This is a genomic window from Salegentibacter sp. BLCTC, assembly GCF_015143665.1.
Lineage (GTDB): Bacteria > Bacteroidota > Bacteroidia > Flavobacteriales > Flavobacteriaceae > Salegentibacter > Salegentibacter maritimus.
The window spans coordinates 1-57,671 of sequence record NZ_WYEW01000003.1 but is presented as its reverse complement, the minus strand read 5'-3'; the positions used below and the strand labels follow the sequence as shown (position 1 = coordinate 57,671).

General features: G+C 36.0%; 45 protein-coding genes (1 of these 45 running past the window's edge). 14 read left to right on the top strand and 31 right to left on the bottom strand.

Translation table 11 applies throughout. From position 1 onward, the window contains the following. Together hflX and GUB10_RS03525 are read left to right on the top strand one after the other, a co-directional pair. Positions 1 to 337, top strand: the 3' end of a protein-coding gene (gene hflX / locus GUB10_RS03530; RefSeq protein WP_193710065.1) for a GTPase HflX. It extends 884 nt beyond the left edge of the window; 337 of the gene's 1,221 nt are visible here — the last part of the coding sequence; its start codon lies beyond the left edge, outside the window; the stop codon is at positions 335 to 337. Positions 338 to 413: 76 nt separating this feature from the next. Then, positions 414 to 1,142, top strand: a complete 729-nt coding sequence (locus tag GUB10_RS03525; RefSeq protein WP_193710064.1) for a hypothetical protein — start codon at positions 414 to 416, stop codon at positions 1,140 to 1,142. 2 nt (positions 1,143 to 1,144) lie between these two features. Here GUB10_RS03525 and GUB10_RS03520 read toward each other — a convergent pair whose 3' ends face one another. From GUB10_RS03520 to GUB10_RS03510, 3 genes are all read right to left on the bottom strand, one after another. Beyond that, on the bottom strand, positions 1,145 to 1,552 hold the full coding sequence (locus GUB10_RS03520) for a hypothetical protein (RefSeq protein WP_193710063.1): 408 nt from the start codon (positions 1,550 to 1,552) through the stop codon (positions 1,145 to 1,147). 112 nt (positions 1,553 to 1,664) lie between these two features. Continuing rightward, complete coding sequence (locus GUB10_RS03515; protein ID WP_193710062.1) at positions 1,665 to 3,044, bottom strand: DUF5689 domain-containing protein; 1,380 nt, start codon at positions 3,042 to 3,044, stop codon at positions 1,665 to 1,667. Positions 3,045 to 3,054: 10 nt separating this feature from the next. Further along, positions 3,055 to 5,868 carry a TonB-dependent receptor gene (locus GUB10_RS03510; RefSeq protein WP_193710061.1) on the bottom strand — a complete coding sequence of 938 codons (2,814 nt, stop codon included), beginning with the start codon at positions 5,866 to 5,868 and terminating at the stop codon, positions 3,055 to 3,057. Between the two features lie 99 nt (positions 5,869 to 5,967). On the opposite strand from GUB10_RS03510, the gene GUB10_RS03505 reads away from it, so the two are divergent. After that, complete coding sequence (locus GUB10_RS03505) at positions 5,968 to 7,047, top strand: endonuclease/exonuclease/phosphatase family protein (RefSeq protein ID WP_227740298.1); 1,080 nt, start codon at positions 5,968 to 5,970, stop codon at positions 7,045 to 7,047. A gap of 109 nt (positions 7,048 to 7,156) precedes the next feature. On the opposite strand, the gene GUB10_RS03500 is transcribed toward GUB10_RS03505, so the two are convergent. Beyond that, a complete protein-coding gene (locus tag GUB10_RS03500; protein ID WP_193710060.1) occupies positions 7,157 to 7,594 on the bottom strand; it encodes a hypothetical protein in 438 nt (145 codons plus the stop codon). Between the two features lie 227 nt (positions 7,595 to 7,821). Between GUB10_RS03500 and GUB10_RS03495 the strand changes: the two genes are divergently transcribed. Continuing rightward, on the top strand, positions 7,822 to 8,538 hold the full coding sequence (locus tag GUB10_RS03495; RefSeq protein ID WP_193710059.1) for an energy transducer TonB: 717 nt from the start codon (positions 7,822 to 7,824) through the stop codon (positions 8,536 to 8,538). Between the two features lie 289 nt (positions 8,539 to 8,827). Beyond that, positions 8,828 to 9,586, top strand: a complete 759-nt coding sequence (locus GUB10_RS03490; RefSeq protein WP_193710058.1) for a TrkA C-terminal domain-containing protein — start codon at positions 8,828 to 8,830, stop codon at positions 9,584 to 9,586. A 170-nt stretch (positions 9,587 to 9,756) separates the two neighbouring features. On the opposite strand, the gene GUB10_RS03485 is transcribed toward GUB10_RS03490, so the two are convergent. The 9 genes from GUB10_RS03485 to uvrC all read right to left on the bottom strand — a co-directional run bounded on the left by GUB10_RS03485 (position 9,757) and on the right by uvrC (position 24,243). Continuing rightward, on the bottom strand, positions 9,757 to 12,396 hold the full coding sequence (locus GUB10_RS03485) for a TonB-dependent receptor (protein ID WP_193710057.1): 2,640 nt from the start codon (positions 12,394 to 12,396) through the stop codon (positions 9,757 to 9,759). A 190-nt stretch (positions 12,397 to 12,586) separates the two neighbouring features. After that, positions 12,587 to 14,218, bottom strand: coding sequence for a glucose-6-phosphate isomerase (gene pgi / locus GUB10_RS03480; protein ID WP_193710056.1), 1,632 nt, complete (start codon positions 14,216 to 14,218; stop codon positions 12,587 to 12,589). Between the two features lie 129 nt (positions 14,219 to 14,347). Beyond that, on the bottom strand, positions 14,348 to 15,586 hold the full coding sequence (locus GUB10_RS03475) for a peptidoglycan DD-metalloendopeptidase family protein (protein ID WP_193710055.1): 1,239 nt from the start codon (positions 15,584 to 15,586) through the stop codon (positions 14,348 to 14,350). Between the two features lie 4 nt (positions 15,587 to 15,590). Continuing rightward, the gene (locus tag GUB10_RS03470; protein WP_193710054.1) at positions 15,591 to 16,559 is read right to left on the bottom strand and encodes a tryptophan 2,3-dioxygenase family protein; all 969 of its coding nucleotides are present in this window, start codon (positions 16,557 to 16,559) and stop codon (positions 15,591 to 15,593) included. Between the two features lie 3 nt (positions 16,560 to 16,562). Continuing rightward, a complete protein-coding gene (locus GUB10_RS03465) occupies positions 16,563 to 17,342 on the bottom strand; it encodes a DUF3108 domain-containing protein (RefSeq protein WP_193710053.1) in 780 nt (259 codons plus the stop codon). Between the two features lie 300 nt (positions 17,343 to 17,642). Then, complete coding sequence (gene hppD, locus GUB10_RS03460) at positions 17,643 to 18,785, bottom strand: 4-hydroxyphenylpyruvate dioxygenase (RefSeq protein ID WP_193710052.1); 1,143 nt, start codon at positions 18,783 to 18,785, stop codon at positions 17,643 to 17,645. Positions 18,786 to 18,838: 53 nt separating this feature from the next. Beyond that, positions 18,839 to 19,996, bottom strand: coding sequence for a homogentisate 1,2-dioxygenase (locus tag GUB10_RS03455; protein WP_193710051.1), 1,158 nt, complete (start codon positions 19,994 to 19,996; stop codon positions 18,839 to 18,841). A gap of 192 nt (positions 19,997 to 20,188) precedes the next feature. Then, positions 20,189 to 22,417, bottom strand: a complete 2,229-nt coding sequence (locus GUB10_RS03450) for a patatin-like phospholipase family protein (RefSeq protein ID WP_193710050.1) — start codon at positions 22,415 to 22,417, stop codon at positions 20,189 to 20,191. Positions 22,418 to 22,440: 23 nt separating this feature from the next. Beyond that, a complete protein-coding gene (gene uvrC, locus GUB10_RS03445) occupies positions 22,441 to 24,243 on the bottom strand; it encodes an excinuclease ABC subunit UvrC (protein WP_193710049.1) in 1,803 nt (600 codons plus the stop codon). A 178-nt stretch (positions 24,244 to 24,421) separates the two neighbouring features. On the opposite strand from uvrC, the gene GUB10_RS03440 reads away from it, so the two are divergent. Genes GUB10_RS03440 through GUB10_RS03415 form a run of 6 tightly spaced genes read left to right on the top strand, consistent with a single transcriptional unit; the run spans position 24,422 to position 29,200 of the window. Then, positions 24,422 to 24,847 carry a RimK/LysX family protein gene (locus tag GUB10_RS03440; protein WP_193710609.1) on the top strand — a complete coding sequence of 142 codons (426 nt, stop codon included), beginning with the start codon at positions 24,422 to 24,424 and terminating at the stop codon, positions 24,845 to 24,847. Then, on the top strand, positions 24,844 to 25,716 hold the full coding sequence (gene rimK / locus GUB10_RS03435) for a 30S ribosomal protein S6--L-glutamate ligase (RefSeq protein ID WP_193710048.1): 873 nt from the start codon (positions 24,844 to 24,846) through the stop codon (positions 25,714 to 25,716). The genes GUB10_RS03440 and rimK overlap by 4 nt, the downstream gene beginning before the upstream one ends. A gap of 3 nt (positions 25,717 to 25,719) precedes the next feature. After that, a complete protein-coding gene (locus tag GUB10_RS03430) occupies positions 25,720 to 26,700 on the top strand; it encodes a succinylglutamate desuccinylase/aspartoacylase family protein (protein WP_193710047.1) in 981 nt (326 codons plus the stop codon). Beyond that, complete coding sequence (locus GUB10_RS03425) at positions 26,693 to 27,262, top strand: 5-formyltetrahydrofolate cyclo-ligase (protein ID WP_193710046.1); 570 nt, start codon at positions 26,693 to 26,695, stop codon at positions 27,260 to 27,262. The genes GUB10_RS03430 and GUB10_RS03425 overlap by 8 nt, the downstream gene beginning before the upstream one ends. Before the next feature lie 48 nt (positions 27,263 to 27,310). After that, a complete protein-coding gene (locus tag GUB10_RS03420; protein ID WP_193710045.1) occupies positions 27,311 to 28,759 on the top strand; it encodes a PAS domain-containing protein in 1,449 nt (482 codons plus the stop codon). A gap of 18 nt (positions 28,760 to 28,777) precedes the next feature. After that, positions 28,778 to 29,200, top strand: coding sequence for a response regulator (locus GUB10_RS03415; protein WP_193710044.1), 423 nt, complete (start codon positions 28,778 to 28,780; stop codon positions 29,198 to 29,200). Positions 29,201 to 29,202: 2 nt separating this feature from the next. On the opposite strand, the gene GUB10_RS03410 is transcribed toward GUB10_RS03415, so the two are convergent. The 8 genes from GUB10_RS03410 to gdhA form a co-directional block, all read right to left on the bottom strand. Beyond that, the gene (locus GUB10_RS03410; protein WP_193710043.1) at positions 29,203 to 29,817 is read right to left on the bottom strand and encodes a lipoprotein signal peptidase; all 615 of its coding nucleotides are present in this window, start codon (positions 29,815 to 29,817) and stop codon (positions 29,203 to 29,205) included. Positions 29,818 to 29,971: 154 nt separating this feature from the next. Continuing rightward, positions 29,972 to 30,355 (bottom strand): TraR/DksA C4-type zinc finger protein, encoded by a 384-nt coding sequence (locus tag GUB10_RS03405; RefSeq protein WP_193710042.1) that lies wholly within the window; start codon positions 30,353 to 30,355, stop codon positions 29,972 to 29,974. 4 nt (positions 30,356 to 30,359) lie between these two features. Continuing rightward, positions 30,360 to 33,761, bottom strand: a complete 3,402-nt coding sequence (ileS, locus tag GUB10_RS03400) for an isoleucine--tRNA ligase (protein WP_193710041.1) — start codon at positions 33,759 to 33,761, stop codon at positions 30,360 to 30,362. A gap of 139 nt (positions 33,762 to 33,900) precedes the next feature. Next, entirely contained in the window at positions 33,901 to 36,579 is a 2,679-nt protein-coding gene (locus GUB10_RS03395) for a carboxypeptidase-like regulatory domain-containing protein (RefSeq protein WP_227740297.1), read from the bottom strand. 79 nt (positions 36,580 to 36,658) lie between these two features. After that, positions 36,659 to 37,408 (bottom strand): GLPGLI family protein, encoded by a 750-nt coding sequence (locus GUB10_RS03390; RefSeq protein ID WP_193710040.1) that lies wholly within the window; start codon positions 37,406 to 37,408, stop codon positions 36,659 to 36,661. A gap of 352 nt (positions 37,409 to 37,760) precedes the next feature. Then, positions 37,761 to 40,169: a TonB-dependent receptor gene (locus tag GUB10_RS03385; RefSeq protein WP_193710039.1), complete on the bottom strand. Its 2,409-nt coding sequence runs from the start codon at positions 40,167 to 40,169 to the stop codon at positions 37,761 to 37,763. After that, positions 40,170 to 40,889, bottom strand: coding sequence for a DNA repair protein RecO (recO, locus tag GUB10_RS03380; protein ID WP_193710038.1), 720 nt, complete (start codon positions 40,887 to 40,889; stop codon positions 40,170 to 40,172). A 216-nt stretch (positions 40,890 to 41,105) separates the two neighbouring features. After that, positions 41,106 to 42,449: an NADP-specific glutamate dehydrogenase gene (gdhA, locus tag GUB10_RS03375; protein ID WP_193710037.1), complete on the bottom strand. Its 1,344-nt coding sequence runs from the start codon at positions 42,447 to 42,449 to the stop codon at positions 41,106 to 41,108. 197 nt (positions 42,450 to 42,646) lie between these two features. Between gdhA and GUB10_RS03370 the strand changes: the two genes are divergently transcribed. Then, positions 42,647 to 43,426, top strand: a complete 780-nt coding sequence (locus tag GUB10_RS03370; RefSeq protein WP_193710036.1) for a glutamate dehydrogenase — start codon at positions 42,647 to 42,649, stop codon at positions 43,424 to 43,426. Here GUB10_RS03370 and pncA read toward each other — a convergent pair. Both pncA and GUB10_RS03360 read right to left on the bottom strand, forming a co-directional pair. Then, complete coding sequence (gene pncA, locus GUB10_RS03365) at positions 43,413 to 44,024, bottom strand: bifunctional nicotinamidase/pyrazinamidase (RefSeq protein ID WP_193710035.1); 612 nt, start codon at positions 44,022 to 44,024, stop codon at positions 43,413 to 43,415. The genes GUB10_RS03370 and pncA overlap by 14 nt on opposite strands. A gap of 5 nt (positions 44,025 to 44,029) precedes the next feature. Then, positions 44,030 to 45,433: a nicotinate phosphoribosyltransferase gene (locus GUB10_RS03360; protein ID WP_193710034.1), complete on the bottom strand. Its 1,404-nt coding sequence runs from the start codon at positions 45,431 to 45,433 to the stop codon at positions 44,030 to 44,032. 253 nt (positions 45,434 to 45,686) lie between these two features. Here GUB10_RS03360 and GUB10_RS03355 point away from each other — a divergent pair, with 253 nt between their 5' ends. Both GUB10_RS03355 and GUB10_RS03350 read left to right on the top strand, forming a co-directional pair. Next, positions 45,687 to 46,574, top strand: a complete 888-nt coding sequence (locus GUB10_RS03355) for a LysR family transcriptional regulator (RefSeq protein ID WP_193710033.1) — start codon at positions 45,687 to 45,689, stop codon at positions 46,572 to 46,574. 69 nt (positions 46,575 to 46,643) lie between these two features. Beyond that, entirely contained in the window at positions 46,644 to 47,567 is a 924-nt protein-coding gene (locus GUB10_RS03350; protein WP_193710032.1) for a YeiH family protein, read from the top strand. Positions 47,568 to 47,771: 204 nt separating this feature from the next. Here GUB10_RS03350 and GUB10_RS03345 read toward each other — a convergent pair whose 3' ends face one another. The 8 genes from GUB10_RS03345 to GUB10_RS03310 form a co-directional block, all read right to left on the bottom strand. After that, positions 47,772 to 49,058 carry a hypothetical protein gene (locus GUB10_RS03345; protein WP_193710031.1) on the bottom strand — a complete coding sequence of 429 codons (1,287 nt, stop codon included), beginning with the start codon at positions 49,056 to 49,058 and terminating at the stop codon, positions 47,772 to 47,774. 2 nt (positions 49,059 to 49,060) lie between these two features. Beyond that, positions 49,061 to 49,633 (bottom strand): hypothetical protein, encoded by a 573-nt coding sequence (locus GUB10_RS03340; protein WP_193710030.1) that lies wholly within the window; start codon positions 49,631 to 49,633, stop codon positions 49,061 to 49,063. 120 nt (positions 49,634 to 49,753) lie between these two features. After that, on the bottom strand, positions 49,754 to 50,392 hold the full coding sequence (locus tag GUB10_RS03335; RefSeq protein ID WP_193710029.1) for a vancomycin high temperature exclusion protein: 639 nt from the start codon (positions 50,390 to 50,392) through the stop codon (positions 49,754 to 49,756). A 125-nt stretch (positions 50,393 to 50,517) separates the two neighbouring features. After that, complete coding sequence (locus tag GUB10_RS03330) at positions 50,518 to 51,672, bottom strand: erythromycin esterase family protein (protein WP_193710028.1); 1,155 nt, start codon at positions 51,670 to 51,672, stop codon at positions 50,518 to 50,520. 143 nt (positions 51,673 to 51,815) lie between these two features. Further along, positions 51,816 to 53,759 carry a DUF4365 domain-containing protein gene (locus tag GUB10_RS03325; protein WP_193710027.1) on the bottom strand — a complete coding sequence of 648 codons (1,944 nt, stop codon included), beginning with the start codon at positions 53,757 to 53,759 and terminating at the stop codon, positions 51,816 to 51,818. A gap of 163 nt (positions 53,760 to 53,922) precedes the next feature. Further along, a complete protein-coding gene (locus GUB10_RS03320; protein ID WP_193710026.1) occupies positions 53,923 to 54,924 on the bottom strand; it encodes a TlpA disulfide reductase family protein in 1,002 nt (333 codons plus the stop codon). Between the two features lie 196 nt (positions 54,925 to 55,120). Further along, positions 55,121 to 55,903, bottom strand: a complete 783-nt coding sequence (locus GUB10_RS03315; RefSeq protein ID WP_193710025.1) for an abortive infection family protein — start codon at positions 55,901 to 55,903, stop codon at positions 55,121 to 55,123. Between the two features lie 301 nt (positions 55,904 to 56,204). Then, the gene (locus tag GUB10_RS03310) at positions 56,205 to 56,954 is read right to left on the bottom strand and encodes a PepSY-like domain-containing protein (protein WP_193710024.1); all 750 of its coding nucleotides are present in this window, start codon (positions 56,952 to 56,954) and stop codon (positions 56,205 to 56,207) included. Positions 56,955 to 57,671 lie beyond the last annotated feature (717 nt).

Below are 57,671 nucleotides of genomic sequence, written 5' to 3'. Positions count from 1 at the left end.
TATAGCCTCTGTTAACCAGATTATGAGTGAGATTAAAAGCAATGATAAACCAACCATCATGGTTTTTAATAAAATAGACCAATATGAAGCCGAAGAAATTGAAGAAGATGATTTGGTGACCGAAAAAACCAAAGCCCATTATACCCTAAAGGAGTGGAAACAAACCTGGATGAACAAAATGGGAGACAATGTGTTGTTTATTTCGGCTTTGAATAAGGAGAATATGGAAGATTTTAGAAGAAAAGTTTACGAAGCGGTTCGCAAAATACATATTACCCGCTTTCCATACAACAACTTTCTCTATCCGGAATATGATAAATATGGAGAAGAAAAATAACAATAGTAAGCCCCGAAAATTTCGGGGTTTTTTATTGAATTTTTCCGTAAATTGGACTATACCAATAGATTAACTTATGAAAAAACTAATATTACTACCGCTTTTATTTTGCTTTGGTTTTATAACAGCTCAGGAGCTGGATGGTGCCTGGAAATTAATTCAAAAGAACGGAGAAAAGGTCACCGATCGTGAGGTGATTAAAATAGTTCAGGACGGTTATTTTGCACTGGGCTCTAAAAGTCTGGCTAATGATGAGTTTTTAGGAGCAGCAGGTGGGGAACTTAACTTAGATGATGAAACCCTTACCGAGATAAGGGATTTTGACACTTACAATTCCGAAAATATTGGCACTGAACAAGAATTTAATATTTCATGGGAAGGAGAGCATATCTTAGAAATTTCTGATGGAATAGCTACCAAAGTATGGGAAAGAATATCTGAAGAAAGTGATGCTCTAACCGGAAACTGGGTAATTACGGGTCGCCAAAGAAACGGAACGATGAATACCATGACTCCCGGTGACAGGCGCACTATTAAGATTTTAAGTGGAGGCAGGTTTCAATGGGTTGCCTTTAATTCGGCTACCAAAGAATTTAACGGATCGGGTGGAGGCACCTATACTGCAGAAAACGGAAAATATACAGAAAACATCGAATTTTTCTCAAGAGATGTAAGTCGCGTAGGGGCCAGTCTGGAATTTCAATATGAAGTAAAAGATGGCAAATGGCATCATCGAGGCAAAAGTTCTAAAGGAGATCCTATTTACGAGATTTGGTCGCCATATAGCCAGGCTTATCAAAAATAAAGTTATTGAATAAGGAAAGCCTCCTTTGGTATGTAAAATTCTCCGGGAGGCACTTCTTTTAAATAAAACCGTATTGTCTTTTCACTTTCTATATATTGTAAACGTATTTTTCCGGAGCTTAGACTTACAGCACTTTCTATAGTGCCATCGTAAATACCTTTAGCAATTTTCACCAGATTAATACTAAAAGTACCGACCTCATTATTCCTACAGTCGGTTTTCCCTTCCTTATTAAAAACCACACAATGGGTTCCATTAATTCTGTTTTTATTTTCATATGTAAGCTGTAGCTCCATCGTGTTTTGACCATTTGGTGATTTCCAAAACCACTTACCGGACAAATCCTGGGATTGCTGCGAAAATCCCGAAACGAAAAATAGTAAAAACAGGTAGGGTAAAGTTTGCTTCATATATTAAAATTAAACGAATGTGCTAATTTACTCAAGATTTAATTCTCAGGGGTTTAGTCGAAATCATTTTTTGCCCTTTAAGGCCTTGTTGTTTTAACAAATGGCAATGTACTCAATTCCCGGTTACCCGAATGTTATCAATATCATAAGTAGTGCTTTTATCTGGTGCGGCGCCCAAATACCTGAAAGCAAAATGAACCTGCCCCTTTAAACAAGAAATATCAATCTTACTTTTTACAAAACCCCTACCGTATTGATTGGTGGGGCCTATAGGAATTATCGCATCTAAAGTTTTCCATGTAGTGCTAACTACATTACCGGTAAATTCTTCGGCAATTAAAACACTTAAAATAGTTGCGTTATCGTAAGAAGCCATAATTTCAAAAGATAATTGGGCGTCTAACACAGTACTTAAATCTATTGCCGGGCTCACCAACCAGGCTTCCAGTGGAGTTTCTTCAGAATTAAAAGCCGAGATTCGCACATACCTGTTACCATCAAAAGTTCCGGGTTCAAACTTTTTACCTCCGTTTACATTGATATTTGTCCACCCTGAATTTTCCAAAGAGGCAAGACTGGTAATATTGGTAAAATTTTCTTCAAAAATAACATCTATTCCTTCAGAAGTATTGTTTGAGCAATGTAAAAACTCAGGATCACAGCGTTCAGCATTAAAACTTAAATCATCGGGGGAATTTACAGCGATCACAAAATAATCATCAAAAAAATTACGCGTTAACACGCCTTTTACACTCCCTGATTCTTTGGGCAAATACAAAGATTTAAATCCGGAAAAAGTACTTGTACCAAGCATGGTACTGCCACCTGTGCTACAACTCTCCAATTGCCTTTCCCCATCATATTCATCGGTCACTTCCCCGGCAAAAGTATAGTGATGATTCTCTCTTAATAGATTTCGGTTGAATTGAACATCCTGAATTTCAATAAATAAGTTTTCGTGCATTTCCTTAAATTCTGAAATTTCTAATGGAAGCGGAACAATTTCAGCTGTTTCAGTAGTTCTAAGAATGTGATCGTCTATTCTGGAGGGCGGGATCGCTACCACATCCCCCCTATTTTGAACCCCTAACTGGTGTACTCCGTTATTAGACCATAAAGCAAGCCCATCTAATTTCACATAGATTTTACGGCCAAAATTATAAGTCTCAAACAGCGAATTGTCATCTACCAATAAAAGGATTCCCGCATTAGGATTTTCAGGTTTATCCTGTAACACCAACTCTTTATAAAAATTACCTCCTTCATCGCTAGAAACAACATAAGCCTCCATCCAGGTATTGGTTTCAGAAAACACATAAATCTCTTCGCTTTCGGGCTTAAAATTGCTTTTTACGGCTGAAATTCCGGTAATATCACCTTCTATATTCACCTCCTTAATTTCAGTTCCTGGCAATTGAAAATCATCGGTTTTTACACATGAAATTTGCAGAAACACCCAAAAAAAGACCAGCCATATTATTAATTTTTTCATCTCAGCAGTATTAAAATCGTATATAGATCATAGCAAAATAAGAAGCACCGGTTCCATACCAGTATTTTGGGCCAAAAATGGGGATTTCCCTCTCCCGGTCTTGTTTTAAGGTTCGGTAGTTCGCATTTCGGGATTGCTCAAAGCCACCCGTTTTATAGAGTTTATCAAAAATATTATTCAGACTTACAAAAAAACCTATAAATTTTCCTTTTACCAGCCAGGATTTACCACCTATGGCATTCACCAACATATAATCCTTAAACTGTTCTTGTTTTAGCATATCCCGGGCAATATTTTCGTCGAAATTTAAAATTGGGAGGCCATCGCTGTCATTCCTAAAATTTGCCGTTCTTGTTAAAGGACTTATATCTAAAAATGCGTGAGAAAAGAAATTGGCTGTAGTGGCAAAGAACCAATAATCGGCATCCCTATATTCAAAACCAATTTGGGCGGCTCTTTGAGGCCCGCCGGCAATTCGGTAATCTTTTAAATAAGAAGTTCCATAATCTACAATCTCATTAAAATCGTCTGAAGTTAAGTACAGGTTTGGGTTATTGTTATAAGTAAACTGCCCCAATGCCCAGGCTGCCTTTAATTTTATAGCCGGGGTTATTTTTGCTTCAAGCCCCATTTCTAAACCTATATATTGTTTATCTATTCCGCTTAAAACCTCCTGAACAAAAGCCGTGGTGCTATTTCTTCCCAGGCCTGACAGCCCATCGGCATAATAAAAAGAGATTTCGGTGGCGTTTTTTATTTGGGTATAATAAGCAGAGATTCTGGCTTTAATATTTGGAGATCTATAACGGTAACTAAAATCTATATTCTGAATTTGTTCGCTTTTAAGACCCTTTACAACCTCATTATTTTGTCGGGAATTTGAAAAGGAATTTCTAAGATTGGGCGGTTTAGAAAACCAGGCTGCATTAAAACCCAACAAGTGTTTTGCGGTAATTTTATAGTTTGCACCAATTTTTCCTCCAAAATCGGTGAAATTTAATTGTTCACTTTTGCCCAGGGAATTATCGGGATAATTGCCATTTTGAAATAGCCCATCTCGCTGATAAGATGTTTGGGAAGCCTTAGTGGCAGCATAAAAATCAAAGCGATCGTAATCGAAATTTAACTGGCCAAAGGCTTTGGCCGAATTCGCATAAAGTCGAAAATTATATTTGTAGGCCTCATTTTCGGTTACACTTCTATTTGAATTTTGAAGATCGCTTTGCGCCCTGTTTTCCAGGGAGGTTTCCCGGTCTCCTTCAGCAAAGAAATCTACATCAAGAAAAGTGTCCCCACCCAGCATATCTTTAATTGAGGCAAAATTATGTGAATTCAAATAGGCAAAGGCCAGTTTCCCATTTAGGTCTATATGCTCATTTATTTTAGCTGAAAGAATAGAGTTCAAATCAAATTTAAGATCGTCGTTTCTATCTTCAGCCAATGCGTATAAGGTATACCCGGCAGCTTTATTCGCATTATACAGCTGTTGCCAGTCTACTTGTCCATGCTCTTTAAACTCTTGTTGCGCCAGGTAAGCTGCTTCATAATTGGGATTGTCTTTAAAGCGCAAATAATAGCTGGGTAATTTTTGATAATAAGTAGGGTCTGGATTGGTGCCGCCACCTACATAACCCGACTGGCCATTAATTTCTACCTTTTTGGTCCCTCCAAAATCTATCCTTGAATTGCCGGTTTTTCCAAACTGAAAAGCGAAGTTATTATTGATGCTTATTTTCTCAGAAACATCCCAATAATGATTCAACATCAACACGGGTTCTTTTATTTCCCTAACCCGGGAATTTCTAATTCCTCCATCCTGGTAACCCCAGTAAGCATTATACTTTCGGCCTTTTAATTCGAAAACCTCTTCAGTATTGGGAGAAGACTTACCGCGGATATTCGGCGTATAAAAACCAGTAAAATTAAGACTATGTTTTTCATTAAAAGTTTTTTCAACCGAAAGGAAAAAACCATTGGCATCGTACAGGCTTCCGTCTACGTAAGCTTCTTTTGCAAACCTTCGAGAGGCCGAAACTGCATAAGCCCAGCCATTTTTCAACTCTCCTGAACCATAACTTGCCATGAACCTGCCATTATAACTCCTATTAGCCGCTGCGATAGAAGCTTTACCACCTTTGGCGTATTTTGAAGCCCGCATAATTATATTGGTAGTTCCGGCCAATCCGCCAAAACCAACTTCAGAAGGGCTAAGACCCATCGAAAAAACCTGGTTGCGCTGCACATCGTTTAATCCGCCCCATGCACTCCATTGGGGCCTACCGGTATAAACCTTATTCATTTCTACACCATTAATCAAAACCTTCCCGTGTTCGCTATCAAGTCCGCGAGGCCTAAAGAAAGTCTGACTAAAATCGAAAGCTGCCGCGTTAAGAAAAACATCGCGGGAAGCCTGTAAAAGGCCTGAGAGGTTCTCTATATACGCTTCATCCTCATCTAGCTCGGCATCAGAAAGACTTATAGTACTTATTTGATTGGCATAGTCGGTTACAACAGGCTGCATAAGAATAAGTCCCATATCTTTAATCCCTGCTTTTTCGATAATTACCGGGATTCTAAGTAGTTTGTAATTGGCCAGGCTTATTTTTAAAATATGTTCGCCGGTTGGGAGATCTTTGCCGGTAAGTATAAAAGTGCCATCTTCAGCAGAAAGGGTTTCAAAAAAGCTTTCCTCGATTTGAACTTTGGCGCCCGATAATTCTTTATAGGTTTGCGCATCTACCAACTTTCCTTTCAGCGAAATTTCCTGTGCTAAAGAGCCAGAAAACGCCAATGCAAAAAAGAACATAAAAATTAAAAATTTCATAGCCAGGTAGTGTCATATTCAATATAAGTTAAGATATTTAAGAGTTAAAAATCAAAATATCAACACTTTACAACAATAATTTAGCGTTAATGTAAGACTATGAGTACCCGTATTTTTCCCCTTTTTGTTTTTTGTCTGTTATTCCTTTTAGGAGTTGAAAGAGGATTCTCACAGGAAAAGGAGTATAAAATTATAAGTGTTGCCTTTTATAATGTTGAAAATTTATTTGACACCGAAGATAATCCGTTCACTTTTGATGATGATCGTACCCCGAAAGGAGATGATGTTTGGACCCAGGAGAAATACCAGGATAAAGTGCAAAAACTAGCCAGGGTTATTACTGAAATAGGCTTTGAAACCACAAATCAGCCTCCAGCAATTGTAGGCGTCTGTGAAGTGGAGAACCGGAGAGTTTTAGAAGACTTAATCAATGAACCTAAACTAAAACAATACGACTATGGTATTGTACATTATAACTCTCCAGATCGCCGTGGAATTGATGTTGCTTTATTATACCGAAAGGATATTTTTAAATTAGAAAATTCAGTTTCTCACGAATTATTGATCTACAACAGCAAAGAACCCGATAAAAGGGTTTACACCAGGGATCAGCTGGTAGTTAGTGGTAATATAGATGGTGAAAAGTTACATTTTATTGTAAATCACTGGCCTTCCCGAAGTGGTGGAGAAACAGCAAGCAGTTACAAACGGGAAAAAGCGGCGGCACTAAATAAAATTATCCTTGATTCCATTTTTAAAAAAGAACCTTTAGCCAGGGTAATAAGCATGGGCGATTTTAATGATGACCCTACCAATAAAAGCTTTAAAGAAGTCTTGAAAACCAAAGCTGATGCAACAGGCCTAAATCCGCATCAATTATATAATCCTATGGAGCCTATGCTGAAAAAGGGAATGGGGACACTAGCCTACCGGGATGGCTGGAATTTATTTGATCAAATTCTTGTATCGGGTGCATTAACAACAAAGGATTATTCAGGCTTTCAATTTTATAAAGCAGGCATTTTTAATAAGAAATATCTTATCACTAAAAACGGACAATACAAAGGTTATCCCTTTAGAAGCTATGGCTATTCGGGATATCAGGGCGGTTATAGTGACCATTTTCCCGTGTATATCTATCTTGTAAAACAAGTGAGCTCTACATCAAATAAGAATTAAATAAAATACCCCGCGATAGGCTCACGAGGTATATATTAAAATTTCTTTTAGATTTCGCGCTTAGCTACCCGGCATTAAATCTAGCTTATCGGGAAAAAACAACTGTTTATTAAAACCAGGCACTCCATGGAATTCGGGATAACATCACCAATAATCCAAGGGTATAAAAAATAGCCAGGGTTTTAAACTTGGGCTTTGAGGTAAGCTTATTCTTATGCTTAGAATATCCAATGGTTATTAATACCAAAGCAATAATCATCATTAAAGGGTGCTCCATGATGTAAAGTCTAAGTGTAGGATCTGGCATAACCGTGCCCATACCTTTTTCTAATAATACAGAAAAATAAGGGGAAGTAAAATATAAGACCACTCCTATTAAAAGCTGAATATGGGATGTGATAAGTGTAAAAAGAGCAATTCTAAAATTGGTGGCTCCGTACTCTTTATTTGAAGCATATCCAATAATTGCATTTAAGGAGGCAACAAATAAAACAATAAGCACTAAATAGGCCCAATAAGAATGTATGAATTGTACTGTTGGATACATAGAAATAATTTTTTAGTAAATATAGGATTTTCTATAACAAAGCTACTCAATTATAGGTTAGTTTATACCACACTTCAGCATTTCTAAATTAATCAAAAAACAACACCAAACACCTAAAAAATGATGTTTATTTAATTTTATGGCATTTTAATTGATACATAACCAATTAACCAGCCTTTCTATTATACTTTTAATTTTCGAGTACTAACTGTTAAATAATCTATCTTATGAAACCCAAGAAAAATCCAAAAGCCGATCTTCGAAAAAAATCAAATTTGTTTCTATCCTTCGGACTTATCCTTGCTTTACTGGCCAGTTTTCTGCTAATAGAATGGAAGGTTTATGATAAAAAAGACATCAGCTCACAAAAAGTATATTTTGATGCGCTGGATACCGAGGAAATTCCAATTACCCAGCTGGCGACCACTCCACCGCCCAAGCCACCGGTAATTCCCGATGTAATAGATGTTGTTGAAGACGATCCCGAGCTTGAGGAAGACGAGATAGAGTCTAGCGAGATAAACCTGGACGATATTGTAGAGCCCGGGGAAATAATTGAACCTGAAAACGTAGAAGAACCAGATGCAGTACCTTTTATCTTACTGGAAGATGTCCCCATATTTCCGGGCTGCGAAGCCTTAAAAGACAATAGCAAAAGAAAAGCCTGTATGACCGAAAAAATTACTGCTTACGTAAATAAAAATTTTAATAAAGAGCTGGGTAGCGAATTAGGCTTATCTGGAATAAACCGCATCAACATTCTTTTTCAAATTAATACCGAAGGAGAAATAGTAAACATACAGGCACGGGCACCACATCCACAACTGGAAGACGAAGCCAAAAGAGTTATAAGATCTTTACCAAAAATGAAACCGGGAAAACAACGTGGAAAACCTGTTAATGTAAACTATTCATTACCTATAATTTTCCAGGTTCAAAATTGATATCACAGTACAACTAAGAAATTTGTTTTTATAATAAGCTTCTAGAAGAAACGCAAAAAAATTATCAAGGCTGGAAACCTTATTGGCACCGCCAAAGGGTGTAATACCCCGAGGAAGTTTACTGATAAATAAAACTCGAATAGCAAAAGAGTTTTAACCAGTAGAGATTAGGCTCGTAGAACTAAAAAAGGTAACAGGTAATTAGAAAATATTAACTCCTGAATATGCTAAGAAAAATCAGAAATTAGTTTATCTTTTATTGATACAATAGTCATGTAAAAGAATAATTATGATTGCCGCTGTTACCTTATTTTTTATCATCACCCTTTCAGCCTTAATTACACGCATTGCAGCTATTGCTTTGGCCCACACGGGACTTTCTACCCAAATAGCAAGGTTTCAGGCTCGCTCTGCATATACAGGCTCGGGTTTTACTTCCTCAGAAACTGAGAAAATAATGAACCACCCGGTTCGTAGAAAGATCATTTACAGCCTTATGCTTATTGGTAATGCCGGTATTGTAACCGCTATGTCTTCCTTAATTTTAACCTTTGTGTTACCAGAGAGCAATGCCTCAAGGCTATACGGTTTACTAATTGTAGTGGTAGGACTCGGCATATTATGGTGGGCCATTAGAAGCGATTGGGTAGACCGCGGACTATCTAAAGTGATTAATAGAATGCTAAAAAAATACACCGATATAAATGTACAGGATTATGCGGCCGTATTACACTTACACGACAATTACCACGTGAGTGAAATGCGTGTAGAAAAAGACAGTTGGCTAGCCAATAAAACACTACTGGAGCTAAATCTTAGAAAAGAAGGTATAACCGTATTGGGAATAGACAGAAAAGGTGAAGGTTATTTAGGTTCCCCATCGGGAAATTCAAAAATTTTACCACAAGATGTTATTACCGTGTACGGCAAAGCAGAAGTTTTTGAAAGCATCTATAAAAGATCGCGCGATATTGGCGGGGAAATACAACATCAAAAATTTGTTGAAAAGGAAGCCGACAGGAAAAAGCAGGAAGAAGGTAAGGATTAAGAAAAAGCTAAAGAATAGCTTTCTTTATCATATTAAAAAGGCTTCTTAATAGAAACTATAAGAGTGTAAAACGCGGTATAATTAAAGTCATTCTAAGAAACCACTCAAAATAAAAAGGCCGTCTAAAATTGCTTTTAGACGGCCTTTTTTGTGATCTTTTATTCTATTAACTAGAAGTTATATCTTACAGAAAAGTTCCAGGTAAGTCCGTTACCATAATAGTAACCATACTGATCGCGTTGGTTTATATACTCGTTGTCGAAAAGGTTATAAACATTTCCTCGCAACTGAATATTTTGATTTCCGAATCTAAACTTATAAGATGCTCCAAGATCCACAAGGGTGTAGGCATCAAGTTTTTCCGATTGGTATGAATCACCTGTTAAAGAAGCCAAAGCTACATCTTCAACATCTACAAAACCATAAAGATTAGCATAATGATTAACATTGGCATCAATACTAAAATCTTTTGTAACATCTAAATCAGCACCAAGACCAAAAGATGTTTGAGGAGCCAATCCTACTTTTGTCCCGGTAAGTTCTATGCCATTAAGTTCCTCTATAAAACTTGAAGTGTTCTCATCACGAATTCTAATATTCGTAGTACCATCATACTCCCAGTTACCAACAGTTGCGTAACCATTAAGGGTTAAACCAAACACTGGTTTCCAGTGAATATCTAATTCTAGGCCTTTATGCACCTGTCCAATACCATCAAATAAAAATGAAACATCATCAAAATCTATAACTCCGTCACCATCCTGGTCGTATTCCCCTCCAGCATTTAAGAAACGGTTTTCCCATTTTGTATAGTATCCATTCAAATTAGCTCTGAAATTTCTGGCTTCAAACTTGTAACCAGCCTCGAAACCGGTAATATCTTCATTATCTACTCCATTTTCAGCTACCATAGTATTATCATCATAGCTTGGGAAAAGGTTATCAAGGAAAGGTTGACGTGAATATCTACCAACATTTACGAAAATAATGTTTTCTTCGTTGATATTATAAGATCCACCACCTTTTAAATTATAACCACCTTTATTTATTGTTTCAGATTCCTTCGTGTTGGCAAAATTTCCTCTGTCTGTTCTTTGGTAAGACTGGTTTGACAACGCCCCCTGGAAAAATACAGAAAATTTATCAGTTGCATACTCTACTTGTGCAAAACCACCTTGATAATTTATATCTTCTGAGTAATCATAGTCAATTCTTTCTCCCTCATCAGCATAATTAAACAAAGCATCCCAAGGGTTTGGATTAAAAGTTTGACTTACCACATAGTCATCAGGACGTCCACCAAGAGGTTCAACTCTACCTTGAAGACCTAATAGATTAGTTAGCTGACGGAAGTGATCTCCTGTGTAAAATCTTAAATCTCCACCAACGTTGAAGGTCCATCCAGTTTGAGTATCGTAGCTATAATTTGCAACAGTTCCATACCATGCATGATTATTAACAGAAGCTCTTAATACAGTCCCTGTACGGTCTCTACTTAATCCATCTGCAATAGAAGCATTAGATTCATTTACAATATAGTTCCAATCAATTAGACCATCTGTTGCAAAGTTGTAAGCTCCACGAGTATCAGGGTTATTATCGTTATCAATATATCCTACTCCGTTACCATAATCTCCGGTACCGCCACCTCGACCAAAGGACGCATAAACAACAGTAGACAAATTAGATTTCTCTGAGATATTCCAATCCCAGTTTAAGTTCATGACTGGTTTGTGATAGTAATTTCTTCTTAGAGTTTGGTACTCTCCATTTAAGAAGCCATAGTTATTATTATATTTTATTCCGTATCTATCATAAAGATCCTGACTCTTTGAGAAGTTCTGATCGTGCCATTGTGGAGCTCCGGTTAAAAGGAAGTTGAAGTTATGATCCCCAAGCACCTTACCAACAGAAAAGAAGTAGTTTTGTCCCTGTCCTCTAGTCCCATCAGCATATTTACTATGTGCTTGCCAATGATCTAAAAGGAAAGAAAATCCCCATCCATTATCATTTACTCCAGTATCGTAACCAACTGTTCCTTTAAGGTAACTTCCGTTACCAACCATAGCTCTGGCAAAACCACCTTCAGTTTTATCAGTGGCTTTTGTAACGATATTGACAGTACCTCCAACAGAAGAAATTGCAAGTTTAGAAGAACCAAGTCCTCTTTGTACCTGAACGGCATTAGCGATATCTGACATACCCGACCAGTTTGACCAGTATACGTTACCATCTTCCATACCATTAATAGGCTGACCATTTAAAAGGAAAGCAGTATTATTTTGGCTAAATCCACGTAAAAACATTTGAGAATCACCAAATCCTCCGGCCTGGTTAGATACATACACAGAAGGTGTGTTTTTCATTATTTCCGGAAACTCAACATTTCCAGAGGCTTTCTTCTGTATTTCATTCCTGGTAATTGTTGAAACCGCAATTGGAGTCCTACGATCTTCCTCTAAATCAATTACTCCAGAACCAACTACAACAACCTCAGATAATGCATTATCATCTACATCAATCACTATTCTACCTAAATCTCTAGTTGCCCCATTAGCAACCTTAAAAGGTATAGATTGTGTTTTGTAACCAACAAAGCTAATTTGTAGTTTTCCAGAACTACGTTCAACTTCAATTGAGAACTTTCCGTCAAAATCAGTTGTTGTCCCGGTACTTCCACCAGCAACCATAACCGTAGCCCCAGGTAGTGGAGCGTTCATTTCCGAATCTATCACCGTACCGGTAATAGTTCCTTGAGCAAAAATTGTAGCTGATGTTAAAAACAACGCTAATGCTAATAATTTCCTCATGTTTAAAATTTGTTTGTTTTGAGTTTAAATTTCGATGCAAATGAAGTCAAATCTTTCAAATCCCGGTTTATCAGAATGTTAATAAATTTAACTTTAACATCTCTTTCGCTGCAAAACTAAAACAAAATTTTAACTATTTGATTCTTTGGAAACTAATGATTTGCACAAATTGTTAACAAAACAACTATTTTTACTTAAAAAACACCTCTAAAAGCTTTTTAGTAGAAGAATCGTGATTTTTAACCGATTTATCTTCGATTTCCGCAAGAATTTTACTCGCAAGCTGCTTACCCAGTTCAACACCCCATTGATCGTAGCTATAGATGTTCCAAATCACCCCCTGTACAAAGATTTTATGTTCATACATAGCGATAATTTTCCCTAAACTTTCGGGGGTTAGTTTATTTATTAGCAAAGTATTAGTAGGCTTATTCCCCTCAAATTCCTTAAAAGGCACCAATTGCTCTATCTCATCTGTCGATAAGCCCTGGGCCTCCAATTCTTTTTTAACTTCTTCTTTACTTTTCCCCTGAAGCAAGGCTTCGGTTTGAGCAAAGAAATTAGCCATTAGTTTGTTATGATGGTCTTTATCCTGGTGTAAAGACTCTTTAAACCCAATAAAATCTGCCGGGATCAATTTAGTTCCCTGGTGGATTAATTGAAAAAAAGCATGTTGAGAATTGGTTCCAGGTTCACCCCAAATAAGGGTACCGGTTTGATAATCTACTTTTTTCCCATTTCTACCCACACTCTTCCCATTACTTTCCATAATAGCCTGCTGCAAATAAGCCGGAAGCCTGTTTAAGTATTGTGTATAAGGAATTACCGCTTCGCTTTCTGCCTTGTAAAAATTATTATACCAAATACTTAACAATGCAAGCTGAACCGGAATATTTCCTTTAAAATCTGAAGTTCTAAAATGCTCATCCATTTTATGAGCACCCTTCAACAGGGCTTCAAAATTATTATAACCTACCGCCAAACTTATAGACAGTCCCACGGCACTCCATAGCGAAAAACGTCCTCCAACCCAATCCCACATGGGGAATACATTTTCTATAGCAATACCAAATTCCTCTACCTTTTTTAAGTTGGTAGAAACAGCCACAAAATGCTTAGATACCGCGTCTTCTGGTGCTGTTTTTCTAAACCAGTTTCTAATTGTTGTGGCATTAGAAAGGGTTTCCTGAGTAGTAAAGGTTTTTGAAACTACCAGAAATAAAGTAGTTTCAGGGTTTAAATTCTTTATGGTTTCATAAACATGATCGCCGTCTACATTAGATACATAATGAACCTTTAAATGATTATGATAATATTTCAACGACTCGGTAACCATTACGGGGCCAAGATCTGAACCTCCAATTCCAATATTTACGATATCGGTAAAGGCCTTCCCGGTATACCCCTTTTTCTCTCCACTTATAATCTTTTCAGAAAAACTGCTAATCTTCCTTTTCACTTCCTGCACCTCAGGGACCACATCCTGGTTATATACCTCTATATTAACATCAGCAGGGGCTCTTAATGCTGTGTGCAAAACCGCACGGTTCTCAGTTCTATTAATCGCATCTCCACCAAAATAAGAATTTATTGCAGCAGTAAGATCACAGTCTTCTGCCAACTCCAACAACAAATCTCTGGTTTCCGCTGTAATTCTATTTTTACTGTAATCCAGATAAAAATCTTCCCAGGCAATAGAAAACTCTGAAGCTCTTTCAGAATCCTTCTCAAATAACTCTTTAAGTTTCAATTGCTCCACCTGGCTAAAATGCTTTTCTAATTTTTTCCAGGCTGTGGTTTGGGTTGGATTAATATTTTTCATTTTTATTTAATTTTTCGGCTTTGCCTAAACTTTTATTTATCTTAAAATTACACGCACCTTCTATACTTTCGATCTTTAAACCGAAAAAATAGAAGCTTTCATCTATCATGAGAACTTAGTTCTTGCTTTCTAAATCTCTTTATAAGGGATTCCGTCTAATGAGGTTTTCAAATCTTCAATCGCTGCAAGATATTTGTCCTTATGCTCTGGCTCTATATGCTTGGCAGTTGGCAGTTTTTGGCGGTAAGGGTCTACCTGCTTTCCATGAACCCAAAAACGATAACACACATGAGGCCCTGTAGCCAGGCCTGTACTCCCAACAAAACCAATAACATCTCCTTGTTTCACACGTTGGCCGTTTCTAACATTTCGTTTACTCATGTGCAAATACTGGGTTGTATATTTATCGTTATGCCTTACTTTAACATAGTTCCCATTACCTGAAGTATAACTGGAAGCTATTACCGTTCCGTCGGCAGTACTTACAATGGGTGTTCCGTGTGCTGCCGCATAATCGGTTCCAAGGTGAGCTTTCCAACGTTTTTGAACAGGATGAAACCTCCTTTTCGTATATCTTGAAGAGATTCGGCTGTAATTTAGGGGCGCTTTTAAAAAGAAACTTTGCAAAGATTTAGCTTCTTCATCGTAAAAACTAGGTTGCCCGGTCACCGAATCTGTCTTGTACGCAAAAGCATAAAAAGACCTATCTTCATGTTTAAAAACAGCGGCCTCCACATTTTCTATTCCCGCAAAAATAGTATCATCTATATATTTTTCAGAATAAATCATTTTAAATTGATCTCCTTTCTGGAGCTTAAAAAAGTCGATACTCCATTGATATATATCAGAAAGCTCATACACCAACAAATTGCTCAATCCCTGTTCTGCAACTGCTTCTGAAAGCGAAGAGCTCACCACACCGGAAACCTCCCTCTTTTTTATAGTAACAGGCTTCTTTTTACGTGCTGCACTAATACTATCGCCAATGCCCACCACGGTATAGTTTATCCTATCGTTTTGATAGATAAAATACTGAGGCGTCCTGGCCGAATCTTTTGATTTAAGAATCATGTATTTTCTACCGGCCGTGATCCTTGCGGGATTAAAGGTATCTTTTACCTTCTCTGAAATCTGATATATTTTTCCCCTGTCTACTCCGTGCTGATCTAAAAGATAACCAAAACTATCTCCCGATTCTATAACACCATTTACCACCTCATAGTCATCCAAAATAAAGCCGAACTCCTTTTTTACAGGCTTGGGCGCCTTTTTTTCGGCTTTCTCAGCATTTAACGCCGTTTCTTTTGTATTATCTTCACAGGCTGTAAAAGCCAATATCAATATTAGTAGGAAACTTAATTTTTTCAATTTTCTAGTAGTTTTTCTTTTCTGTATTAAACATATGGTTTACCCATTCTCTACCCCAATTTTCCAATTCTTCTTCACTCCATAAATAAGGAAAAAAACTATTTTTTTGAAATGTAGGTGGTAAAAATTCCTTCCAATTTGTACCGCCGGTAGCTGCAACCGCCTCTCTATCCTTATTTAAGTACCTATAAGCTGCCCCCATATGCATTAAGGGCCAGTTTACATTTACATAAGTATCAAAATTACGCAATGCTTCCTTTAAAAACTTATTATTTTTAACCGAATCTGGCAGTTCTTTATATTTATGAAAAAGAGTTCTTCCTTTATACTCTGAAGCTATTCGCAAGAAACGCGACGTATAGCGCTTTTCGAATTGCCTAAGTGTTAAAGTCTTTTCGCTGGTTTTAAGATCTATACCTCCTTCTTTCCAGTAAATATTTTCGTACAATTCCTCCAGGCTATTTTCTTCTGAAAATTTATCCCTAAGTTCATAAGAAACCAAATTTTCCAGGGGCGTAGCATACATTTCTATCATTCTAAATTGTGCTGATTGAAATCCGCTTGCCGGCAATAAAGACATTCTAAATTTTAGAAATTGTTTACGCTCCATCCCTTTTATCATCACATCAAAGGAATCGGTTAGAATTCTAAAATAACGATTTAAACGATTGTATTTTTCAATTAAAAAATCGGCATCTGGCGATTCTTTTTCAATTATTTGCCGCTGTTCATGGATTATAAGCTTAAAATATAGCTCTGTAATTTGATGATAGGAAATAAAAATTTTCTCATCGGGAAAATGAGTTAGGGTTTTTTGTAAACTCAAAAGGGTATCTATACTTAAATAATCCCAATACGTGAGATACCTATCATGCAAAAGCCCATCTAAATAGGAAGCCAAATCCTGACCTGAATTTTTAAACTTTTCCTCTAATGCAAAAATGCGCTCTGCAATTTCCGGCTTTATTTCCATGTACTATTTCATAATTATTTTAAACGGATGCTTTAAACCTTTGTATGCATCTAAATCGGCATCGAGGGAACCAACCGCAAGATTTGCTTCTATTTTAAGAGGAAGCCTATTTGCATCGTCACTTACCCAAAAAGTAAGGCTTTCTTTCTCTTTAAAAACCCTTCCGGCCATTACATAAGGTCTAAACTTTAAAGTAGCAACTTTCCCAAACTTGGTTCTAATCACCTCCCTACCAAGAAATTTCAATTTGAAATCCATATTCTCATCATCTATAAAAAGATTGAGTCGCATTTCATCTCCGGGCCTAAGCTCGTCGTTCTTAATATTGTTGCGAATATAATAAAATGCCGATAACATATCGTGCACATTTGGCTTGGTAGTGTATGTGTGATGCTCATTATGCTTTCTATCAAAAACATAGGCCTTATTATCGCTATGATTAAAGTCTATTTCCAGGTCTTTTGTATAACCACCTTCATCAATTTTACGGATAAACTTATAAGGTTTCCCATCTTGCTTATCTATAAAAGTTTGGTAATCGTCATCTACTTTAAAAAACCAATGCAACAAACCGGTAGACTTCCCCCTACCTTTTATATGATAGACAGATTCTCCCTTTATCCTGGTTTCATCTACCTCTAATGTAGCATAACTTGCGTTGAAAGGACCATAATGTATACGAAACTTAAACCATTCTCCGGCACCAAATGCCGTTTGTGGTTGCGCCTGAAGTACAAAGCCTGTAATAAGAAAGAGAAAAATTGTAAATAGACTTTTTTTCATACCAAATTTTTAAATACTGAATTTCAGATTGATTAGGCTAAGTATATTTACAATTTCTATTCCAAATGTATTAAAACAAAAAACCCCATCAAATTAATGAAGGGGTTTTTGTCTTATTAACCAACTAAAACTTAAATTATGAAAAAAATTTATTACATTATTGGTAACCACTCCAAAAATGCGAGCGCAAAATTCCACATTTAGTAGAGTATTAGCAACAATAAAATCAAGTTTAACACAAAACTTTTAGAAGGTATTTATTTTTAACACAAAACAATAATTTACTTCCATTTTTTGTGATTATCGCAAAGTTCCTCGCAAATCCTGCTCCCTTTCTATCGCTTCAAATAAAGCTTTAAAGTTGCCTTTTCCGAAAGATTGAGCTCCTTTTCGCTGAATAATCTCAAAAAACATAGTTGGACGATCTAAAACAGGCTTGGTGAAAATTTGCAAAAGATAACCCTCATCATCCCTATCTACCAATACCCCTAAGTCTTTTAAGGGTTCAAGATCTTCATCAATTTCACCAACCCTGTCTAACAAAGTGTCGTAATACGTGTCTGGAACATATAAAAATTCCACACCACGATCTCTAAGCTGGGTTACTGTTTCAATAATATTATCTGTTGCAAGCGCAATATGCTGCACACCTGCCCCGTGGTAAAAATCTATATATTCTTCAATTTGGGATTTTTTCTTTCCTTCAGCAGGTTCGTTTATCGGAAATTTAATCCTACCATTCCCATTACTCATCACCTTGCTCATTAAGGCCGTATAATCTGTAGAAATATCTTTATCATCAAAAGAGACCATTTGCGCAAAGCCCATTACTTTAGCATAAAAATCTACCCATTTATTCATCTCGTTCCAGCCTACATTTCCAACCATATGGTCTATATAATTTAAGCCCGTATCTTTTGCTTCTGCTTTCGTAGCATAAGCCTTATAGCCCGGTAAAAAAGGACCTTCATAATCTTTTCGCTCAACAAATAAGTGAATGGTCTCCCCATAGGTATGAATTCCGGAAATTACAGCTTTTCCATGCTCATCTTCCATTTCATAAGGAGCTACATAAGACTTTGCTCCACGTTTTGTAGTCTCTTCATAACTCTTTTTAGCGTCATCTACCCAAAGCGCCACCATTTTCACACCATCACCATGCTTATTGATATGGGCATTTATATTGCCATCTGGCTGTAAGGGAGAGGTGAGCACAATTCTAATTTTACCTTGTTGTAGCACATAAGAAACACTATCTTTTCTACCTGTTTCCAGACCAGAATAAGCTACCGGCTGAAAACCCCAGGCGTGCTGATAATAATAAGCCGCCTGCTTGGCATTACCCACATAAAGTTCAACAAAATCTGTTCCCAGGATTGGAAGAAAATCTTCAGCATCCTGCATTACCTTTTCTAATTTTAATGATGTGTTATCGGTTGTCATTTTTAAAGTTTTAATGCTGTTTTCAATTTTTTGTTATTTAAAATCTACACCCATTATTCTAACCAGGATTTATAATAGGTTTCATCGGCTATCTCCATAGCATCTTCGGTAAGCATAAGCGGCTTGAAGGTATCTACCATTACCGCCAACTCTTCGGTTTCTACCTGCCCAATACTTCGTTCTACAGCTCCAGGGTGAGGCCCATGTGGAATTCCCGCCGGATGCAAAGAGATATGCCCTGCCTCAATATCGTTTCTACTCATAAAATCGCCATCTACATAATAAAGCACCTCATCGCTATCTATGTTACTGTGACTATATGGTGCCGGTATACTTTCTGGATGATAATCATACTTACGCGGGCAAAAACTGCAAACTACAAAAGCATCGGTTTCAAAAGTTTGGTGCACCGGTGGCGGCTGATGAATCCTACCGGTTATGGGTTCAAAATCGTGAATAGAAAAAGCATAAGGATAATTATACCCATCGTAGCCCACCACATCAAATGGATGGGTAGCATAAACCATATCGAATATTTCGCCCTGCTTTTTCACTTTTATAATAAAATCGCCTTTCTCATTATTGGTCTCCAACTCATGAGGTTGCCTTAAATCGCGCTCACAAAAAGGCGAGTGCTCTAAAAGTTGCCCAAACCAGTTTCTATAGCGTTTTGGCGTATAGATTGGCCTTCTGGACTCAACAATAAACAAGCGATTATCTTCGTCATCAAAATCTATTTTATAAATAGTCCCCCTTGGGATTAACAGGTAATCGCCATATTTAAAATCAAGATTACCAAGGTGGGTTCTTAATTTACCTGTTCCTTTATGGACAAATAGCAATTCATCTGAGTCGGCATTTTTATAAAAATAGTCTTTTGTAGATCCTTGTGGAGAAGCCAAAGCAATATCTACATCGCTGTTAGTAAGAACCACTTTTCGGCTTTCAAGATAGTCTGGATTAGGCTTTACCTGAAACCCCTTAAAGCGATAAGACTTTATATTGTTGCCTACAGCTATTTTTGGTTTTACACTATAACTCCCTTTTACTTCTTTTACCTGGGTAGGGCGGTGCTCATGGTAAAGATTAGAAGACATGCCGTCAAAACCAATAGTACCAAAAAGCTGCTCGTAATAAAGACTTCCGTCGGGCTTTTTAAAAACCGTATGGCGTTTATGAGGAATTTTACCGAGTTTGTGATAAAAAGGCATAATTTGATATTTTTATTTAAATCGCAATTTCTAAAAGAATATTGAGAATTTGTTATTTTTTTCGGCATAATTTTACCTTAAAACAAATATCGGGAATTTTTAAAGAAACATTCTTAAAACATCTCTAAAAACAGGATTGTAGAATTTAAAATATTTTCAGCAAAAAGGCATTAAATCCTTATAGGGATCTTATTAAAACCAGAAGCCAAGACTAAAAAACCATTCACTAGCTTTAATTTCGGGCGAGTACGTATATTTTAACTCCAGAGGCCCCACAAAAGTATCTATACCATAACCTAATGCATAACCCGTATAATCTGGAGCGGTAAACCAGTTTCCGGAAGAGTACAACTTGTTACCTATATTGGCAATATTAGCGCCTAAAATCACATGATTTTTTCTGAAAATTTCATAATCAAACTCCAGGAGGCCTTTAATATAACTATCACCCGAAAGACTTATAAAATCATATCCGTAAAACGGAACAAAATTATTGATAAGGTTATTTCCGTAGCCACCCAGGGAAAAATCAAGTGTGTTACCCCCATTATTTCCTATTTTAAACCCTGCTTCAGTCACTATTCTGGTTGAAAATTTATTAAAAGGAGAGAAGGCATATCCTAAAGTCCCCTTAGCTATCGAAAATTCGGCAAAATCATTATTATAATCTGATGAAAACAGATATACGTGAAAGTCTCCATCAAAATAAACTCCCCTGGAAGGAAAGTATTTGTTATCGTAAGAATCATATTTTAAATACCCAAAAACACTATAAAAATGACTGTTTTCGAATAAGGTTTGTTCATTAAGAGCAGTGTCGGGGTCTACTAAAGTCTCAGATGCAATTTTCAGGTACTTATGCTCTGCCCCCAGACCAAATGAAAAAACCTGTTTAAACAAAGTCTCCACATATATTTGGTTTGTAAAGTCACGGTAATCTACATCTATCCTGTTTATACCAATATCTTCCAATTGGGCGTTTTCCCTGGCAAAATCAAAAGAAACCGGATGTTCAAATTTATTATACCGTGATTTTATCCCTATGCTCCAATAAAAACCTTTGTCTATGTAATAGTCGAAATTATATCTAAATTGGTCACCAACCACCAGATCCAGGGAGGCAACATCATTTGAAAACAGTAAACTTTTGCGGGTATAATTAATTAAGGCCCCAATATTATATAGTTCATCATAATGTAACCCCAAACGCAAAAGACTTTTATTTTCACTCTCTTCCATCTTCATGGCCAGCGTATAAAGCCCATCGTCGTTATTAGGAATTAACCGATAATTAATCCTATTAAAATTCCCGGAAGCCGAGAGGTTATTAATCCCACTATTTAAGTCTTTAAGGGTGAAATCTGTAAAATAATTAAGTCGTAATTTCCCCATAATATACGAACGCGGGTAGGCATTATTCCCCTCCAGGGTTAAGGTGCTTATTTGAAAAATATCTATAGCAGAAATCTTTACATTCTGGCGTTTAAGGCTTTGCCGTTCTGCCAACTTTTTAAGTTCGTCTACTCTTTTTAAAGCAGCAACCTCACCGGTATCTATAATTGCCTTCCCTTTTTCGAAAGACATTACCGAAAACGGACTTATATCGGGTTTAATATAAATATCGGTTTTGGGAATTTTCTCTTTCATATCGTTTATAGTACGAAAGTTGCTAATTTGGGTAAGGATATCAAACGCACTACTTAATTCTTCCCTATCTACCAAACTATCCTGCACATCTACTCCAATAATTACTTCTGCCCCTCTTTTTCTAAGTTCTTCTACCGGGTAATTATTCGCTACCCCACCATCTATCAACAATTTTCCATCTATTTTTACGGGACTAAAAACAGAAGGGATGGCACCGCTCGCAGAAACAGCTTGCGCAAAAGAACCTTCATCTAAAATCACTTCCTCCCCGGTTTCCACATCTGCAGCTATACAGAAAAACGGAATAGGCAATTTGCTAAAATCGTCTACATTTCCTAAATGCATTGTGAGTTGGGACATTAAATTGTAAATATTTTGCCCTCGCGAAAGCCCCGATGGTAAACCTATTTTAAAATTATCAAAAGGGAGGCTTAGTGCGTATTTTTCGGAATCTTCTTTTTCATAAAAAGATTTAGCGCTACGCGGAATATTATCCTGGATTAGGATATTGAAATTGGTCTCATGAAATATAGAATCTAATTGTTGCGCGGTATACCCTGAAGCATAAAGCCCCCCAACAATAGCCCCCATACTACTCCCGCCTATATAATCTATTCTAATTCCAGCTTCTTCTATAACTTTTAGAGCTCCAATATGAGCAAGGCCTTTTGCACCACCACCACTTAAAACCAAACCAACTTTTAAATCTTCCTCATCCTGGGCAAAACCAGGAAGGGCTAAAAGCAGAAAAATTAAAAGCAGTAGTTTTTTCATCTATCTATAATTTTAAAAGCTTATTAAGTTTCTTTTTTAGACTTATAATACTTGTAGATAATCGCGGCTTTAGAAACCCCAATAACTTCGGCCAGTTCTTTCTCTGAGGCTTCTTTTATTCGTTTTACCGATCTAAATTGTTTCAGTAATTCTATCACTGTCTTTTCACCGATTCCGCTTATCTCTTCCAACTCTGTATTTAACGCACTTTTACTTCTTTTGTTACGATGAAAAGTAATTCCAAACCTATGCGCCTCATTACGCAACTGTTGAATAATCTTTAGGGTTTCAGATTTCTTGTCTAAATAAAGAGGAATACTATCTCCCGGATAAAAAATCTCTTCCAAACGTTTCGCAATACCAATAATAGCAATTTTTCCACGCAGCCCTAAAGCTTCCAGGGCTTTTACCCCAGAAGAAAGCTGGCCTTTGCCACCATCAACAATAATTAACTGGGGCAAATCCTCGCCTTCATTCAACAAACGTTTATAGCGCCTAAAGACTACCTCTTCCATAGATGCGAAATCATCGGGGCCCTCTACGGTTTTAATATTAAATTTACGATAATCTTTTTTACTTGGTTTTCCATTTTTAAAAACCACACAGGCGGCTACGGGATTTGTTCCCTGTATGTTGGAATTATCAAAACATTCTATATGAGTGGGCGCTACCTGAAGCCGAAGATCCTCTTTCATTTGTGCCATAATGCGCTTCACATGCCTATCTGGATCTACAATCTTCATCTGTTTAAAGCGCTCCTGGCGGTAATACTTGGCATTTCGCTGCGATAATTCTACGATTTTCTTTTTATCGCCCAGTTTTGGGATGGTGACTTTTACATCTTCTCCTGCATCAACTTTAAAAGGAACATAGATTTCTTTTGATTTAGAGCTAAAACGCTGCCGTATTTCGGTAATTGCCAATTCCAGTAACTCCTCATCGGTTTCATCGAGTTTTTTCTTCATTTCTATGGTATGCGACCTAATAATTGCCCCATGGGAAAGCTGAAGAAAATTCACATAACCATAACCTTCATCTGAAACTATAGAAAATACATCTACATTCGTAATTTTTGGATTTACCACTGTAGATTTTGCCTGGTAATTCTCCAGCACATCAATTTTGTTTTTAATGCGCTGGGCATCTTCAAACTCCATCTTTTCAGCGTGCTGCTTCATTTGCTCCCTAAATTGTTGCAAAGATTCTTTAAAATTACCTTTTACAATCTGCCTAATTGCCTCAATGTTACTGTTATATTCGGCCTCAGGCTGTTTTGCCTCACAAGGGCCCTTACAGTTCCCCAAATGATATTCAAGACAAACTTTATACTTTCCGTTTCTTATTTTCTCTTCAGAGAGATCGTAATTGCAGGTTCTAAGCTTATACAAACCCTTAATAAGGTCCAGTAATGTATTTACCGTTTTAAAGCTAGTAAATGGCCCATAATATTCGCTGCCGTCCTTTACCAATTTTCGGGTTGGAAAAACTCTTGGGAATCGCTCATTTTTAATACAAATCCACGGATAGGTTTTATCGTCTTTAAGCATCACGTTAAACCGTGGCTGATGCTTTTTTATAAGATTGTTTTCCAAGAGCAAAGCATCGGTTTCAGATTCAACCACAATATGCTTTATCTCCTTTATCTTTTTTACCATTACCCCAATACGATGACTATCGTGACGCTTGGTAAAATAAGAGGTTACTCTTTTTTTTAGGTTTTTAGCCTTCCCTACATAAAGAATTTTTTGGTTTTTATCGTAATATTGATAAACACCAGGACTACTGGGCAAGGTTTGTAATTGTACTTCTAAAGCAGGCGTTTCCATCTTCCCAAAGGTAGAATTTATTATGGGTAGCTCTAAAAATTACGGCCACCTACAATTGTTAAATTTATATTAAATAAAAATCAAAGAAACCTGCCCGATATACTTATTTAAAAAGGTAAAGCCATAAATTTTATAATTTCTATAAAAAGATTGCATGGGTATTTTACTAACTTGCAGTATGGAGAAGACAGTAATTGGGCGTTTCGACAAGGCAGACTTCCCTGCTTTGCACCTGGAAGATATCGCTATTAAAATTGACACAGGGGCTTATACTTCATCAATTCATTGCGAGAATATCCTTGAGAAAGATGGGGTTTTAGAATGTATGTTCCTGGATGAAGAACATCCTCTCTACAATGGAAAAAAATTTACTTTTACCGATTATGATATTGTTTTTGTGCGCAGTAGCAACGGCATGATTCAAAAAAGATATCAAATAAACTCTACTATTAAAATTTTTAATAAGGTCTACAAAATTTCACTTTCTTTGTCCTCACGACAGGAAATGAGGTTTCCAGTATTAATTGGCCGAAAATTCCTTACCAAAAAATTCATAGTAGATACCGAATTAACTGACGTTTCTTACAATCTTAAACAACAATGAAAATAAAAATCCTTTCGCGTAATAGCCATCTTTACTCTACCAAACGACTAGTGGAAGCAGCTACCAAACGTAAACACGAAGTAGAAGTAGTAGATCCGCTAAAATGCGATATCGTAATTGAAAAGCGCAAACCCAATATATATTACAAAGGAGCCTATATAGAAGACGTAGACGCGGTAATACCACGAATTGGGGCTTCGGTCACTTTTTATGGAACCGCAGTAGTACGCCAGTTTGAGATGATGGGGGCCTTTACCACCACCGAATCGGAATCTCTTATTAGAAGTCGCGATAAATTGCGCAGCCTACAAGTGCTTTCCAGAGCTAAAATTGGACTTCCAAAAACGGTTTTCACCAACTACTCCAGAGATGTTTCGGGGGTTATAAAGCAAGTAGGCGGCACACCTTTGGTTATAAAACTACTGGAAGGAACCCAGGGAGTAGGTGTAGTTTTGGCAGAAACCAAAAATGCTGCAGAATCTGTTATTGAAGCTTTTAATGGCTTACAAGCTCGTGTAATTGTTCAGGAGTTCATCAAAGAAGCAAAAGGCGCAGATATTAGGGCCTTTGTGGTAGATGGCCACGTAATAGGTGCTATGAAAAGACAGGGTAAAGATGGAGAATTTAGATCTAATTTACACCGTGGTGGAAGCGCAGAGGTAGTAGAACTTACCGACGAAGAAGAAATAGCAGCCGTAAAAGCTACTAAAGCCATGGGACTTGGTGTTGCCGGAGTAGATATGCTTCAAAGTGCCCGCGGCCCATTAATTCTTGAGGTTAATTCTTCTCCAGGACTGGAAGGTATTGAAAGAGCCACCGGGAAAGATATCGCTAAATCTATTATAAGATATATAGAACGGAACGTTTAGTAGATGGCAAGAATAACCTGTGATAATGTCCTGGAAATCCTGGGCGAAAAAGTAAAACCCGGAAAAAGTGCCACGATCAACTTCAACATGGCCAAACTCTACACGACAACCTCGGTAGAAGTTCCGGTAATTATTGAACGCTCTAAGAAGCCGGGACCTGTGGTACTCATTACCGCCGGAATTCACGGCGATGAGATTAACGGGGTAGAAATTGTTCGGCAAATTATTTCTAAAGGAATCAACAAACCTCAAAAAGGGACTATTATTTGTATTCCCGTAGTCAACATTTTTGGATTTTTAAATTTACGTAGAGAATTTCCCGATGGGCGCGACTTAAACCGAATGTTTCCCGGAACAAAAAATGGATCGCTGGCCAGCCGTTTTGCATTTCAATTTGTTAAAAATATACTCCCCCTGGCCAACTTCTGTTTAGATTTTCATACCGGAGGTGCCAGCAGATTTAATGCCCCACAAATAAGGGTAAAGCGTGGGGATGAACAAAGCATTAAATATGCCCGTATTTTTAGCGCTCCATTTACCATTCACTCTAAAACAATCACAAAATCCTATCGTGAAACCTGTTCCAAAAAAGGAATTCCTGTACTCCTATTTGAGGGCGGAAAATCTAGAGACAGCAATAAAGAAATCGCAAAATTTGGAGTAGAAGGGGTGATGCGTATTTTGAGTTTTTTAGAAATGTTACAGCCAAAATTCGAATATCCAGATCCCATTGGCGATACCGTGGTTATTGAAAACAGTATTTGGATGCGCGCCAAATACAGCGGATTATTACATATAAAAATTCCTTGCGGGAAACATGTAGAAAAAGGTGAATATATTGGAACCATTACCGACCCCTATGGTAAATTTAGGCATAAAATAAAAGCCGTTAATACCGGCTACGTAATCAATATAAACGAATCGCCTATTGTATACCAGGGCGATGCTATTTTTCATATTTCAGCCCCAACTAAAGATGAATAAAACAGCACTCCGAAAGAAATACAAAAACTTACGCCTAGGGCTTTCTGAAGAAAAAATAGAGGAATTAAGCCTGGAAATAGCCAACAACCTTTTACAGCTACCCATTTGGCAAAAAGAATTTTATCATCTTTTTCTTAGTATAGCCGAACAAAAAGAAATTGCTACCGAATATATTTTACATATTCTGCAAGGCAAAGACAAAAATGTGGTGCTGTCTAAAACCAATATTCAGGAGCATACATTAGATCATTTTTTACTAACCGACAATAGTGTAATAAAGAAAAATAAATGGAATATCCCAGAACCCGAGGGAGGTATTGCCATTGCCCCAAACCAGCTTGATGTGGTTTTTGTGCCATTACTGGCATTTGATGAAACAGGGCACCGTATTGGTTATGGTAAGGGATTTTACGACAATTTTCTTAAGGAGTGTAAACCAGATGTACTAAAAATTGGGCTCTCATTTTTTAAAGCCGAGCCCGAATTTAAAGAAGTATTCAACAGCGATGTACCACTAGATTATTGCGTTACACCAAATAAGATATATAGCTTTAAAAATTAGGGAATTAAGAAGTTTTATGTTATTTTTAACAAAACTCTTGTTTCTTTAATGTTAAACGACATTCAATTAAACAGTATTCTTGAAGATTTTGATATTGCTTACTGGAAGATTAATCTTCTGAACAAAGAGGTAAGCTGGTCAGAACATTTTAACACGCTGGTTGGGAAACCAGAACTCTCTGAATCTAATTTTGATTATTTTCTAAAAGAAATTTTACATAGCGACTATCGTTACGATTTCAGAATTTATTTTGAAAAGCTAACCGAAGAGAATGAAGCCTTTAGCATTGAAGTTAAACTAAAACTTAGCAATGGTAAATATCGTTGGTTTGAATGCCGAAACCTTTTAAACAAAGACAATAATAGGAAAACCGCTGTGTTGCTGTTTGTAAACATACACCAAAGCAAGCGCGACCAATATACCATTGAAGAAAACTTTTTCTATTACCATGAAACCGCACAAATGACCAATACCGGGGGATGGTATATAGACATCGTAAATCGCAATATTTATTGGGATAATGTTACCAAAAAAATTATTGACTGCCCCCTTGATTATCAGCCCCCCTATGAAGAACATTTTAAGTTCTACGCACCCCAGGAGCATGCAACCGTAATGTCGGCTTTTGAGAAATGCGAGAAATATGGAATTCCGTTTAAACTGGAATTAAAAATGCGAAACCTCTATCATAAGGATTTTTGGATATGCGCCACAGGAAAACCGGTTTATAACGAAGAACAAAAAATTATAGGAATCAGGGGCGTTTTTCAGGACATCAATAAACAAAAGATCAATGAACTTAACTTACAAAATTCCCTGGATATCATAGCCACCCAAAATTCGAGGCTATTTAATTTTGCACATATAGTTTCCCATAGTTTACGCTCCCACAGCAGCAATTTATGCCTTATTGCAGAATTATTAAAAGAAGCGAAAACCGATACCGACAAAGTAGAGTTAATTCCTAATGTGACAGATATTTCAGAAAATCTGGATTCGGCTATAAATCAATTAAATGAAATTGTAAACAAGCAAACACTTTTGCGAAAAGAACGCAGAATTATATCCTTTGAAAAAGCATTAAGTGGGGTAATGGCTTCAACCTCATCTCTAATAAATCGAGAAAATGCAAAAATCGTAGCTGAATTTCACAACTTAAAAGAAATTAGCTATATCCCTGAATATCTTGAAAGTATTTTACTAAATTTAATCACAAATGCTATAAAATATAAACATCCTGGAAGAAAACCGGTGATTTTTATACAAACCTATATGAAAAACGAAACTCCTTTTTTGGAGATTAGTGATAATGGGTTGGGCATTGACCTGGATCGATATGGTGATAAGATGTTTGGGATGTATAAAACCTTTCATGAGAACCTGGATTCACGAGGTATTGGGCTTTTTATAACTAAAAACCAGGTAGAAACACTTGGCGGTTCAATCTCGGTAACCAGCACTATAGATGTAGGCACTACATTTAAAATTAAGTTTTAACACTAAACACTAATTCTCATGGGGCAAAAAGTAGAATTGGCGTGTATTATTGACGATGACAAAATATACGTAAACCTGGTTAAAAAGATTATTGAAATCAAAAAGCTATCAAATAATCTCCTTATTTTCAAAAATGGCAAAGAGGCTTTAGATCATTTCAAACTTATACTTGAAAATGCCAACGAAGAAATACTACCCGACATCATTTTTCTTGATATTAATATGCCTATCATGGATGGCTGGGAGTTTTTAAATGAATTCATTAAAATCAAGAATATTTTTGACAAAAAAATAACCCTTTATGTAGTAAGCTCTTCTATAGATCCGAGGGATTTGGAACGGGCAAAATCTTTTAACCTGGTTACAGATTATTTAATCAAGCCTATAGAGCTAAAAAAATTCGAGAAAATTTTTCACCGTAACGGCCACGCTGCGGCTTAACTTTATTTTTTTGTTTCTTCTTCTTTTGGAAAAGCACGTTTATTAAAAAGCAGCAGCAATATTACCCCGGCACTAATGGCGGTGTCGGCTATGTTAAATACAGGCTCAAAAAATGTAAAGTAATTTCCTCCCCAAAAAGGAATCCATTCGGGCAGGTTACCCTGCCATAAGGGAAAGTATAGCATATCTACCACCTTTCCATGAAATAAGGTGCCGTAGCCACCCTCTGCCGGCATAAATTCGGCTACCTGACCGTAACTATCGTTAAAGATAATACCATATATAACAGAGTCTATAATATTACCCATAGCCCCTGCAAAAATTAAGGCTATTGCGGTAATTAAAATCCTGGAACCATTTTTTCTAACCGAGTCCCACAACCAATAACCAATACCTACAACGGCCACCAATCTAAAAAGTGTTAGAAAAAGCTTACCATATTCGCCGGGAATTTTTGTCCCCCAGGCCATACCCTCATTTTCTACAAAAAGAATCCTAAACCAATCAAAAACCGGCACTTCCTCGCCAAGCGCAAAATTGGTTTTAATATAAAATTTTGAAATTTGGTCTATTAAAAGTACCAAAACGATTATAATACTCGCTTTTTTTAAGGACATGAACTCTATAAGATTAAATAAAGCCGCTAAAATACTATTTTTATTTAGTTTTTAACCGGTTATAAATCAGCTTACAGAAAACCGATTTATAATTAAATAAAACATCCCCAAGCATAAGCCAAGGGATGCTGTATAATTGCTATGCAAGAAGTTGTTATTTCTGCATATTTTTAGCTTCAATGCTCAAGGTAGCGTGTGGCACCAGCTTTAAACGCTCTTTAGCGATTAATTTTCCGGTTACACGACAAATACCATAGGTTTTATTTTCAATACGATTTAGTGCGTTTTTAAGATCACGAATAAACTTCTCCTGCCTAATAGCCAATTGCGAGTTTGCCTCTTTACTCATGGTCTCACTACCCTCTTCAAAAGCTTTAAAAGTAGGGGCAGTATCATCTGTACCGTTATTCCCATCATTTTTATAAGCATTTTGATAAATCTCTAACTGTTCCTGTGCTTTGGTAATTTTCCCTTTTATAAGGGCTTTAAACTCCGCTAGCTCAGCGTCGCTATACCGCTCTTTTACTTCAGTTTCCATAATTCTAATGTTTTTTAATCAACATTTTAGTAGTAATGTCATCAAAAGCCACTTCGACTCCCTCGTTTACTACCTCTGCAAATTCGAGACTTGCAGTTAATGTCTCATTTTTGATATAGGTTATATTTTGGTTAACGGCATTCTCGACTATACCGTCTCTTTGTAGGGTCACTTCAATAGTATCTGTTACCTCAAATCCAGAATCCTTTCTTATATTCTGTATCCTGTTCACCAATTCCCTGGCAATACCTTCCATTTTTAATTCTTCAGAAATACTAACGTCTAAAGCTACAGTAATATTACCACTACTTGCAACTAACCAACCTTCAATATCCTGGGAAGTAATCTCTACTTCTTCTGTAGCTAATTTAATCATTTCTCCGTTAAGATTTACAGCAATCTCCCCTTCTCGCTCTATGGTTGCAATATCTTCAGATGTTAAATTATTTATCTCATTGACTATCAGCTTCATATCCTTACCAAACCTCGGGCCAAGCACTTTAAAATTTGGTTTTATCTGCTTAATTAATAGCCCTGAAGCATCGTCTATAAGCTGCAACTCTTTTACATTAACCTCAGATTTTATCAAATCTTCAACTGCCTGAATTTCTTCACGTTGCTGTTCGTCAAGTACCGGTATCATTACCCTTTGAAGCGGTTGGCGTACTTTTATCATCTCCTTTTTTCTAAGCGAAAGCACCAGGGATGAAATAGTTTGCGCCTTCTCCATTTTGCGCTCTAAAGATTTATCAACAAACTTATTATCATACTTTGAAAACTCAGCCAAATGTACCGATTCAAAGTTCTCTTTATGTGTACTATTGTTTAAGTCTTTGTAAAGTCTGTCCATAAAGAAAGGAGCCACAGGTGCACTTAGTTTCGCTACTTCAATTAAACAGGTATATAAAGTTTGATATGCCGAAATTTTATCTTGCTGATAATCTCCTTTCCAGAACCTTCTTCTACTTAAGCGCACAAACCAATTACTAAGGTTTTCCTGTACAAATTCTGAAATTGCCCGGGTAGCCCGGGTAGGTTCATAATCGGCATAAAATTTATCTACCTTCTCAATAAGCGTATGTAACTCTGAAAGAATCCAGCGGTCTATCTCGGGCCTTTCTGCCAAAGGCACATCTTCTTCTTTATAGGTAAAGCCATCAATATTGGCATATAGAGTAAAAAATGAATAGGTGTTATAGAGCGTACCGAAGAATTTACGTCGCACCTCAGCAATTCCTTCAATATCAAATTTTAAATTATCCCAGGGATTAGCATTAGAGATCATATACCACCGGGTGGCATCTGGCCCGTATGCGGCAAGCGTCTCAAAAGGATCTGCTGCATTTCCTAGACGTTTAGACATTTTTTGTCCGTTTTTATCTAAGACAAGTCCGTTAGAAACTACGTTTTTATAGGCTACATCATCAAAAATCATGGTAGCAATTGCGTGTAGGGTATAAAACCATCCGCGGGTTTGGTCTACCCCTTCGGCTATAAAATCGGCCTGGCGGTCTCCTGCTTCTACTTTTTCTTTATTCTCAAACGGGTAATGCCATTGTGCATAGGGCATAGAACCAGAATCAAACCAAACATCTATCAAATCGGCCTCACGTTTCATTGGTTTCCCCGAGTCTGAAACTAACGTAATTTGGTCTACTACATTCTTGTGAAGATCTACCAAATCGTAGTTTTCTTCACTCATATTTCCGGGCTCAAAGGCTTCAAAAATATCCTTCTCCATAAATCCGGCTGCTACAGCCTTTGTCATTTCTTCTTTCAATTCGGCAATAGACCCAATAATCTTTTCTTCGTCACCTTCTTCGATCCTCCAAATTGGCAAAGGTATTCCCCAGTAACGACTTCTGGACAAATTCCAGTCGTTCGCATTGGCCAACCAGTTGCCAAACCTACCTTCGCCGGTAGATTTTGGTTTCCAGTTTATACCCGTGTTAAGTTCGTGCATGCGATCCTTAAATTCTGTTACTTTTATAAACCAGGAATCTAAAGGATAATAAAGTATAGGCTTATCGGTTCTCCAGCAATTTGGATAGCTGTGAACGTATTTTTCTACTTTAAAAGCACGATTTTCTTCTTTCAGTTTAATAGCAAGTTCAACGTCTACAGATTTCTCCGGAGCCTGCCCTTCGTCATAATATTCGTTCTTTACGTACTTACCGGCAAATTCGCCCATTTCGGGTCTAAATTTACCCTGAAGATCTACCAGGGGAACCAGGTTTCCATGCTCATCTTTTACCAATAATGGCGGAACCTGCGGACTAGCCTGCCTGGCCACCAGAGCATCGTCTGCACCAAAAGTTGGCGCAGTATGTACTATTCCGGTACCATCTTCTGTAGTCACAAAATCCCCCGAAATAACGCGGAAAGCATTTTCTGGATTTTCTGAGGGCAAAGCATACGGCAATAACTGCTCGTATTTTATCCCTACAAGATCTTTTCCTAAAATAGTTTCCCCGATTAAAAACGGTATTTTTTTATCGCCTTCGGTATAGGTTTTTAGCTCTTCTTCGGTTTCAACTTCTTTAAATTTCTTATCGAATTGAGCCTTTGCCAGTGCCTTCGCAACCAAAATGGTTATTGGCTTAAAGGTGTACTGGTTATAGGTTTTTACTGAAACATATTCAATTTTAGGGCCTACGGTTAATGCCGTGTTAGACGGTAGAGTCCAGGGTGTGGTAGTCCAGGCTATTAAAAATGCTTCTTCCAGTTCTTTTTTTACGGCAGCTTTAGAGGCATCTGTAATTTTAAACATGGCAGTTACCGTAGTATCGGTCACATCCTGGTAAGTCCCGGGCTGATTAAGCTCGTGAGAACTTAAGCCAGTTCCTGCTTTTGGTGAATATGGCTGTATGGTGTAGCCCTTGTAAATAAGGTCTTTCTTATAAATTTCGGAAAGCAGCCACCAAACTGTTTCCATATATTTAGATTTGTAGGTAATGTATGGGTCGTCCATATCTACCCAATACCCTATTTTTTCGGTAAGATCGTTCCATACATCGGTGTAACGCATTACCGCATTTTTACATGCATCATTATACTTTTCTACAGAAATCTTGGTACCAATATCTTCTTTGGTAATACCTAATTCTTTTTCAACCCCAAGTTCTATAGGCAAACCATGGGTATCCCAACCGGCTTTACGTTTTACCTGAAAGCCCTTTTGAGTTTTATATCGGCAAAAAATATCCTTAATAGCTCGCGCCATTACATGGTGAATTCCCGGAAGTCCATTTGCCGAAGGCGGCCCTTCAAAAAACACAAACGGCTCTTTGCCTTCCCGAGTAGAAACACTCTTTTCAAAAATATCGTTTTCCTTCCAGTAACTTAAAATTTCTTCTGCTACTTTAGGTAAGTCAAGTCCTTTATATTCAGGGAACTTATTGCTCATTTTTTCAAAATTTCCAATGAATCGCGAAAATAATCAATTTTAAGAAAAGAGTAGGTCAGAAAAACGGAAAAAGCTAACTCAAAAGAAAAGTAAAAACCTCACAGGTTTTGGAAACCTATGGGGTTTGGATGATAATAAATTAAAGTTTATAAGATATCTTCAATAAGGCAGTTCGGGGATGAATAAAGATTCGTTGGTCTCTAATGATAAACTGACTAAAAGAATTATTTCTTCTATAGCGCACATCAAAGGCATTATTTATGGCTATTTCAAAACCCCAGGGGCTATCTTCCTTATTATAATATAAAGAGAAATTCCCTATTTCAAAACGGTTGATATCTCCTGTATTCTGGTTTTCGTAATAATTATTCTGATAATCGGCTTTTAAAATAAAGGCATTCCAAAAATCGTATTCCAGGATGGCATAGGGATTAATTTGCTCAAAGCTATTGTTGAAATTATCGTTGCCGAATTCATTAAATCGATGTTCCACTCCCAATTCTATATTGGGTAGATCCTTGAAAGATGTTTCTGTTTTAAAAGTATACCCGTATTTTTTTGATTCATAATCCAGGATTTCTTCATTGATAATTCGGGAGTAATTAGAAAGATTACCGTTTGTCTGTAATGTGAATTTAAAATCGTTGACCTTTTTGGAAAAAGAACCACTCAAACTAAAGGTTTCTTCAGGCAAATCGGTATAAATTGCAGTAGTAATCTGGTCAATTCCTTCAATTATGGTAGTATTCCGTACCGATTTCAGGCGATTGGTATAATTAAAATTAGCATTGATAAAAACACCTTTAAACAAACTGAATTTATAATAGCTTAAGGACGCAGAATGATAAAGCTGGTTTTCCAGGTCTTCATTCCCCTGGTATAGCCTATTAAAACTTGTTAGGCGCAACCTGTTGGCGAAAGTTGAAGCATCTGAAAAACGAGAATTCAACTTATATTTAAGTTTAAGTTTTTCTGAATTATGAATTTCATATTGCCCTTCAAATTCCGGAAGTAAAACCGGCTTGGTTTTATTGGTGATTTGTTCGCCTAATTGATCAATATCCCACATATAAAAATGATAGAAAAGTCCCGGTTTAATAATAAGATCTCCCAGTTTCATTTTATACTGAAACCCGAAATATTGGTCCATAAACCTAAAATCCAGGTCGTTATTGAAGCCTGCTTCGGTAAAATCGTTTACCTCGCCACTATTTAAAACCTGTGCATCCAGGGTGGTGAAGTGCTGATTTAAGAAATCTACGCCCACCACAGGATAAATATGATTGGTATTGTTTAAAACCCAGTAATGCTTCAATTCTAAAGCTGCTTTGTTTAGCCTGGAAGAAGTATTTTGAAGGAGTTCATATGTTTCATCTTTGGTTACTAATGGTAAAATCCCGTTAAATAGTGGCCGGTTAAAAAACCAGTTCCGGTGATTATTGTCTTTACTAAATTTATAATTTACCGTAGCCGTTGTGGTGTGTTTATAAGAAAACTGCTTGCTGTACTTTAAATTTTGGGTAAAATCTATAGCATCTGGTTCATTTTGAGTATCCACAAAAGTTGTGTTTTGAGGGGTTTCTGAAGTAATTTGTTCCAGTCCATCTGCGCGGGAAGTTTTTACAAAAGCATCGTAGGTAAGGTCTTCTTCAACATTGGGCACAAAACTTAATTGCAATTTATTCAGGGAGAAGAATAAATTATTATTGGTGCGGGTTTCCCGAAATTCATCTAGACCGTTGTTATTTACATAAGTGATATCATTTTCCTGCAGCATTTCCATCTTGTTGTTGGAAGCGATGGTGTAGGCATTTACGTCTAAATTATCGGTGATTTGCTGTACGATATTGAAAGCCCCGAATTTATTCTTACTATAAACAAAATCATCGTTTCTAAGAAACCGGGCAAAATCATCGTTATAAATATCTAATACGCCGGGGTTATCCATTAGGGCGAGAATGCCGCCTTCAAAATTTATATAATCCTGCATAGAGAAAGAGCGCTCTCCAATATTATTAAAGTCACCAATTACATTTACAGAAATTTTCGGACTATAGTAAAAAAGAGTGGGATGTACCACATATCTTTCTTCAGGGCCACCACCGGCCTCAATATCCCCAAAGACAAACTTTTTCTTTCCTTCAGAGAGCTTGATATTCATCGCCATTTTATCACTGTCTTCAAGTCCTTTTAAAAATGGGACTTCGCTGTAGTTATCCAGAACCTCTACTTCATCTACAGCATCTGCCGGGATATTTTCTACAGCTAACTTAGTATCTCCAGTAAAGAAGGTTTTGCCGTCTACCATAAGCTTATCTACTTTTTTACCATTTACGGTAACATTTCCTTCACGGTCTACTTCTACACCCGGCAGTTTTTTAAGTACTTCCCTTAGTTTTCTTTCCTCACCGGTTTTAAACACCTCGGTCCTGTAGGTAATGGTATCTTCCCTAACCAAAACGGCCATTTTTTGTTTGATAAGGATTTCGTCTAAGCTTTCTTTACTGGACTCCATTTTAAAATTCCTGGGAGTGTCTTTGGCAAGCCTCAACGTATCAGAGATTTTTTTGTAACCCAAATAACTTAATTCAAGTACATACACACTGTCGTTTTTAAGGTTTAAACGGTAGCGCCCCCGCTCGTCGGTTATTGAGAATTCCATAGAAAGGGCATCATTTACAGGAATTGCTATAAGGTTTGCTCCAGATAGAGGTTCATTTAGAGAATCTGTGACCTTGCCAGTCAACTGGTTTTGCCCCCAGGTTGCCATAACAGTCCATAAGCTTACTAAGAATAATAAATGCTTAGATTGTTTCAATAATTGATAATTTAAGAAGATTTCTAGCGTATCGAGTTACCAAAAATTGGTTTAAGCTATTTTTGGATTTATTAAATATCTATCCTCGCTCCCTAATATCCTTTAAAACTTTCTTTACCTTTTCCTCATATTGTTTTTGACCTATAGTCTTTTTGGCTTTGGGTTCAGTTAAATCGAAATTATTTGAATTAAACTCTATTTTGCTAGCTTTAAAAGTATATTTAGGATTTTTGGAAAATTCAAGGATTACACCGGGAAGACCATCATAATTAAAAGGCCCGGAAGAAAGAGGAATCTCGGGACTGAACCAGGCTTCTACCTCTATAAGCATTTCATCTTCATTTTTATCAAAACTCTTATAACTCGTTTTCGCTTTATAGCAATTAAACCCTAGTATCTTCTTACTCACATCAGTTATATTCCAATCCTGAAATTGATCATTATTTTGAATGATAGTCATCCTTTTCCCGAATACATCTCCCGTTTTTATTTTTTTATCTTTATCGTTAAAATAGACAAACCCTCCTCCCACAGCAGCCTTAGCTCCTCTCATTACTCTCTCTGAGTCTATTGGCATATTATCTACAGCTTGAAATTTCGAAATATCTCTATCTGCTTCTAAAACAAAAACCAAATTAGCTATTGCATTGTTTTTAGCTTGTACTTCTTTCCTGTATTCTATAGGAATAGTAGTATTCTCAGCTTCAGAAAGGCTTACTGTATATTCAATTTTAACCGATTGGATATTTTGGGAGCATAAGGGTAGCACAAGAAATAAAAAAGAATATTTTAAAAGCCTCTTTGATATTTTAAAATTAAAGTAAAGCATAATATTATTTTTATCAACTACCCGGGTAGTTTTTTACCGGTTCCGTAAAATCAGTCAAATTATTCTTTGGCTCCAATATTCCGTAAAAGCATAATGGCTATTTCGTAATATATTCTGTCTACGATAACTGCTAAACCTATTAATGCAGGCATTAATACCTATCGATAAATTGTACAATCCCTACAAAAACGAATATAATCGAGAACACACAATAAATAAAACATTTTTTGTTAATTTAATAAAAATACACCCATAAAAATTAATTTTATATAAAAATACAGCAATATGAATCTAAAAAAATGGAGATAAGCCTACAGATTTTTAAAAATTTTAGGGTTTAAAGAAACAGTTTCTAAAAACTATACCTCAGTGATAAAACTAAATTTCTACCTGCTGCGGCAATTCCCGAAGAATAGGTGCGGTAGCGTTGGTTGGTAATGTTCTCCAGGGAAGCGGTTGCCAGCAATTTTTTACTAAACTCGTATTGGCCGGTAAAATTAAGACTATACCAGGAAGGCGAATAAGGATTTCCATTATCATCTATGGCATATAAATAGGTTTTTCCCTGTTCGGAAGGAGCCAGATCTTCATAGTCAAACTGCCCATTGTATTCAGCAAAAAGATCGAATTTCAGCTTTTTTTTATGCCAAATCAAATGGGTATTTCCAAAGATAGGAGCTGCATGGCGTAAGGCCGAGGTAGAACCATCTTCCTGTTCTTCCTTACCTTCGGTTAGGCTAATTTGAGAGGTTAATCGCAAAGCCACAGAAAAATCTATCTCTACCCCGGTTTCAAAACCGTACACAAAGGCTTTCGAAGCATTTTGAATAGCCTGTACGCGACTTGGCTCTCCCTGGTAGTCAATTTCAGTTTCTCCATTTAGATTAAAATCCCTGCGCACCATGGCATCATTCAAATAGGTATAAAATGCAGTAGCAATAAAACTGATATTTTCTGCCGGCTTCCAGTCAAAACCAAGTTCACTGCTGTAAGCGTATTCTGGTTTTAAATCTGGATTTGGCACTACCACTGCACCGGGTTCAGAATCAAAAATTTTCCCTACATCATCTATATTAGGCGCCCTAAAAGCGGTAGAGAGATTTAACCGCCAGCCGATGAACCTATTTTGTTGCCAGTTAATTCCCGCGCTTCCGGTTAAAGCTCCGGTATTAATATTGGCTTTCTTAAATGGAAAATCGTATAAATTCTCATCAAAATCGGCATTTACCAGAATATGATTATATCGAAGCCCCGATTGAAAAGAAAGGTCTTCCTGAATTTTCCATTGATAAGTAGTGTAAGCAGCTATAGATTGCCAGGTGGCATCATCGGGGTATCGGGAAGCGGTAACTTGCTCTTCATCTGTTAAAATATTTTCAGCAAAACCTGTGGAGTTCACCTTATTAAAAACATATTCTGCCCCGTAAAACAAACGGCTATCGCTAAAGGTCTTTTCAAAATCTAAATTAAGCGAATAGGCATCTACATTTTCTGTAGTGTTGTACAACCAATCTTCGCCAAAATCGCGATTATGGCGACTTTCTTCAAAAAACTGGTAAGCTGCGGTCATTTGGGCTTTATCATATAATGCCCCATCTCCTTTTTTATTGATTTTAAAATTCCCCATAAACCATTCTTGTGGCCCATAGTACCACTGCGCACTGCGCAATGCGCCATCCCGCTTTCTATAAAGTCGGTCGAATCTTGGGAAATTAGAAGTGGCAGAATAGATAAGCCCTAAATTAAGGTCCCAATCTTTATGAGGCATAAATTTCACCTTTTGTAGCAGGTTTATTTGCTCATAACCCGTAGGCTTCTGCACTCTGGGATCGTCATTTGAAATTGCCACATCTTGCCCATCTCTTCGTACAACATATTCGTTGCGCAAATATTCATCAGGACCGTGTGCCCCCATTTTTAAATCATCGAAATCTGAAAAACTAACACTGCTTAAAAATGCCCAGTTCTCACGACCAATATTCACATCGGCGTGAATAGTTTTTTCGTTGTTGGCAGTAGCGTATCGAGCGTATGCGCTACCTGATACGGAAGTATCATCGCCAAATGAAAATCTTGGTTTTAAGGTATAAAAATTCATCACCCCACCTATGGCATCACTACCATAAACTACCGATCCCGGCCCGAGGATCACCTCGGTATCTCCTATGGCTAAAGGATCTATTGATATAATATTTTGAAGGTTTCCGCTTCTAAAAATTGCGGTATTCATACGAACGCCATCTACTGTTATTAAAAGCCTATTAGTAGCAAAACCACGAATCATTGGGCTCCCACCACCCAACTGACTTTTTTGAACAAAAACCTGCCCGCTGCTTTCCAAAAGATCGGCCGATGTTTGTGGACTGGCCATAATAATATCCTTTGCTGAAAGACTAAGGATCTTCTGCGGAACCTCATCTTTGTCCATTTCAAATTTTGCCACCGAAAGTACTACTTGCTCCAGCTCGTTACCGTCATTTTTTAAATAAACCTTGTTTTTATTCTGTAATATTTGAGATTTTCTAATACTGTGCTCCCCGAAGTTAACGTGCTTAAAATGAATAAGCTCATCCCTATCAAATATTGAAATATTAGCGATCCCCTTAAAATTGGTGAGGGCACTTTTAGACTTATTGGTATTGTACAAAGCCACACCTGCCAGTGGCTCATGAGTTTCTTCATCTAAAACCTGCACCTGCTGCGCATAGCTACTTTGAAGCATAAAAAAAAGGAGAATTACTCCTAGAATTGAATTTTGCATTTAGCTAAAAATTTCATTGAGAACGGCAAGCGATTTTGGTTTCTTAAATCCTTCTATGTGCAACCCGTAATACAAAAGTAGCATATTTAGGAAGTTTGCCCTGGTTTGTTGATTCAATTTCAAAGTATTTAAGTCATCAAAATGTATGCCTAACAACTGCCTTAAAACCGCTACATTTTGGCCATCTATACAATAATTATTTACGCTATTCCACTCAAAAACCCCCTCCAAAAGATTGAAATAATCGAGTTCCCTGGCATCGGCATCGGGATAAAAACCAAGGTATCGCGTAAGGTTTAAAAGAAAAAGGAGATGAAAGTTAGCTATTTGGTTATGCAAATCCAACCACATCAAAGAAGTCTCCAGATACTCAAATAATTCGCGGTTGGCTTCTTCTTCACGAATGGCATTTTTTAAGACTTCGGCCAAAAACATAAGCATAGCACCCTTTACCATATTGGTATGCAAGCTTGTATAAGTGTGCTTAACTTTGGCTTCTTTAAGATATTCCATCTTCCCCTGATTGCGATGGTTGGCCACAATTTCCAATTGGGTGAGCAGTTGAAATTGCGAAGCTTTAAATTTGCCTTTTTTAGATTTAAGCACGCCTTTTAGCATATAGGTTTTTAAACCATCGCTATACGTATAGGCTTTCACAATTAAATCGGCCTCGCCATATTTTAAGGCACTAATTATAATTGCCGGGGTAGTAACAAGCATTTTTAAAAAATTTATGCTTTTCGAAGATAAATAAAAGAGGTTGCCTGAAATGTCTAGTTTCGTCAAGCTGAACTTGTTTCAGCTTCTAAGATATTTTGATTATCAGCAAATTAGACCTCCGAATAAATTTCGGAGCAGGCTCTGAAATAAATTCAGCATAACGATTTTAAGAACGTTCCAGACAGCCTCTTTTTTATACTTTTTAATGAACGTGATTTACACTACGCCCTGAGCGAGCATAGCATCGGCCACTTTTACAAAACCAGCAATATTAGCGCCTTTTACATAGTCTATATAACCGTCTTCTTCTGTTCCAAATTCTACACAACGCTCGTGAATATTGTTCATAATCTCGTGAAGCTTTTCATCTACTTCTTCTGAAGTCCAATTGTAGCGTATTGCATTTTGGCTCATTTCCAATCCTGAAGTAGCAACCCCACCGGCATTAGAAGCTTTACCCGGGGCGAAAAGGATTTTGGCGTTTTTAAACACTTCTACGGCTTCGGGCGTACAGGGCATATTGGCTCCTTCACCAATACAAATACAACCATTGGCTACCAATTTCTTTGCATCTGCTTCTTCCAGTTCGTTTTGCGTTGCACAAGGAAGTGCTACATCACAGGAAACTTCCCACGGAGTTTTACCTTCAAAATATTCTGCAGAAGGATACTCCTTTACATATTCGCTAATTCTACCACGTCTTTCATTTTTAAGCTCCATAACAAACTGAAGCTTCTCTTTATCTATGCCATCTTTATCGTACACATATCCACCAGAATCACTAAGGGTTACAACTTTCCCACCAAATTCAAGGGCTTTTTCGGCGGCATATTGAGCTACGTTACCAGAACCCGATATTACAACGGTCTTATCTTTAAAAGACTCTCCTTTTGTACTAAGCATATTTTGTGCAAAATATACATTCCCGTAACCTGTAGCTTCAGGACGAATAAGAGAACCACCATAAGAAAGCCCTTTTCCGGTTAAGATTCCGGTAAATTCATTTTGCAGCCTTTTATATTGCCCAAACATATATCCTATTTCGCGTGCACCAACGCCAATATCACCTGCAGGAACATCGGTATCGGCACCAATATGGCGATAAAGCTCTGTAATAAAACTTTGGCAAAAACGCATCACTTCATTATCTGATTTTCCTTTAGGGTCGAAATCAGATCCACCTTTTCCACCACCAAGGGGCAATGTGGTTAAACTATTTTTAAATACCTGCTCGAAAGCTAGAAATTTCAGTATACTTAGATTTACCGAAGGGTGAAAACGCAGCCCTCCTTTATATGGCCCTATGGCTGAATTCATTTGAATCCTAAAGCCACGATTTACCTGAATATTACCCTCATCATCTAACCAGGTAACCCTAAACATAATAACTCGTTCCGGTTCTACCATGCGCTCCAGCAATTGCTTGTTTTGATACTTTTTATTCTTTTCTATAAAAGGAATAATAGTTTCAGCAACCTCGTGCACTGCCTGCAGGAATTCCGGTTCATTTTGATTTCTTTCCGATACTTTATCGAGAAAATCTTTTATATTTTGTTCCATACTGTGTAATAGTTCAAATAATTTATAAAAAAACTGTGTTTAGTCTGCAAATATATAGGTTATCTAAAACCTGACCTCAAATTTTCATCTTTTCAAACAATATTAACGGCCTTAATGTAGCAAATTAGAAACAGAATATATTATAATTTTTCTTAATGTAGTTTTTATATATTTGTTATTCGTCCAAGCCTGAGGTAATGTTCAATTACAAAAAATTTTTAACTTTTAGTGTTTTTTTATTCCTCTTTCAGGTGAAGGGATTTTCCCAATTTGGAATTGCGCACGAAATTGCCGTTAAAGCAGGTCCGGCTTCATTTTTTACAGATTACGGTGAACGCTGGAACGTAAGAAATAACCTGAATAACGCGGGCTACGGAATAGGAATTTCCCATTATATAAATTTTGCTTATAAAACCGATTGCCATTATTCGCAAACGGCCTCCTTTTTTATCAACCATTTTAGAATTAGAAATGAATTGGATTACTTTTATTCTAAACTGGAGCATTTTGGCCCCGTAGCCAGTAAACCATCAAGGGGAGGTGAATTGTTGCGAGCTATGCACGGAGAAAGTGAAATTATTGAAGGCGGGATCCACCTGGAATACCATCCCTTTAGAATTCGGGATTTCACCCATTCGGGATATATGTTTTCACCCTATATAAGCCTGGGAGGACATTTTGTATCTTATAAAGCAGATGCTTATTCTGATTTAGGCCCGCTAACCGACCCCAACAACGTATTTCCAACTTTTATTGGTGGAATGAATTTTGACCGCGGCACCACCTATTCTATCGTAGCCGGACTTGGAGTTCGCTATCGATTGGGATTTAGGCACGACCTTTTACTGGAAGCCAGGGGACAATATTACGGAAGTGACTGGATTGACGGACTAAACATTAATGCTCCTCAAAATAAGTTTAACGACTATATTCTTTGGATTAATGTAGGCTATGTATATTATATTAACTTTCAATAGCCGCAGCAGTGGTAATTTTACCTCCCAAATCTTTTAATGCTGCTTTTGCTTTTTCAAAGTCTTCCGCATTTAGCGCTCTCGTGGCATCTTCTATAATAGTTGCTTTAAAACCTTCTTTTATAGCATCTTTAGCAGTAAAATACACACAAATTTCGGCGGCAAGCCCACAGAAATAGAGATCTTTTGCATTTTTCTCTTTTAAATAGCCGGAAAGCCCCGTAGATTTTAAATGCCTGTTATCATAAAACGCGCTATAACTATCTATTTCTATATTTGTCCCTTTTCTAAAAATAGCTTCAATTCTAGCCGTTTGTAAATCTTTATGAAATTCGGCTCCCCCGGTATTTTGTATACAATGGTCTGGCCACATCACTTGTGGGGTTCCATGAAGGTCTATGGTTTCAAACTCATTTTTCCCATTATGACTGCTGGCAAAACTAGCGTGCCCTTTTGGGTGCCAATCCTGGGAGACAATTACCAAGTCAAATTTTTCCTGAAGTTTATTTATGATCGGTATAATTTCATCTCCCCCCGGAACCGGAAGGGAACCACCAGGCATAAAATCGTTTTGCGGATCTACAATAATTAGTGTTTTCATGTATACTATTTTTGGTAAGCAGCAATCAATTTATCACGTTCCTCTTTTAAGGCTTCACTAATCCCTACCTTATAAATATGCGGATTATTGAATCGTTTATATTCTATAGAAAGCTCTGCCAGCCTTCTTTTACTATACTCAGCAATTTCCTGAAGCGTTTTAGGTGTTAATTTGTTCTTTCCTTTTTCCATTACCGGCTTAAGTAGCGGTTCTTTTTGTAAGCCCCCCACCTTCATTTGCTTATAAGGCTCAAAAGGGTGGATCATATTTTCAATCTCCTCCTCTTCAAAAAGGCTCACCAGGTCTGCACCCACGCAATTCCCTTCAGAATCCCTTAAGCGATACACTTGTTTTTTATGCGGAAGCGTAACCTTGGCGATGCTCTCTGATATTTTAATTCTTGGCTTTCCGTGAGAGTAGGCCAATTTATAAACCCCGTCTAAGGCGGCATCGGGGCTGCCAATAACGAGGTTGGTGCCCACTCCAAAAACATCTATCCGGGCTCCTTGTTCCAGTAAGCTTTTTATAACATTCTCGTCTAGCTGATTAGAAGCCGCTATTTTCACATAATCCAATCCAGCAGCATCCAGCATTTTTCTACTTTGTTTAGAAAAATAAGCCAGGTCTCCGCTATCAAGCCTAATGGCCATTAATTTTTCACCGCGTGCTTCCATTTCTTTGGCAACTTTAATAGCATTTGGCACACCGCTTTTAAGTGTATCGTAAGTATCTACCAGCAAAACACAATCTTTTGGCCTGCCCTGGGCGAAATCCCTAAACGCAGTAATCTCATCGTCATAACTCTGAATAAAAGAATGCGCCATAGTTCCTGAAACCGGAATATTAAAATCCCTGCCGGCCACCACATTGCTTGTGCCATTAAAACCACCAACCATAGCAGCACGGGTTGCATAATATCCACCCGGCCCCTGGGCTCTTCTTAAACCAAAATCCAATAAGCTGCGTTCTCCCGAAACCAATTTAATTCTGCTGGCTTTGGTTGCAATTAAGGTTTGAAAATTCAGCAAATTCAGTAAAATGGTTTCAACGATTTGCGCTTCTATAATATTGGCTTCCACCTGTAGGATTGGGCGGGTTTGAAAAACCACATCTCCCTCCTGCACAGCGTAAATATTTCCGTGGAACTTAAAATTTTTCAGGTATTCCAGGAAATCATCATCAAAATCCTGTTTTTTCAGGTAAGCAAGGTCCTTCTCGTTAAATTTTAAGTTTTCAATAATTTCCAGTAGGTCCTGAAGCCCGGCAAAAATAGCGTAACCACCCTGATAGGGAAGTTTCCTAAAATAATAATCGAATATAGCGGTGTGGTTCTTTTGGCCTTTTTTAAAATATACCTGTGCCATTGCCAGTTGATACTGGTCGGTATAGGTAGCTGAAAAATCTAGCATAGCTTTTAGTTGGTTTAGACTTTATGACGCAACGCACTAAATTTTAAAATTTGCGCTGCTCTACCCTACAAATTTAAGCTTTTACAAAACTCTAGCTTTGTAATTTTAGGTAAATTACCTCGTGGCAAGCCAACAAAGTATTAATTGAAAAAGTTTTTTTTGCTTTCAAAGCAAGCCTGGGAATTCCGATAGTTATCGGGATAAATTTCGATTATCGAATAAAGCTTTTAAAAGAAGTGGTTAATTTTACCCTATGGATCACAAAATCAAGATTTTTAAAGAGGTGGCACTTACCAGAAGTTTTACCAAAGCTGCAAAAAACCTGTATATGTCGCAGCCGGCAGTTTCTAAAACCATAAAAAACCTGGAAGAAGAATACGAAAAAGCCTTATTTTTAAGAGAGGGAAATAGTATCGCTTTAACCCATGAAGGTGAAAGGTTTTTAAAATATACTGAAAGCCTATTGGATATCTATACTAAAATGGAACACGAATTTTCTTCAGAAAATCCAGCCTTCCCGGATAGTATTAAAATTGGCGCCAGCACCACTATTGCGCAGTATGTAATCCCCAAAATAGCAGCTTTGCTTCAAAACACACATAAAGACTTAAGTTTTCAACTAATTTCGGGAAACACGGGCTATATTCAGCAACTTATTTTAAATGGGCAGTTAGATTTTGGTATTATTGAAGGCGAAAATCAAAATACCCGGTTAAGTTATGAGCCTTTTGTAAAAGATGAACTTGTTTTGGTGACAAGTACCAAAAATAAGGCAAGCAAAGAAGAAATTAGGCTAGACCAATTTGGGAGCCTAAATTTTGTAGAACGCGAAAGTGGCTCCGGAACCCGCGAAGTAATTGCCAATGCCTTAAAAAAACAGGGGATTCCAGAACTAAAAGTAAAAACCACGTTGGGTAGTACAGAAAGCATCAAAGCTTATTTACGGTACTCCAATCATTTTGCCTTCCTTTCTATTCACGCCATAAACCAGGAGGTTTTAGATGGCCACCTAAAGGTTGTGGAAGTGCCGGAACTTTCTATAACACGTTGGTTTTATTTTGTAAAAAGACAGGGCTTTCAATCGAGGCTAAACCAAAAACTGGAAAATATTTTTGTTGAAACTTATAATAAAAACGAATAGCCCATTACTTTTTGCTTTGCGTGGTTACTTAGTATTCTCGCGTTCTTTGTAGCATCTAACTAAGATGTTATGAAGGCTAATAAAACTAATACAGGAATATTTATAGTATTAATAGCTGTATGTTTCAGCGGACTCATAAGTGGCGCTATAGCTTTGGTATTAGGATTTTTATTTACTGTATTTACCGGGCAGCTCTTTCCTAATTTCACCCATAAAAGTATCCAGTTTTTATTAAAAATTTCGGTAGTGGGACTTGGTTTTGGGATGTATATCACCGAAACTTTACAAATAGGGAAAGAAGGCTTAAACATTACTTTATTTACCATTGCTGCCACCCTGATTTTGGGGTGGCTTTTAGCAAAAATCTTAAAAATAGACGTGCGTTTAGGGCATCTTATTTCTTCGGGCACTTCTATTTGTGGCGGTAGTGCCATAGCGGCCATTTCACCAGTAATAAATGCAAAACCTAAAACTATTTCTGTTTCCCTGGGAGTTGTTTTTTTACTTAATTCGGTAGCCTTATTTATTTTTCCGGGAATTGGTCACTTTTTTAATATGAGTCAACATCAATTTGGCCTTTGGACGGCTATTGCCATTCACGATACCAGCTCTGTGGTAGGCGCTGCTTTGGCCTATGGTGAGGAAGCACTACGGGTAGCAACCACCGTTAAGCTGGCCCGTACACTTTGGATTATTCCGGTTTCTTTAATCTCTATGTTCTTATTTAAAACAAAAGACGGTAAGATTAAAATCCCCCTGTTTATTCTTTTCTTTATCCTTGCTATTGCAATAAACAGCTACTTTAACTTACCTGCTGAACTAAGCCAAAGTATCACCGGCATTTCCAAAAGGCTTTTAGTGGCATGCCTGTTTTTGGTGGGTACTACGCTATCTCTAAAAGACATAAAACAAACAGGATTTAGACCCTTTGTACTAGGTATTAGCCTTTGGGTATTTATTTCTATAAGCTCACTGCTTGTTATTCTTGGTTGACACCTATTGATTATGAAGCCTATTTACTCTAAAAACCACGCTAAATTCAATAGTTAATAATAAATATTCTAATTAACATAGGCAACAAACCGCTTAAAGGGGCTTTTGCAATCGCGAAATCAGTACTAGCTTACAAGGTTTTCTAATCTAAAATGGGATAATTTATTTGGAGGTTAGCTTAGTTCTTTGTTAGCAGCCGTGCCTTTAATTTGTTTTAATATCAATTAAATAAGGCGTTATTGGAATTCCATTTTCATCTCGAAAACTATTAGTAAGTGTTAATTGATATCTCTTATTCGGCTTTAAACTTACTCTAAAACTTAATGATTTTTGATCTTCTGAGAATCCAAGAAATTCATGGACTCTCAAAACATTTTGTTCTCCTAATGGTCCGTAATCAAATCCTCTAAATCTATTATCCATCTTTGATGAAAAATTGACCGTAATAACCTCGATTTCCGAGTCTACATTTTGATTTCCATTTTCAAATTGATCTATAGATTTAATTTTAGGCTTATTTGATTCATATGCAACTCGGTATGCACTTATCAGTTTTGGAAAATATCCTGACTCATTAACGAATCTTTCTAATTTGTTTTGATCATTGTAATCTAATTGAATCATCTCTTTTATTGCTTCCTTTTTATCATCGGAACTTGTATAAAATGCTTCTGCAATGGCATATCCTACATAATATGATAAATCTCTCATTTTAAATGTATTTTCTGCATCATTCCATAACCAATTATTAAAATGAGGACTAAACATTTCTTTCGAAAAAGCCTTTCTAACTTGTTTCATATTTTTCTCTCCAAACGTGATTTGTGGATTAGGCGATTTTATATTTAAAGCCAATGATGCAATAAATTCAGCCACGCCCTCAATAACTGTTTGAGATAATAAATTTTTTCCTATTGTTGTTTTCTGTTGAGTGTGTATGTATTCATGAATATTTAAAAATGACAAATTCTTGTTGGGATTAGTTGCAATATAATCCTTGAAATAGTCTAATGTTTCGGGGAACTCTTCTACTACAACAGTAGAATCACTTAATGACATTTCACTCCCAATTAAAACTTTATTCCCAACAGTTGTTCCGTTTGATCTAAAAACACCAATAGTAAAATAAACTTTTGCTGGCCTAAGTGAAGGATATAAGTTTTTTAACCTGTTAATCCCGATTTCTATTTCATCACTATAGGAATTAATCTGCTGAGTTTGTCTTCTAATTGAAGACCAAAATTTAGGGTAATTCTGAATGGCAAATAGATATTGTTCTGGAGTATATCTTCTTGCGTCAATCATTGCTTGTAACCCTGGAGATCCATTTTCTATATAGTCCCTCTGGATTATTCTTAACTGATCTAAACTATCATTTGAAGTAACAATTCTATCATAGGCTTCCCAAAAATTCTCAACATCATATTTTACTATATTTTGAGAATTGATAGATTGAAAGGTGATTATCAATAAAAAGAATATTTTTTTCATAGTTAAATAAGTAAAACTAATACCAGAGTGCCAGCTACACTAATTATAGGAACTAAAGTTCTGAGCTTTTCTCCTGTACCTAAAAAAAATCCTTTTAAGTCTAACATATTAATTCTAATAATCTCCTTAGATTTTTCTTTATTTATTTTATCAATTATTGTGGCTTCGGCAATAAGGTAATCTTCAGTGAAATCTAATAATTTCAGATATGTTATTTTAAAATTTTGGTTTTGGAGTTTTCTTCTGCTGTAGTATAAAACCAACTTTTCATGATTTGGTTCATTTCTACTCTTTTGATGAAATGTTTGAATTTTATTATTTATTTCTATTTTCAAACTATCCATTTTTAATAATGGATCGAAAAACCGATTGGTGATTTTCTTTTCTAAAATTATTTTGTTTCCCGATAAATCATTTAATTTCTGCTCTTCAAATTTAATATAAGTGGCATTTCCAAATCTAATCATTGGAGTAAAAGGCCAAACTTGACTATACGTGGTTAAACTAAAAAATAGAGTAAATAAAAAACTTAGGTAGATTTTTTTCATTATTTGAATAGCTAGCAAAGGTTTCATTTATCGCAAGTTTACGGAATTTAGCACATGGAGTTGTCAGTTTGTTAGATTGTTCTTTGAATTTACCAATTTTTTTCAAATACCGCATATTTGCGATGAAGTGGTGTTGGCTTGGGTTAATTACCCAATTTCCATCTTCTTACCGTAGAACTTAGGTTCTACATCAAAAAATATATCTAGAAAAACTTTTGTCCTGGCTAAATATTCTCTCAATTTAACATTCCATCCAAATTTGCCATCTAAATCTTTTGCGTTATAACCGATAGCTTTTACTCCATGTTTTTCTGCTAAGTAGATTGCTCTTTCATTATGAAATTGTTGTGATATAATGGTGAAATTATCTTGTCCGAAGATCTCTTTTGCTCGCACAATAGAATCTAATGTTCTAAAACCAGCATAGTCTAAGTAAATCCTATTCTCAGGAATTCCTCTTTTTATCAGTTCGTTTTTGAAGTCTGTTGGTTCATCGTAATCTTCTGAACCATTATCTCCACTTACTAAAACAAAATCAATTTTTCCATTTTTAAATAAATCTACCGTAGCATCAATTCTATATTTGAAGTATAAATTTATTCGACCGTCACTTAAATATTTGGAAGTTCCCAGGACCAATCCAACTTCGTTTTTGTCAATTGCTGATACGTCGAAAAAAGTTTTATTCTCAGTAGCTTGTTCAATAGTATAATTGGAAAAGAAAATCAATGTAAATGTTCCCAAAATTATAATTGAAATAATCAGCTTTAATTTTCTCTTACTCATATTTCTTTCCGGCTTAATTGAATGTAACGTTTCGTATAACCGTCACTTACGGGTTTTAAGTTAATGTTTTTAAGTTTAGAACTGGACTAGGGCTGTTAATAGGATACGTTGCTTACAAGTGTAATTTATTTTTCATATTTAACTTCCTCTCCTTTAGCTATAAAAACAAGAGCGTCAAAGTGATTAAGTAATTTCGTTTTGTTATTTGGTAAATTAAAAATATACAAATCATCAAACTTTTTATTAATCAATTCTTTGTTTGCTGAAATTATTTTTTTTGAATCTATAAAATAATTTTTCTTTATTGATGGTAGGAAGTTTAAAATGGACTTACTTTTTCTTGAAGCTCTTTCAGTTTCATTTTTAGTTCTAGTAGGAGGTAATTCAATGGTACCGAAAGCTATATGATAAGAAGTTTTTGGATTTAATTGTATAAACTGATAACCCATAGTTTGCCCCTTCATTAACTCATTGTTAGATTTTGACATATGTCCGTTTGCCAACCAAATAATAAACTTTTTATTAGGATATTTTTTCACTAAAAAATCAAGGTTTTTAGCCATTTGTTTGTCTCGAATTTTCACTCTGTTCTTATCTGAGTTGTTATCTTTAACGGTGTAAAGTTTTACTGAACTTTTGAAACTTTCTAGAATTTGAACCCATGTTTTATTTGTTTTAATTAATTCATTTGATAAAAGTTTAGCGAGATAATCATTAACATATTCAATTTCTTCTTTTGATATTGTATTGATTACTTCATATTCATCTTTTATAATGGTTTTTACAAGTTTTGTAAATTCTTCATCGAGTTCGATATTATTTGTTTTTAATAACTCTGATAATTTTATAGTGAAATATTTATGAGAATAAGCAGTAGGAATTCTACTATCAAACCCCCAGATAGTAACTTTGTTTTTTTTCAAAAAATCAAAAAGTTCTTTGCATTGTTTAGATTTACTCCAAATTGAATATAAATTCCGTTTATCATGGTCAAATAACAAAGCAAAAAAATCACTTTCAAAAATAATATCCTTAAAACCGTGTTCATTAACTAAATATTTTACAAATTCTGTTTTGGCTATAAAATCAGAACCACTATAATGAACTGATTCTCCCAAAAAGATGGTTTGTTTTTCATTAATATTTTGACTGACAATGTTTTTAACTTTATCTGTTAGTAAATTATCTAATGAATTCAATTCGTAGGTACTTTCTTCAATTTGCGAAAACACAATTTGATGTAAAAAAAATAATATTATTAATATGAGTTCTTTTTTCATTATAGCTACCAAACATTTCGATTACAACCAGTTAATGAAGTAAGGAGCGCGGCTTTGTCGGCTTAGTATTGGCTTGTTGGTCAAGTTAATTATTTTCTTACTAACGGTACCGCTTATTGGCGATGAACCGTTTGCCAGTTAATTCACAGTTGAATTTCACTGATTTTACCGTTTTCCTCTATTAATCTTATAACAGAATCTTCCTCTTTCAATTGGACGCTATTTCTTAAAATTCCATCAATCATATTTAAAATATCCGTGGTTTCAGAATCATTTAATAAAGTAGAATTTTCTACGGTTCCATATAAATTTTCCAAAAATTTATCGTGGTTATGATTATATGCTGTTATTAAAATTAAACATCCTAATAGTAAATTACTGTCTACGCTCCCATTAATAAAAGATAAAAACGCATTTGTCCAAGCTTCAATATCATCTAAGTTTATAACTGCAGACATTGCAAAATTGTATGTGGCATCGACGTATTTACCTTCCTTGCTATTAACAATACCTAAATTGTACCAAGCAAGTCCACAAAGTAAGTCTGAATTGAAAGCTTGATCTAATTGAGCTTTCTGTTCACTTGTAGAGTTACAATCTTTTATGTTTGCTAATTGATATGCTTTGGTAAAATCCCTTTTTTGATTATTAATTTGTTTTTCTTCTAGAACATATTGAATTAGTAAATATTTTAAATGAAATTCTTCATTTGGTTCATTCTCTAACTCAATATATGTTACAAAATTTTCCTTTGCTTCTATATATTTGCCCTCAAATAATAAAGCATCTGAATAAAGAGCCATGTTTAGATTATTGCTTTCTAATTTTAGAGAAGTGGAATAAAACATACTTGAAAACTTAAATTTTCCCAATAGAAAACAAATCCCGGCTATTTCACTAAAAAAATATGATCGATTTAAATATTTTGGATCGAATCTTTTAGCTAAGGAGTAGTGGTGTATTGATTCGTAATATTGATTTTGAGATCTATAAAAGTTTCCAAGATTGTAATGGCAATTTGCTATCAATTGATCTATTCCAATATTTATAGCTTTATTAAGTAACTCCTGAAAGAAACTTTCTATTGATCGAAGCTTCCTTTCACTCTTTGTTTTAGTTTTTAACAGAATTGATGCTATACTAGGGAATATCTGAATTAAATTATCCTGGATAAAAGCTTCTTTAACTATCAACAAGCTTTTTTCAAAGTATGATGATTCTAAAAGTCCAGGTAGCAGATACATTAATAGTTCTTCTTTTACTAATAATTGTGACTCTAGGTTATTATCAAAAATAACTTTACCGGATAAGTCAGCTTTCCCGATAAGCATCAAATTTGTTGCTAATGCAAATAGAATGTCTTTGCTAAGATTTTCTATAAAATTTTGATCTGGTCTTTTATCTAAATTATGAAAGTAAACTTCAGTTAATATACCAGGTTGAACACATAAAACTTCTTCACTAATCGATATTTTTATCAGGGAGCCGATTGAATCGTCACTATACTTAAGGTAATCTGAGTATTCATTTAATTGATTCCTTAATTTTAATAAAAATAGAGTTTTTGATAATCCTCTAATTTCTGTTTCTTTCAAATCAAAGTAGTAGGGCAGAGGGAATCCAAAAGATCCGCTTTTTAATCTTTTCCTTATTTTTATATCATTTTCTAATAAATACGCAGTTCCTTTTTTCCAATATTGCAACTCGGACATTTTCGTATTAAAAGTTTTCGTATCCTTTTTTGAAAATGAAAGATCAACATTGTTTACCCATTTAAAATATATTTTATCTTGGTATTCTGAATATCTGACTAATAAAACTGGAATTTCGAGTTGTTTGAAATATTTTAGCGTATCTATTTTGAATTTTATGCTTAAAATTTCTGTAAGCGAAGTGGAAGTTGTTGCTTTAAGTTGAACGTAAAAAATTAGACCTGTAGCCTCTCCATTCTCGTCAAAAATCTCTACTTCACCATCAATACCGTAATCTTTATTCTTCTCACGAAAAACCCAATTCTCTGGTAATTCAAGTTGAAACTTAATTATAGATTTATCTTCTAATTGATGTTGTTTTGGTCTTTTAGGCATGTATGAATTAATTGGCTACGGTTCTGGTTAAGGGAAGTAGCGAGTAGGGAAGAGCTAACTTGTCGGTTTAACCGTGTTTAATTTAGACTTCTAAAATATAGAATTTTGGCTAAACCCGAGCTATTTCTTTAACCGACTTGTTGTAAGCTGGGCGAGACTAATATTAATTTAGTGATTGACTTATTTTATTTCCTAATTCGTTAATCATTAGATTTTTGCTAATTATGATTCCATTTTCATCAATAAGTACATTTGATGGAGTCGAAGAAATTCCATAAGCCTTAAAAACTTCACCATTCCAGCCTTCTAAGTTGCTCAACTGTGACCACGACAGATTATCTTCATTAATAGCATTGATCCAATTAGCTTTAGAATTATCCTTTGAAATACTAATAATATTCAAACCCTTTGAATGATATTGATCGTAAACTTTTTTCAGAGTGGTATTCATTTCTCGACTTCCTCCACAGGTTGATGACCAAAATTGAATAAGAGTTATTTTTCCGGTTAGTTCTGAAATCTTTTGAAGTTCGTCATTCTCATTTGCTATTTGGAAGTCTGTATATTTTTCACCTACTTCAGGCATGTCTTTTTCTAAGAAATTTGCAATTTTTTGACCCAAAGATGAATTACGAACATCATTTGATAACGTCGTAAAAAGTTCTTTTATCTCTTGCTGGGTCATTCTCCTGTTTCCATAAAGAAAATACGCGCTCACTAATGAATTTGGATATTTCTTTATAAAATTGATTTCTCTATTCTTAATTGTATCATTAGGTAGATCAACAATATTTGCATGGACTTCGCTTCTTATTTTTTTAGATAAATCCTGACTTTTTGATCCCTTTACTATAGCATTATTGAAAATTGTATTTGATGCATCTAAAGTCATTTCGTTCCCTTCTATCCAAAGCTCTATAAAGTTCTTCCTATCCTTTGTAAATAACATTGAATACACCATTGACTTCTCAAGTTCTGTATTCATTTTGAAGCTATTATTTTGAACTTTTGCTGAATCTATAGATTTTCCTGTCACTAAATCTTTTAGATAAAGGTAAGTTCCATCTTCTATGTTTGAAGTTTTACCAGTCAGAGTGAATTTATGTTGTTGAGTATTTAAATCTAAACTGCATAAACAGATTATTATTAGTAGATATCTCATCATAAAATTTATAGGTTTTTTAGTTCATTTTTTTTCGAGCCTTGTTTACAACGGCCGCGCATAACACAAGTCGCGGGAGATCAGACTCGAATTTGTCGGCTTGTTGAATTTAAATTGATCTCTAAAATAACCATTTTCACTCAACTACCCGCTATTTGAGTTATGCGCTGTTAGGTGCTGGTATTTCTCCACTCTTTGGTTAGAAAGGTAAATCATCATATTCATCATTTTCTTCCACAATTTCCTTTTCGGGTTGCGGATATTTTCTTTTATAAAATGAATTTAGGAAGAGTCCAACTGTTGTTACACTATTAACTACAAGAGTAGCGAATATTTCTTCTGAAATTAAGGTGTCTTCTTGAGTTTTACCATGGAAATCAGTCATTTCACTTCTTAACTTTTCAATGCTTTGATTAATAGTTATAAGTGAATTTGCAATAGTTTTTATTTCTTTTGGGAAGTCATCATCTTTTAATCTAAACTCCTTAATGATTAAAATTGTTAATCTATATAGGGTTTCTGAACCTTTTAATTGTACATCTATTCTTTCGTCCCTTAAAATCTCTTTAATTATTCCTTCTAAAGCTGAATTTACTAATCCTATAGCTACTCCTGGATCAGATTGTATTTGTCTATATGCTTTTTGAAATGTTGAAAAAGCTACTTTGTAATCATCCTTTAATTCGTTTTTAAAAGTTGGAATCGAAGGAATAAAATCAGGTGTATCTACACCTAAATCTATTGCTACTTTTAAAATATCTTCTCCATTCATTGAATGAAGCGTGGGTAGTAAGTCTATTTCTCCAGAATCCTTATTTATTATGCTGAAATTTTCATAATATCCATTTATGTCTTCATCATATTCATGCCATTTCATTATGTATAAATTCACTTCTTTATAAGACTTAAATTCTTTCCATATCTCATCATGAACTTCTTTAATCAATTTCATTTGAAATTTAGGAGAAACTTTGTTGTTCATATTGACTTAAATTTTCTGAAATACTTGCACCTAACTCATTTTATCTCCCAAAATACACTTATTTAACCAAACATATTTAAGGATAACCTGCGGTTTCGCTAAATATAAATCAATAAAACAAAACAAGCTTACGGAAAAACGTAAAGTAAGACCGAAAAAATCACTTTTTAAAACCCTGTAAGCCATTATCGCTCATAAACAAAAAAACCGGCCTTTTTAGGACCGGTTTTTCTGTTTTACTCGATAATCGAACCCCCCAGGCTGTGCCTTAAGGTAATTGAATCTGTTTTTTCTTTAAACTTTAATCATCATCCCCGTCATCGTCATCGTCGTCATCATCATCTTCGCCATTTCCATCCTCTACATTTAGCAAGTTTCCTTCCAGGTCGAATTCCAATTCTACGCCATTATTCAGGGTTACCTCATATTCATCTTCATCAACTTCTGCTTCAATAATGATATTATCGGGATAGTTTTCTGTGATGTAATCCTGGATTATCTGCGGCAATTCACCCGGATTAATATCTTCTTCGTCTTCGCCCTCTTCATCTTCGTTTTCATCTTTTGCCTGACCTAGAAAATTTCCTTCTCCGTCAAAAATAAGCTCGATATCATTATCTAACTCTATCTCGTAGTTTCCGTTGTTCTCCAGCTCGGCTTCGTCTATACCCAGTCCCGGGAAATTATCGCTTATAAAATCCAGGATATTCTGTGGCAATACTGCCGGATCAATTTCTTCATCATCAAATTCATTTTCCTCATCATCTACTCCCAAAAATTCTCCCTGAGCATTAAAAATCAACTCGGTATCATTGCTAAGCTCAATTTCAAAATTCTGGTTATCCTCAATTTCGGCTTCCACAATGGTAAGTCCGGGGTAATTTACGGTTATATAATCCAGAATACTTTGTGGTAATGTTGAGGTTTTCACATTTGAATCGGCCGAAAAAGCTACGGCATTTAAATCTGGCTCATTGGTATCGTCGCTCTCTGAGCACGATTGAAATAATAGCATTAATACTAAAATTCCCGGTAAATAATTAATTCTCATAACTATACATTTAAATTAGGTTAAGTTTGTAATCCTTAGCATATATAACGCCTTAGTCACTTTTACATTGTATAGACACTTATTATTTACAATATTTCAACAGCTGTCTTAAAAGTGTGTTTTTAAAATAAATTTTTCTGCTTAACTTAGAAAGAAGTGTTTTATACGGCCCTTTTCTACTGATAAAAATGTTTTTGATCTTTTAATTTAAATCTTCATCCTGAATTTATTTCAAGATCCAACATGTTTTTAAGCCGAATGTAAATTAGAATCCAGAAAGGGTTTCTGGAAAAACCCGTGAATCACACTAGAGCGCAATTTAGAGGAGTGAAAAATGTAGAATTCTTCCTATACAAATTAACTACAATTTTTGCTTAAACACAACATTTATTCCTTTTGGCTAATTTGATTACAAAAAGAATAGTAAGCTTGGATTGTTTCATACCAATTGGTTTTAAGTTAAACAATTGGCATACTTGCGGAAAGAAAAAATGGGTCTCCAAGCAAAAATTGGGTCTCCAAAAGTGCCCCTAATTTTAACAAAAAGATCCCTTTGGGTCTCCAGATTTGGAATTAGCTGAAAATTTTGACTTTTATTAATATCGGATCAATCTCAAAAGTTGGGTCTAGAGTGAAAAATAGTTTTCTTTGTAGATAAATATTATCCAGTGAATAAAGAGACTGACCTATCCCTGCTAAGCTTAATCCTTCCTGAAG

Coding starts and splice junctions, on each gene's coding strand:
- GUB10_RS03525 (WP_193710064.1), top strand. CDS start 414: ATGAAAAAACTAATATTACTACCGCTTTTATTTTGCTTTGGTTTTATA.
- GUB10_RS03520 (WP_193710063.1), bottom strand. CDS start 1,552: ATGAAGCAAACTTTACCCTACCTGTTTTTACTATTTTTCGTTTCGGGA.
- GUB10_RS03515 (WP_193710062.1), bottom strand. CDS start 3,044: ATGAAAAAATTAATAATATGGCTGGTCTTTTTTTGGGTGTTTCTGCAA.
- GUB10_RS03510 (WP_193710061.1), bottom strand. CDS start 5,868: ATGAAATTTTTAATTTTTATGTTCTTTTTTGCATTGGCGTTTTCTGGC.
- GUB10_RS03505 (WP_227740298.1), top strand. CDS start 5,968: ATGAGTACCCGTATTTTTCCCCTTTTTGTTTTTTGTCTGTTATTCCTT.
- GUB10_RS03500 (WP_193710060.1), bottom strand. CDS start 7,594: ATGTATCCAACAGTACAATTCATACATTCTTATTGGGCCTATTTAGTG.
- GUB10_RS03495 (WP_193710059.1), top strand. CDS start 7,822: ATGAAACCCAAGAAAAATCCAAAAGCCGATCTTCGAAAAAAATCAAAT.
- GUB10_RS03490 (WP_193710058.1), top strand. CDS start 8,828: ATGATTGCCGCTGTTACCTTATTTTTTATCATCACCCTTTCAGCCTTA.
- GUB10_RS03485 (WP_193710057.1), bottom strand. CDS start 12,396: ATGAGGAAATTATTAGCATTAGCGTTGTTTTTAACATCAGCTACAATT.
- pgi (WP_193710056.1), bottom strand. CDS start 14,218: ATGAAAAATATTAATCCAACCCAAACCACAGCCTGGAAAAAATTAGAA.
- GUB10_RS03470 (WP_193710054.1), bottom strand. CDS start 16,559: ATGGAAATAAAGCCGGAAATTGCAGAGCGCATTTTTGCATTAGAGGAA.
- GUB10_RS03465 (WP_193710053.1), bottom strand. CDS start 17,342: ATGAAAAAAAGTCTATTTACAATTTTTCTCTTTCTTATTACAGGCTTT.
- hppD (WP_193710052.1), bottom strand. CDS start 18,785: ATGACAACCGATAACACATCATTAAAATTAGAAAAGGTAATGCAGGAT.
- GUB10_RS03455 (WP_193710051.1), bottom strand. CDS start 19,996: ATGCCTTTTTATCACAAACTCGGTAAAATTCCTCATAAACGCCATACG.
- GUB10_RS03450 (WP_193710050.1), bottom strand. CDS start 22,417: ATGAAAAAACTACTGCTTTTAATTTTTCTGCTTTTAGCCCTTCCTGGT.
- uvrC (WP_193710049.1), bottom strand. CDS start 24,243: ATGGAAACGCCTGCTTTAGAAGTACAATTACAAACCTTGCCCAGTAGT.
- GUB10_RS03440 (WP_193710609.1), top strand. CDS start 24,422: ATGGAGAAGACAGTAATTGGGCGTTTCGACAAGGCAGACTTCCCTGCT.
- rimK (WP_193710048.1), top strand. CDS start 24,844: ATGAAAATAAAAATCCTTTCGCGTAATAGCCATCTTTACTCTACCAAA.
- GUB10_RS03430 (WP_193710047.1), top strand. CDS start 25,720: ATGGCAAGAATAACCTGTGATAATGTCCTGGAAATCCTGGGCGAAAAA.
- GUB10_RS03425 (WP_193710046.1), top strand. CDS start 26,693: ATGAATAAAACAGCACTCCGAAAGAAATACAAAAACTTACGCCTAGGG.
- GUB10_RS03420 (WP_193710045.1), top strand. CDS start 27,311: ATGTTAAACGACATTCAATTAAACAGTATTCTTGAAGATTTTGATATT.
- GUB10_RS03415 (WP_193710044.1), top strand. CDS start 28,778: ATGGGGCAAAAAGTAGAATTGGCGTGTATTATTGACGATGACAAAATA.
- GUB10_RS03410 (WP_193710043.1), bottom strand. CDS start 29,817: ATGTCCTTAAAAAAAGCGAGTATTATAATCGTTTTGGTACTTTTAATA.
- GUB10_RS03405 (WP_193710042.1), bottom strand. CDS start 30,355: ATGGAAACTGAAGTAAAAGAGCGGTATAGCGACGCTGAGCTAGCGGAG.
- ileS (WP_193710041.1), bottom strand. CDS start 33,761: ATGAGCAATAAGTTCCCTGAATATAAAGGACTTGACTTACCTAAAGTA.
- GUB10_RS03390 (WP_193710040.1), bottom strand. CDS start 37,408: ATGCTTTACTTTAATTTTAAAATATCAAAGAGGCTTTTAAAATATTCT.
- GUB10_RS03385 (WP_193710039.1), bottom strand. CDS start 40,169: ATGCAAAATTCAATTCTAGGAGTAATTCTCCTTTTTTTTATGCTTCAA.
- recO (WP_193710038.1), bottom strand. CDS start 40,889: ATGCTTGTTACTACCCCGGCAATTATAATTAGTGCCTTAAAATATGGC.
- gdhA (WP_193710037.1), bottom strand. CDS start 42,449: ATGGAACAAAATATAAAAGATTTTCTCGATAAAGTATCGGAAAGAAAT.
- GUB10_RS03370 (WP_193710036.1), top strand. CDS start 42,647: ATGTTCAATTACAAAAAATTTTTAACTTTTAGTGTTTTTTTATTCCTC.
- pncA (WP_193710035.1), bottom strand. CDS start 44,024: ATGAAAACACTAATTATTGTAGATCCGCAAAACGATTTTATGCCTGGT.
- GUB10_RS03360 (WP_193710034.1), bottom strand. CDS start 45,433: ATGCTAGATTTTTCAGCTACCTATACCGACCAGTATCAACTGGCAATG.
- GUB10_RS03355 (WP_193710033.1), top strand. CDS start 45,687: ATGGATCACAAAATCAAGATTTTTAAAGAGGTGGCACTTACCAGAAGT.
- GUB10_RS03350 (WP_193710032.1), top strand. CDS start 46,644: ATGAAGGCTAATAAAACTAATACAGGAATATTTATAGTATTAATAGCT.
- GUB10_RS03345 (WP_193710031.1), bottom strand. CDS start 49,058: ATGAAAAAAATATTCTTTTTATTGATAATCACCTTTCAATCTATCAAT.
- GUB10_RS03340 (WP_193710030.1), bottom strand. CDS start 49,633: ATGAAACCTTTGCTAGCTATTCAAATAATGAAAAAAATCTACCTAAGT.
- GUB10_RS03335 (WP_193710029.1), bottom strand. CDS start 50,392: ATGAGTAAGAGAAAATTAAAGCTGATTATTTCAATTATAATTTTGGGA.
- GUB10_RS03330 (WP_193710028.1), bottom strand. CDS start 51,672: ATGAAAAAAGAACTCATATTAATAATATTATTTTTTTTACATCAAATT.
- GUB10_RS03325 (WP_193710027.1), bottom strand. CDS start 53,759: ATGCCTAAAAGACCAAAACAACATCAATTAGAAGATAAATCTATAATT.
- GUB10_RS03320 (WP_193710026.1), bottom strand. CDS start 54,924: ATGATGAGATATCTACTAATAATAATCTGTTTATGCAGTTTAGATTTA.
- GUB10_RS03315 (WP_193710025.1), bottom strand. CDS start 55,903: ATGAACAACAAAGTTTCTCCTAAATTTCAAATGAAATTGATTAAAGAA.
- GUB10_RS03310 (WP_193710024.1), bottom strand. CDS start 56,954: ATGAGAATTAATTATTTACCGGGAATTTTAGTATTAATGCTATTATTT.